We start from the raw sequence: 57,671 nt of genomic DNA on the forward strand, positions 1-57,671 counted from the left end.
AAACATACACACAGCGCTACTTAACAATATATCGGCTGTACATCATGTAAATGAAATATCATCTAAAAAATAATATCATTGCATATTATCATAAACAAAATATAAAGAGCCTGCCCATGCGTAGATACGCATAAAGCAGACTCTGTCATACCTTTTATTAGGAACCTTTAACATGCTGTCCGGCTGTTACTTGCCAAATACCAGTGTTGTATTCGATGATCCGGCATATTTCGTAACGAACTCACGTGCATAGGCTGCGCTTTCAACCTGATAGCTGTAATTATTGCTTGGTCTCCAATTGGTTTTTGGAGAAACCGGGCTGTTCAGAGCAGGTGTGCTACCTGTATCCGTAAATTCTCCTTTTCCTTTGTCGTCCAGAATGCCGCCTTTTTCAGCTCCGGCGCCAAAGTAATTGTTTTCCGAATAAATACGCGCTTTTTCTCCGATGGTAATTGCTTGGTTAAAGTTATTGGCATAATTGTTTTTGATATGGAAAAAACCATAACGCATAAGTCCAGGACCACGTACATACAAGTTTTCGAAATAGTTATTGGACATGGTCACATGAGGCACACCGTTATAGCTGCTGTTACCGTCATTCGGGTGTCCTAGAATAATGCCGTATTTGTGATTCGCAAATTTGGAGTTACTGATCGTGATATAGTCTGCGCGGTCACCGATATACAGAAGCTTATCCAGGTCACTGCCGCCAGAACTATAGCTATGACCCGAGAATGTAACATGATCGATCCAATAGTTGGAGCCGGAAGTAATATACATCTGGATATCATCGTTGGCGTTGATGTTCGCGGAGTGATTAAACGTCAGATTTTGAAAAATCACATTGCTTGATCCCGAAGTGGATCTGAAGTGAATGTTCGTTAACGTATGTCTGTCAAAAGAACCTACCAGTGTTTTGTTGGAACCAAATTCAACTTTTTGCAAGCTGGATGAAGAAATATTCTGTTCCACAACGACAATCTTGGCTGTAGAGCCTGCCATGTGTGTTCTCAGATCATTCAGATTACTGACATACACAACCTGACCGTTCCGCCCCCCTGTCGTGGCCGCCTTGGATACACCGTTCTCATTCTTCGCATTACCTGCAAAACCAGTCAAACCATTTGTGCCCGTGTTAGGAAAGCTAGCTGCACCATATGTAGCGGGGGCTGTTGAAACCGTTAACAACAATAAAGTGACTGCGAGTAAAAGCAATGAAAACTTCTTCAAAATATCACCATCCTTTGTAATTTGTCCCTTCAAACAACTCGATTATAGCTTGTAACCTGCATTGTGACAATACAATTATTGCAAAAAGACAATTATCTTATCTTTTTTGCAACAGCAGGTCAGATATCGTGAAAAAACAGAAAGATGAGACCATGTCACACGTAACCCATGAACTCATCCTATCTATTCTTAAGCATCTATTTAATTTTAATTTCGAATTGATCTTTTGCAGCATCTTCTATATTTCCGTAAACCTTACCGGGTTTTCCTTGCATCTTCAATATGATCGATTTGGGTTCATCAAGAAAATTGCTGCTGAACGAATACATCATGCCATTCCCTGTGCCTCTGCCTCCATTCCTAGATAAGGTTGTCTGCTTCCCTTTTTGGGAGATCGTTACGATCTCCAACGGCTGAATGATATCGCTAATGAACGACTCCTTCTCATAGTCAAGCTTTTGTTTGGGATCATAATCAACCCTTACCTGTGTAACCAGCGGCGAAATTTCCACGTCCGAGATCAACACTTCGTACTCCCCAAACTTGTACGTTTGATTCACAGGAATAATCTCCGTTTTAGGAATTGAAAATTTCGGGTCTAATGCAACGACAACATTCATTTTTTTAGAAAATTCGTACTTTCGTTCCTGCGAATTCTCCCCCTGCTGCTCCTGCTCTTTTTCTTTTCCCTTCCCTTTTCCATCATCGAGGCGATCAGGAACGACAGAGGAAAGCTGAAATTCAAAATTTAATTTTTCCGGAAGCGGTTTGCTGCGACTTCGGTCAAATGTGGTTCGGCCTCGAAGAATATGATTCTCATCTGAGAAACGGATACCGTTAATGCTGCCATTATCAATCACGTATCCTGTGGATGCATCCATTAATTTCGTGTTCTCTATGGAATATACACCACTCGGTGTATCCGTCTTAGCAGAGTATAAGAGAATCACTCGATTCTCATCTGCCATCAATGCATCCAGCGTAAACGTGTATTTCCCCATCGTCACCGTCTGATCTAAACGCTGAACATAATTGTGGTTGAGGGCTGAGGTAAGGGTAGCACTCTCCTGATCTCTGCGCAGCAATTCACGAAAAGGCTCCAATTCTCCCCAATGAACTTCAGACTCGGAAGAGGTCAACCGTTGCTGCCCGAAGTCTCCAAGTGATGCGAACAGAATACTCGCCACGGCAAGTGATACAGCGCATAGCACCGTGATCCATTTTCCTCGTCTTCTTTTACTTGATCTACTCGTTCTGGCTTCCGCCAAGCCTCGTTGTATGGCAGCAGTCATATTCGCCGGATCTAATTCTCTACGCTCCTTGTTAACCTCGTATGCATCTGCCAGCAATGCTTTTTCCTCCGGGCTAGTTGTCATGCCAATCCCTCCTATTCTTCATCAGCTTCCGTAATTGTTCAAGACCCTTATGCTGCCATGTCTTAATCGTACCTTCCGGTTTGCCAAGGATTGAAGCAATACCCGTAAGTGTCATATCGTTGTAGTACTTAAGCAATAATACATGCCTATACTTCGGTTTTATTTTCAGCAAAAGGGACTGCATGGCTATACGATTATCTTGGGCACTAATCATCCATGAAGCTGGGATATTTTTCTCCAACCTCTCATCCGGCTGAGGTATAGTACGCTTGCGGCGACGCTGTTCATCAATACAGACATAAATCAAAATTCGAATGATCCATGATTTAAATGCCTTCTCATTATTTAGCGAACGACGTTTAATCCAGGCCCGGCAGGTCATCTCTTGTATTGCTTCCAGCGCATCCTGCCGATTCCGCAAATAGCTATAAGCTATAGATAACAACGTATCCTGATGCTCCATAACGGAATGAATAAACGCTGATTCATCGTGCACATGTATCCAGTTCATCTGCTCCATCCCTGTTTCGCTATCCACAATGTTCCCCTCCTTCTCTCTCTCTCTTTGGTATAAGACGGAAGAACCGACCAAACCGTTTTCATTTTTTTGCACGAAAAAAAGCTCACCATCTATAGATAGGAGCTACTATTCCTGCACTCGTAATCGAATTACATCTACTCACAGATTGCCCGTAATCTCAATTCCATCAGCTGACTCCAGAACGTTCCGAATCCAAACTGTCAACGAATCCAAAAACACCCGCAGTTCCGGTTCAGCAACTTTAACCTGTTCCAGCTCAGATAAAACAACAGCCCATACCTTCTTCACAATCGGATTGTCCCAACATGGATCAAATGCCTCTAATTCTTCTCCACTCCGCGGGTCCGTTAAAGGGAAAACACGATTGATTGCTGGACGAATATGTTTAAAATCCTCATCATAGATGAACAGCATATCTTCCTGCCTTATCTCACGCACATCTTCGTTCATATATAGAGGGGATAAGGTAAACCCTATGTTCCTCTCAGTGCCTTCATACTGATACAAGAGTACCGGAATTTTGCTTTTGGCTTGTCTTTGCACAACATTCACTCCTTTCCGAATCACCACTTCAGGCACTCACAATTCAAACCATTCAAATACTCCTGGATACTGATTCGTCACACCCTCCATCTGTTGTTTCCAGGCTCGTCCTTCCTCCCCCCAGATATGGAACAGGCAGTAGATGTATCGTTCACCATCCGCTACTTCATCCAACCCGCTTGCTTCCTCCAACACTACCTCCAAAGCTCTTGGCCATGATGCATCGTCACGCAAAAGACTAAAACCATCGGTGTGTTGCTCCAGACTATACATCCTGCTATGTGTCAGTGATGCCGCCAGTCGAAGCATGATCTCATGCAACCTGGTGTACTCCTGCTCCTTCGTTCTGATCCCATACTCCCAGCCCATAATGAAGTTCCTCCATCATACATCGTTTACTCGACTTCACTTCATCGTACTGCGTATCCATATTGCTGGAGTTCATCCATCACAGCGAGCACATCACGCTTCGGATTCAATTCTCGAATCAGGTCGGCACTAATCGGTGCATTGTTATATATTTCAGTTACAGCTGTCAAAGACATATCCTGTATATCGTAGTAATCTTCTGCCCAATCGATGTATGACTTCGGTGTTTCCTCGATATAACCGAACAGAAATGCTACTCCACCCTCAGCATCCGATTGGTCTTCCTGAGCCATGGCAAGTCCAACTGAGCTGCCTGTTTTCCAATCCAGATTGTGCCCTTCCTGCCAGATACAGAAGGTTACATCCTTCCGAGCCAGCGTTTCCTCGTGTTGACTCAAAATACGCATGAACACCTCTGGCACCTCATCATACATCCCCGGGTAAATCTCACCATCCTCACGGTTATGCGGACTAAGCGGAGATTCATGATCAAACCCTTTGAGTAACGTGCCCGTATTCGTAAACAATACATGCAGATGATCCCCTGCCCCGTTATTCACGCTTCCCCATGCTGTATCTGGCTGTAATGTGTTATGGTGATAACGATGTACGCGGAGCCAGTCCTCTTCAGACAGAATGATATCTAGTGCGGCAAGTGCCTTTATCCGCTGGTGCAAAATAGAAGCATTCATGATCGGTGTCCCGCTCCATTGATGCATATCCATCTCTCCTAAAAATGATCTAGGTATGTGATTTATTCAATCTATGTAAGGCACGCTATAGTCGGATCAAATCCTGTACCTTGTTCTTCCCCTGGTCACTAGGTTGGATCGTAACCGATATCTGATTTTCCTTTTTAAATACAGTACAAGCATAATTTCCAGGGTTTAGCTGTAAGAAGATCCCTTGAGATAATTCATCCGGCTCCAGTTCACCGCCGCTGACATCATCTGCTGATCCTAAATAAACCTTACCCGAAGGAACCTGAAAATAATATATGTTTGCCTGATCCGCCTCACTCTCTGGTTCCAGAACAGCTGCTTGCACCTTCCAGTGCACCTCATACGTTCCGTCCTCACCCAGATTCAGAAACAGACAATGACCTGCGTTGACCTCCTCCAGTTCATCATCCGGGATCGACCACCAGTCAGGTGTATCCTGAAGACGATGCTCTAATGACGCCAGATCATAACAACATAATGTCGCTGTATCTGTATCCATCTGAAATGTTCCTTGCATGCTCATCCTCTCCTTCATCTTTTATTATAACAAGCCCGCCCCACACATAAAATCGAACTCCCGAACCATCTCTGTAACGTTACTCTTCATTTCTGGTTAACAATTGACGATATATCCATAACGGAATTTTTTTGAACTTGATGGAGGAATCTATGCCAATTAATAATAGGAAAGAACCTTTTCGTTATACTCTGAAAGAACCTATGCATTTCGAAATCTATATCCTGAGCATTAATGGCATGGACGGTCCCTCCAAGCCTATTCAGGCCGAATTACGTGATATCAGTCGTTCGGGCTGTCAGCTTGCTTTTCCACTGTCCCTCCCTGTAGAGCATAACGATATTCGCATCGGCATCAACTTGAAGCTGTTTGAAGATTTATTATATATTGAAGGCACACTTCGCTGGGGTATGGAACATAACATGGTATGGCGTTACGGTGTTCAACTTGAAGTCGCAGTTGAAGATCAGGATCGTCTGTCCCGGGAAATGCGTATGCTAGCAGGACAAGGTAAAATCATCGTCAAATAAATACAATGTACATACGAAATAGAGACATCTTTATATCGTTAAAAAAGATCAAAAAAGCAGTTGCTCCTCTGGAAATATTCCAGGAAAGCAACTGCTTTTGTTATATTGAATTATGCTTTTGCCGTGAACAGCAGTTCTTGTTCCTTAACAGTCGTGCGACCAGCAGACTCAATCGAAGTATATTGATGCATGTTGGTGATGATTACCGGTGTAATCGTTGTATAACCCGCTTTTTCAATCTCTTCCCGGTCGAACTCCATCAAGACATCACCCACAGACACTTTGGTTCCTGCCTGAACTTTAGGCGAGAAGAACTGGCCTTTCAGCTTCACCGTATCAATCCCGATGTGGATCAGCATTTCTGCACCTGTATCACTTACGAGACCAATAGCATGTCCGCTCTTCGATAATGAGAATACCGTTCCGTTGATTGGAGAAACAACTCGGCCTTCCGCCGGTTGAATCGCAAAACCTTTACCCATAATTTCTTCAGAAAATGCAGGGTCAGGAACATCACTAAGCGGTCTCACTTCACCTGTGATCGGGCTGAATACTTGCTCATCCGTTGCTTGTGTTTCTTCCGCTACCACTGGAACTGAAGTTGCTGTCGTTGCAGTTTCTGTAGAAGCTGAAGTTGCAGCTGCTTGTGGCGCATTATTTTCCTGGAATCCCAGGATGTACGTAATTATTGCTGCAGAAGCAATCGCAATGAGACCACCCAGTATACCATAAATCAATGTACTGATGGACGGACTGATAAATGCCGCAAGTCCTGGCAAACCTACAAGGCCTGTTAGTACAAATGCTTTTACCTTGACAATACCCATAAAGCCACCACCAATTGCCCCACCGATGAGTGCAGCAATAAACGGTTTTTTGTATCTCATATTAACACCATACATCGCCGGTTCAGTAATCCCCATAAATGCTGTCAGACCTGTGGAATAAGCCAGAGATTTCGTTTGTCCATTTTTGGAACGAAGTCCTACACCAATCGCTCCACCCGCTTGGGCCCAGTTCGCTGCTAGCATCAAAGGAATAATGAAGTCATAACCTAATGTTGTCATGGAACCTACAATGATTGGCAACAAGGCATAGTGCATACCTGTGATGATTAACAGTGACATCGTACCACCAATCAGAATGCTTGCAAGGATGGACGCATTTTCGAACAACCAAGCAATACCGCCAGACATACCGTTACCGATAATGGAACCCAGTGGTCCAATCGCAATCAATGTAAGTGGAACCATGATCAGCAAGGTCACCGTTGGTACGACGATGAGTTTTACTGATGAATGGGTAATGCGGTCAACCGCTTTTTCCACGTAAGAAGCAATCCAGATCGCAATAACAATCGGAATAACCGTTGAAGAATAGGTTGCTGCGACGACTTTAATCCCCGCGAACGATGAGTTTCCTTCTGCCAATAAAGCTGTAATGGTTGGATGCATAATCCCGGCCGCGAGCGCTGCACCAATATACATATTACTTCCCAATTTCTTAGCAGCACTGATGGCAAGGATGATTGGCAGGAAGTAGAAAGCACCGTCACCAATCGCAGATAAGATAACATAAGTCGAACTCTTATCAGACAGCCAGCCAAACGCTACAAGGATCGCCACGATCCCTTTGATCATACCTGCGCCGGTAATCGCTGGGAGGATTGGAGTAAATACACCTGAGATGAAGTCAAACAGGGCACTTATCGGATTTCTCTTTTGTTTCGGGCCTGTAGAAGCCGTAGAAGATCCGGCGTTTGCACCTTTGGACATGTTGCCTACCAGCGCGTTGTATACCTTCGGTACATCATTACCGATGATGACCTGGAACTGTCCACCATTCTCCATAACACCCATAACCCCAGGTGTGTTCTTTAATGTTTCTTTGTCGGCTTTTTTGTTGTCATTCAAGTTAAATCTGAGCCTTGTCATACAGTGGGTCACTTGATCAATGTTCTCTTCGCCACCAACAAGCTTCAGAATATCTTTGGACAATTGTTGTTTATCCATTGTGTTTTGCTCCTTTTATGTGTATTGAAGGTTTAAAAAAAACCTAAACACTGGACCATGACAAAGCAGAATAGCTTATCATGATTCAACGTTTAGGTTTTGCCTTTTTTGCAGTAACAATCCCAAATTATTCGATTGTTTGTTCATTTCGGACAATGCGTTCGATATGAATCGTGAGATACAATACTTCTTCCTTTGACAAGACCCGATTATAGATTTTACGTGTATAATCATTAATCTTGACTGCACAAGCATGTGCTTCCGGATATTGTTTGCTCACCAAGTCATGAAGCGGATTATCCTCTTCCTTGTCTTCAATCGCTGTACCTTGCAATACGCGTTGAGCAAAGAACTTTAAATGGGTCAGGAATCGGTAATAACTTAGTGAATCTTCGTCGAGCTCGATCACGAAACTGCGCCGAACGATGTTCAGAATATCCTTCACGATATTCGTAATGCTGATCGTTTCTCTCATCTCACCATTCATCTGGGCGTTAACCAGATGCATCGCGATGAATGCACATTCGTCCTCGGGAAGAAGAACACCTAACGTTTCTTCGATAATCTGCAATGCCTTGAGACCGATCGCATACTCCTTCCGGTACATGCGCTTGATCTCCCAAAATAATGCATTGCGGATCTGCAATCCTTGACGATGTCGGTCAATAGCAAAATGAATATGATCCGTCAGTGAAATGTAGATGCTTTCATGAAGCTTCTCACCTAGTACCGTCTCAGCGTAACGAATAATCTCATCTGAACACTCTACATATTCAACCGGAATATCAGACAGAAGCGTCTTCAATTTCTGAGAAACTTCTTTACTTTCGAGCGAAAATATTTTTTCGACGAGACTCTCATCGATGAATTCACCAGTATGCTTTTTGAAGGCAATTCCACGTCCCATAACGACCAGTTCGTTACCTCCCGGGTCAATTACAGTGACTACATTGTTGTTGAGTACCTTCTCAATTTTCATTTCTTCACATCACCTTGCACCGTCAAAGTAGTAAAAGGCAAAACCAAAACAGGTCACAAAGTATGCCTGCCTCTGGTTTTGCCTGATTGAACAGTAACAATCCAGTATTCTTTAGCCTTGGGCCTATCTTACCATATTAAATCGCATGTGACAACGTTTTTCTGAAAGCGGTTAATGTGCGTTAATGCGACATAAAAGGCACTCATACAACAATGACTTTGGAATTATGATTTTGCATTATTATCGATAAGACTTGCGCCATTAGTACTAATAACTTCTTTATACCAGTGGAACGATTTTTTCTTGTAACGCTCCAGCGTTCCTGAACCGTCGTTATTACGGTCTACGTAGATAAAACCGTAACGTTTCTTCATCTCTGCCGTAGATGCACTCACCAAGTCAATGCAGCCCCATGACGTGTACCCCATCACTTCGACACCGTCTTCGAGAGCTTCACCAACTTGCACCAGGTGATCATTCAAGTATTGAATGCGGTAGTCATCATGAACCGTTTTATTGCCGTCCTCGTCTGTAGCCAACTCATCTACGGCGCCCAAACCATTTTCGACAATAAACAATGGTTTTTGATAACGGTCCCAGTATTTATTGAGGGTTACGCGCAAGCCCTGAGGATCAATCTGCCAGCCCCATTCACTTGCTTTCAAGTAGGGGTTCTGAACTCCTGCAAACAGGTTTCCTTTGCCCTCTTTACGTTTTTCCGGATCACCGGTCTCACAGATACTTACATAATAGCTGAAGGAGATGAAGTCTACGGTGTGCTTGAGAATTTCCTCATCCCCGTCTTCGAACTTAATGTTGATGTTATTCGCTTTGAAATAACGATTAATGTATTTCGGATAATAACCACGTGCATGGATATCAGCAAAAATATCATTACGCTGCTCTGCGTGCATCGCTGCAACAACGTCGTCTGGATTCGGTGTAAGCGGATATGTCGGCATGCTCAGCACCATGCACCCGATTTTCGCTTCTGGCATAATTTCATGTCCCAATTTGACAGCAAGGGCACTGGCAACCAATTCATGATGGATCGCCTGATACAGATCTTGTTTGGACAACTCGGATTTCGGTGTATAGATACCACCGCTCATGAATGGTTCTTCCAGAATGGAGTTGATCTCATTAAACGTCAACCAGTATTTCACTTTGCCTTTAAAACGATTAAACAGCACGGTAACATAGCGTTCGTAAAACTCGATCATTTTACGATTAACCCATCCATCATAGGTTTTAGACAAATGCAGCGGCGTCTCGTAGTGAGAGATCGTTACGAGCGGTTCAATGCCGTACTTGTGACACTCATCGAACAGGTCATCGTAAAATTGCAGACCCTTCTCGTTCGGCTCCAGCTCGTCCCCTTTGGGGAATATGCGAGACCAGGCAATGGATGTACGGAACACCTTAAAGCCCATCTCGGCAAACAGTTTGACATCCTCTTTGTAGCGGTTATAGAAATCAATCCCGATTAATTTCAAGTTATCTTCGGTAGGCCCTTCAGTTCTTGGGGTTGTAATGCCATGTGGCATAACGTCCTGTACAGATAAACCTTTGCCATCGGCATTATATGCTCCCTCAAGCTGGTTGGCCGCTACTGCACCTCCCCATAAAAAGTCCTTCGGAAATGGCGTTGTCATTTTGCTTCATCCTCTCGACAATTGAATAATTAGAATTTATTTATTATCCGCTCTAAGATTACTTGGTCCCCACTTGCTCTAAACGCTCCATGATCCGCTCAAGCTGTGCACCCGTTACGGTTTGCTTCATATCAAACTTCCCTTTGCTCACACCCGTCATTACACCAGCGCGAGCACTATTCTGAATCGCTGCATGTGCCCAATGCTTACTGTCGACATCGCCAAACACGAGTTCCACCGAATCTGTAGCAGGCTTCCAATCCTTATTAGTCAGGATTTGGTCTACAATAACTGCCATTTGCGCACGTGTTACTTCGCTCTCTGGGGCAAACCTTTGGTTTCCGATACCTTTCATTAGACCTGCCTTGGTCACCTTCGCAATGGCTTGAGTAGCCCAGTCAGGAGCGCTGTCAACATAAGGATAATCCTCAGTTCCTTCCGAAAGCTTTAGAACATCCGATAGTATCACAGCGATCTGCGCACGAGTTACAGGTTCCGTAGGCTTTACACCATGCTCCGATGAGGGACCTGTCTGCTCTCCAGCTGTACCTTTATGAAGTCTGAACAAACTCGCGATAACCTCTTTATTGTTGAAGGCAGGCACCCATGACCAGTGTTTCAAACCTCCGTAGAATCTGCGGCTGTCCATATATGCATCATCGTATAACGTTAAATGTACCTGTTTGGCTCCCATTTCGGTCAAAGCCTGATAAGCAAGTGAACTAGTACGACTATCTGTTGTTGGGTCATTTTGAGCGTGCATAATCCACATCGGTACATCCACAATGCCTTTCAGTTCTTGCTTGAAGGCGTCAACGGAACCTGTATAATCCGCAACGGTATCTTTGGCAGCAACGATGATTGCTCCAGCAAACAGATCAGGATACTGCATCAGGAAGCGGAATGCACCTCCACCGCCACTAGATACACCAGACAGATAAATGCGGTCAGGGTCTACTTCTCCTTCGGCAACAAGCTTTTGGATCAACTCAACCTGAGCTTCAAAGTATACCTTCATTATGGGTAGCTGCTCTGCATTGTTGTAAATTTTGAAGCTGTAATTCTCAGGATATTGCACCGCTAGTACAGAAGTATCATGCCCTGATTCTGTCCAGACTACTGCACCGCGATTCGCAGTCAGATGATTGCGTCCGTCTGTTCCAACTTCACCACCGCCGTGAAGCCATACCATGAGCGGCTTCGCTTCCTTGGAAGGACTGCGCTTCAGGTTATAGGATAGCGTTACACCGTTGCTTGCAGTAAATTCTGCTTTTTCAAACTCATCGACGGTGCGGGTTTTTACCTGATTTACACTTTTTTTATCAAAAGAAAGCTCTGGATACAATTGGCTGGTTACGGCAAACTCGGATTTCAGACCTCCAGGATATTTGAAAGGTTTCACGGTCATATGAATGGTATGATCTTTCATGGACAACGTGATGCCATCGTCTTCGTAATTGTCTTGCACAATTTCTCCTGCAGCATTTAACGGATAACCGTCATAGTTCCCTGTAATATCAAAGTCCGACGCCTTCAGATTTTTGTATTTTTCCACGTCTGAAACCGTAATGTCAAAAGATTCGACCATTTCACCCGGATCACCAACAAACGTATTTGCCTGAATTTGCGTCACTTGTGCGCTTGCTGCACCTGTTGTCCCAGGCCAGATCACACTCAGACTTAGCGTTAATGCCAACATACAAGAAACATGTTTAACGCCTCTATTCCACTTCTTCAAAAGAACCCCTCCAGCTCATATGATGGTTGATTGCAAAGTAAAAAGCGGACAAGCGCCAACCAAAAGGGTTGTATGAAGCGAAAGCTCATATCACACTTTTAAGTCAGGTTTTGCCCGCTCCTGTGCGGTAACAATCCTAAGAATGTCATCACTGAATATCTCTTTATTTCAGGTGTTTATTGCGGATGTATATTCTCTTTCAGAGCGAAAGAATTAAAGTTGCTCACCGTTGCTCGCAATGACGTTTTTGTACCAATCAAATGAATCTTTTTTGGAGCGTGCAAGTGTTCCGTTACCTTCATCATCGAGATCCACGTAGATAAAGCCATAACGCTTGGACATTTCGGAGGTAGACATACTCACGAGGTCGATCGGGCCCCATGCAGTAAAACCAATCAGCTCTACTCCGTCTTTGATCGCCTCTTTCATCTGTTCGATGTGCTTTTTGAGGTAATCTACCCGGTAAGAGTCATGAATGGAGCCATCCTCTTCCACTTTGTCATACGCACCCAGACCATTCTCTACAATAAAGAGCGGCTTCTGATAACGATCCCAGAAGTTGTTCAACGTTACGCGCAGACCGATCGGGTCGATCTCCCAACCCCAGTCGGAAGCTTCCAGATAAGGGTTTTTCACGCCGCCCGTCAGATTGCCTGTAGTTTCAGCCGCATCCGCAGAAGCCGATTTGGTCACGGACATGTAATAACTGAACGAGATGAAATCAACCGTGTTATTCAGCAGAATCTCATCATCGCCTGCTTCTTTTTGAATAACAATGTTATTCTCTTCAAAATAACGTGCCATGTAGTTCGGGTATTTACCGCGAGCGTGCATGTCCGTGAAGAAGAGGTTAAGCTGATTCTCATGCTGAGCCAGTTGTACATCGACCGGATTGCAAGTCGCCGGATAGGTTTCCATACGCGCAAGCATACAGCCCACTTGGGAGCCAGGGATAATCTCATGTGCCAGCTTTGTTACCATAGCACTTGCTACAAATTGATGATGCAAGGCTTGGTAAGTGGTTTGCAGCTTATTGTCTACTTTATCAATCAGAATACCGCCGCCAGTGTACGGACTGAATACCATCACGTTAATCTCGTTAAATGTCAGCCAGTATTTCACTTTATTTTTGTAACGGTTAAATACGGTTTCCGCGTAACGCACATAGTGTCCAATCACTTCACGGCTTGCCCAGCCGTTATATTTTTGCGTTAAACCAAGTGGAGTCTCATAGTGAGACAGTGTAACGAGCGGTTCAATCCCGTATTTATGCAATTCGTCGAATACTTCATCATAGAATTTCAAACCTGCTTCATTTGGCTCTTGGTCATAACCGTTCGGGAAAATACGTGCCCAGTGAATGGACAAACGGAATACTTTGAAGCCCATTTCAGCGAACAGTGCGATATCTTCTCTGAAACGGTGGTAGAAATCAATACCAAAACGTTTCGGGAAACGTTCTTCAATTTTGCCAGAGAGAATCTCTTCGATTCGGGAAGAGGAAATTTCCATGGCATGTCCACCCGTACGCTTTTCTTTTGGCACATGAGCGATCATGTCCGCTGTGGAGAGACCTTTTCCGTCCTTATCGAATGCGCCTTCCAGTTGGTTCGCAGCTGTAGCCCCGCCCCACAGGAAGTTTTCAGGGAATCCTTTTTTTGCCGTGGTCATCATAACAACCTCTTTTCGAAATAATTTTTGGTTTTCCATAGGCAAGAACAACTCCAAAACAGAGCAGAAAACAAGAAAAACCTAAACTCAGGGTAAAATAGCACCAAAAAAGGGGCTTTCATTTCACCATCAGTTTAGGTTTTGCCTGTCTTCACAGTTACAATCCATCAAAAGATGTTATAACATATTCTGTTGTTTTGCTCTTGTGATGTAAGCGTAACATATTTATTTCGTAAAATCAAATTCACCCAAAACGTACGGTCTAGATCCTCTTTAAAATTACCTATACAACGTATTTATAATGAATAATATCTTATTTCTAACGTCATTTCTAAAGCTACTTCTAACGTGGCATTCGCAAAATTGCTGCCCGTAGGGCATTGGCTCCTTCCTCCGTTTCCAGATAACTTGCAGGACTTTGGTCCCCCAGAGCTGGAACCTTTTTATCTATCCACTTCAACGCGGAATCTCTCATTTCACACAAAAGCACCCGGCTTATATCTTCTGGAATACCTTTTAATCGTGCCTCTTCTTTCCATTCATTGGGCAATTGAGCGTACCATTCATCAAATAGTTCGACGAAGGAATCCCAGTGCTCCTGTTTAAACACAGAAAAATACATATCTTGCATACTCATGTAACATTTCTCCTTCACATTAAGATGTGTAACTCCCTGGTCCTATCTCAGAGAATTCAGACTTAAGCCGCTTGTAGTCGCTGTTATAACTAGTAGACTTAATTTTAAATGATTTTCAGGGAGAGAACAATCAAGGAGGAACACATCATGGCCGAAGAAGAAAACACATCTGGTTGGGACGCCATTGACCAAGCTGCGCAGCAACTATACGGAGAGCAGGAACCTAAACATTATGGCACAGCCATTCCATATATGCTTGGCGGACCTGACCCACTGGACGGGATAAGTGCCTATGCGGTAGATACGCCGATGCCTCATTGGCATTTTGTAACCTATGGCTTCTCGGAGCTTTACGGCAAAGAGGGCGATGATGCATCCAGAAGTGGATATGGTTTTGAACTTACATTTCGCCTTACACGCTGTGAAAATGAATCCGAGCCGCCGGCCTGGGCACTCAATCTGCTCCAAAATATGGGGCGATACGTCTTTAACAGCGGTAACCTGTTTCAGCCCGGAGATTATCTGGATGCCAACGGCCCGATCTGCCTGAACTCCGATACGCTGTTGACCGCACTCGCATTCGTAGAAGATCCAGATTTACCTGAACTGAATACGCCGAATGGTTCTGTTCAATTTATCCAAATGGTCGGCATCACCTGCCGTGAACTGGAAATGATTCAGAGCTGGAATACCCGCGGTTTCCTAGCTGCCTGTGAAAGCTATATGCCTAAATATGTAACGGATCTGATGAGGAATTCCTATGCAGATATCCCTTCGGTGATCCAAGCGACGGAGCGCGGCATTGAGGAAGACGGTTCAAGCACCGCCTTTTTGTTCATACAACAATTGAGCTGGGAGTCTGCACGCAAAAAACTGCTACAGAAAAACATTCCTGCCAAGCTTCAGTTGGGCGCTCAACAAGCAACCCTTCTAGCCAGCATCCTGCGGAGCCGAATCGCCAAAAAAGCAACATTGTCCCTGATCGGGCCAAATATCAATATTGTCTTTGAAGCTGGGGAGCATCCATCTCTGGTAGAAACGGAGCGAGAGGTGAGACTGACCGTGAATCAGCAAGCTGTGCTTGAAATTACAGAACAGCTTCGCCCGCAGGCCGGTTCCTTTCAGGTCCCTTCACTGGACAAGCTTCTTATTGAGATTGTGCCCACGCAGATTAAAGATCAGGAAGGGAATGTGATCAAAACGATCGGCTAATCAACGGAATTGCATCACAGAATCTGTTTCAATGGCTAGTCAATTGTCTTATTTATAGGAGACCCCTATAGTTTCCTATAGGTGGAAATGGAGAACACACGTGCTACAATTTTAGTGCGCACAACAAAGAGAGAGAATAACTCACACATCTCAGGAGGGTATTATGTCTATTACGAAAAAAACATCTTTATTCGCTATGCTCATCATGATGATGATCGTAGTCGCTGCCTGCGGAGACAAAGCAGATAACAATGCAAAATCAAACGATCCTGCCGCCGCTGAAACAACTACAGGCGCAGATGCTGGCACAGCCAAAACAGATGATGCCGACAAATCAGAAGCGTCCAGCGAAGATAACAAAGAAACCGACAACTCATCCAAAATAGAGCTGGGGACAACACAAAAGGGTTCTTACACTAATGACTATTTTGGCGTATCCCTGAAATTCCCCGAGGCATGGGAGTATCAGGATGCCGAGGGCATGAATCAACTGACGAGTGCTTCCTCTGAAGCCATTGCCGGTGACGATGAAAAGAAGAAAAAGCAGATGGAACTGTCTCAAGCCAAGACATTGAACCTGCTCATGGCATCCCAATATCCGCTCGATGGCGGCAAGGTCGGTCCATCTGCAATGGTCATCGCCGAGAAGGTCAGCTTGTTGCAAGGCATTCTTACAGGGGAGGACTACCTGAAAGCTACCAAGAAGTTCATGGAAGACAGCAACTTCCCTTATGAATACAAAGACTTCACCAAAGAAACCATCGGTGGCAAAGAAATGGATCTGATGCAGATCACGACGAATGCAGCTGACGGAAGCAAAATCACTCAGGAATACTACAGCACCATCATTGAAGGTTATGCGTTCAACTTCATCTTCACATATCTCGATGATCAAACCAAAGCCGAGATCGACAATATTAAGAAGTCGGTTCAATTCAAATAAAACCGAAACCCCGGTAGCGATCTGAAACAGATCACGCCGGGGTTCTTTTTTCTTTTTTACATAACTAAACAAAAGCGTTTAACTAGACAGGGCGACCCAATGTCCTTCTTTCACTTCGACCCAGCGCGAATGCTCCAGATTATATCGGTCTCCCGTGCCACTGGTTTCCTTCTCCTGATCTACCAAAGCGATACGTGGCTTATTTTTCTCCACCGCCGGATCAGGAACCGGAATGGCTGACAGCAACGCCTTCGTATACGGGTGCTGCGGATTAGCATACAGTTCTTCACTCTCGGCCAGTTCCACGATTTTGCCGTTATACATGACAGCGACCCGATCACTGATATGTTTGACCATCGACAGATCATGCGCGATGAACAAATACGTTAGACCCAAGCGCTGCTGCAGCTCTTCAAGCAACTGCACAATCTGCGCCTGAATAGAGACATCGAGTGCCGACAACGGCTCATCACAAACGATAAACTCTGGCTCTACCGCCAGCGCCCTTGCAATGCCAATTCGCTGACGTTGTCCACCCGAGAACTCATGTGGATATCGCTGTGCATGCGATGAATCAAGCCCCACCATCTCCAGCAGTTCTTCCACTCGCTTCTGTCGCTGTGCGGCATTACCTGCCAGCTGATGGATATCAAGCGCCTCGCCAATGATGTCCATAATTCTCATTTTGGGATTCAGTGAAGCATATGGATCTTGGAAAATGATCTGCATATGTCGTCGCATCGTTTTCATCTCTCCAGGCGAGAGTCGCTGCAACGGAATGCCCTTGAACAGCACGTCGCCTCCCGTTGGCTCATGCAAGCGAAGAATCGCTCTTCCTGTCGTGGATTTTCCGCTGCCTGACTCGCCTACAACGCCAAGTGTCTCCCCCTGACGGATATGAAAACTGATATCATTCACTGCTTTTAACGTATTGCCTTTTCCGAGGTTAAAATACTGTCTCAGAGATTTGACCTCCAGCAGCGGCTGATCGTCCTCCAGATCTTTGGGTACCTGAGAGACCAATTTAGGTTTCTTCTTCTCATCCAGCCGAGGTAGCGCGTTTAACAAACGGACGGTATACGGATGTTTTGGACTTTCAAAAATCTCCGCTGTAGTACCTGTCTCCACGATCTCTCCCTCTTTCATTACAACCACCCGGTCACACATGCCAGCAACCACACCCAAGTCATGTGTAATAAGAATAATCGACGTCCCCAATTGCTCCTGCATATCTTTCATCAGGTTCAAAATCTGAGCCTGAATCGTTACATCCAAAGCTGTAGTCGGCTCATCGGCGATTAATAGTTCAGGACGGCAAGCTAGGGCAATACCAATCATCACCCGCTGACGCATGCCACCGGAAAATTCATGCGGATACTGATTATAACGGATAGCGCTTTGTTTGATGCCTACTCGTTCCATCATGGCGATGGCTTGTTTTTTCGCTTCCCTTTTCGATAACTTCTGGTGTTTGATCAGACTTTCCGAGATTTGTTGACCAATTTTGATCGTTGGATTAAGCGAGCTCATCGGATCTTGGAAGATCATGCCAATGTCCCGACCACGAATATGCTCCATCTCTTTTTGTGATTTCCCGGCGAGATCCATACCTTTAAAACGAATTTCACCCGATTTCATCTGAGACGGTGGAGAGGCAAGCAGCCTCATAATGGAGCGTGCGGTTACGCTTTTACCACTACCTGATTCCCCGACGATGCCCAGCGTTTCCCCTTTCTGCAGTTCAAAACTGACCTGCTTGACCGCCTGAAACTCACTATCACCCGTGTAAAAAGAGACGGACAAATCATTTACTCTCAGCAAAGGTTCCACGATGTGCACCATTCCTTTCATATCTGCTCTATCTTCTCATATGTAACCAATTCCATACCTTGACAATTAAACCTACCCTACATAATATATACTATATTGATCGGAATAATGCAATTTAAACTTCAGTGAAAGGAGGATTACCGTTTGACTACTGGAGTAGAAAGTCATCACACCACCCGTCTGGTGAATCATCTACGTTTTATTTATGGAAAAATGCTGCTTCATCCCGTCTATCGATATGTATTGATCGTTCTCGGATTACCGATCAACCTGATCGTTTATATGGTCTGGCGTTCCAAACGCAAACAAGATGACTGGTCAGCTGCAAAAAAACAAGCTGAACAGGAGATGCTCACCACTTCCTACCGGGATACCATACGATTGGAACTGGAAGAACAACTGAGGCGCAAGCATCGTTTTTTCAAACAAGAGGTCAGCGAGGCAGCATTCAGACAGCAGGCCGAGAGCTGGCTTGAGGAAACGTTTCAGAAAGAGTTGCTGGAACGAACGTCCCAAAAGTTAGAACAAAAGGGCAAGCATCGTCTCGCGATTCAAGATACATTCGGTATGCTAATAGAGAAACCTTGGTTTCTTGCCTTATCGATCATCCCCGGCTGTTTGATGTTTTTCATCCTGTTTCTCTATGGTAATGCTTATCTAAAATACATATTTGAAAGACTGCTCATGACCCTCTTTGTCATTCTGGGTGTAGCAACACTAGTATTTACGATTCTGTACTTATCTCCGTTCAACCCGGCGGCCAACATTCTCGGCGTAACGGCAACACAAGAACAGATCGCAGCCTTTAATCATGTATACGGCCTGGATCAGCCTTATCTGACACAGCTTTGGAATAATATCAAGGGTATTGCGATGTTTGATCTGGGCAAGTCGTTTGCAGGGAATGAGATCGTGACGGATACTATTGCCCGAAAGTTCCCGATTACGCTGACACTCGCCGTGATTTCCCTGTTGTTCGCCGTTGTCATCGCTTTGCCTATTGGCATTATCTCGGCGCTTAAGCCTAATTCCTGGTTTGATTACACATTTATGTTCATCGCTCTGATTGGATTGTCTATTCCAAACTTCTGGCAGGGACTGATTTTCATCCTGAATTTTTCAATTAAAATGCAGTGGCTTCCCGCTACCTTTAATCCACAGAACTGGCTGTCCATGATTATGCCGGTCATTGTGCTAGGGACAGGACTTACGGCTGCGGTTGCACGAATGACCCGCTCATCTACACTGGAGGTCATTCATGAGGATTATGTCATGACTGCCCGGGCCAAGGGCCTAAGTGAACGTCAAGTAATGCTGAAGCACGCGGTGCGTAATGCTCTGATTCCTATCATTACTGTTGTGGGGCTTCAATTCGGAGCTATGCTTGGCGGGGCTGCTGTAACAGAGAAGGTATTTAATATCAGCGGACTGGGAAGTTACATCGTGGATAAGCAATTCATACCCGATATTCCAAGTATCATGGGCGGAGTAATCTACACAGCGATCACGATTTCCATTGTGAATGTTGCGGTTGATCTGTTTTACGCGTTTATCGATCCAAGGGTTCGCTCCAAAATGAAACAATATTAAAGCAGGTGTACTATGACAAAATCAAGCTCCCTTACGCAAGAAATGCGTTTCCGGCTCAAGTCTTCGCGTGAATACAGTCAAGCCAGCTTCGCATGGATCACTTCAGTTCTGCTGACCCTGTTCTTGCTACTGAACAGTTATGACTGGAGCGGGCAGACGTTCAAGCCTTTTATAGCTGGAGTAGCCGGCATTTATCTGTTCTTCACCCTCATTCAGAGTCTGCTTGTGATTCTAATCAGGCAGGACTTAACACATCGCGGGGTTATACGTGTTCTGACACGTAGACTCGCATGGGTACAGCTGCTGGCTGCTTTGACAGGTAATATTTTTATTGTAACGGCTGCCTTCCATCTGATTCGAAAACGAAAAAGTATTGAGTATACATTCGCTGTATACGCACTGTTAACCCAGTTATTTGTGATCGGTGTATCGGCTCTGAATGTGTTCAAGCCTTATGTTGCGGATACCTTTCTGCCTTCGATGGCAGCCCTGCTATGTATTCTCGTCATGGATTTGATCGTATTGATCATTGTGTCAAGGTTTGATGCGACCTCTCCTCTACCTCGCTGGATGATGGTGGTAGGTGGAGTGATGATCGTTAGCGTGATTACGGGCAACGTTTTCGCGTTGCTACTGGGGATCTCGATCCTTCGCCGGCTCCGCAGACAAGGGAAGCATGGAACGAATTTCTGGAATGATCTGTGGGAACGTCTTGCTCCCAATATGACCGCGATGTCCGGACTCTTTTTCATCATCTTCCTGTTCTCCATCTCCATCTGCAGTTTCTTTACCTTCGACTACAGCATGGCTGTGGAAAATAATTATTCGGCCCTGCTTCAGTCACCTTCTCTGGCCTATCCGCTAGGAACGGATGATTTCGGTCGATGTCTATTTTCACGAATCGTGTTTGGGGCACGGATTTCCTTGATTGTCGGTTTTATGTCAACCCTGATTCCGGTTGTGATTGGCGGTGTGCTGGGTGCCTTCTCAGGTTTCTACGGAAGACATACGGATAACATTATCATGCGACTGCTGGATATCCTGTATGCCATTCCAGGTATCTTGCTCGCTATCGCGATTATCGCGGCTTTCGGTGCTAACACGGTAAATCTGATCGTGGCTCTGAGCCTCGGTTCGATTCCCACTTATGCCCGCACGATGCGAGCCAGTGTGCTCTATGTGTCGACCTTTGAGTTTGTTGAAGCGGCGCGTGCCTTGGGATATACCAATCGTACGATTATTTTCAGACACATCATTCCCAACTCGCTAGCACCGATGATTATCAAATCCACATTGACGATTGGCGGAGCTGTCATTGCAACCAGCAGTTTGAGTTACCTTGGACTCGGTGTAGAACCACATATTCCGGAATGGGGCAACATTCTGAAGCTGGGCAGCACCTATCTGGAGACTCATTCGTATCTAGCAATTTATCCAGGGCTCGCGATTATTCTGCTTGTTCTTTCGTTTAACTTTCTCGGTGACGGATTGCGGGATGCCCTTGATCCCAAGCTGGAGGAGGCGTGACGATGATTATTAATTTACATGATTTTTAAAAGTTGAACTAAAAGATGTTTACATGAAGCACTCCGATGACAGAATAACCTTCCAATCGCTGTTATCCCCAGATTTTTTTGATTCCCTTTTCTCAAGGGAAAAATCCGGTGATAAAGGCGACTACTCCGTTTTTCCAGGTTTTTTTCTGTCCTCTCCGTTTTTGTGTAAATGAAATAGTTCAAAAAAAAAAATCATACATCACATCTATTAATATAATGGAGGTATTCCCATGAACAAACGTACACTTGTCGCCTTGCTGCTGATTCTCGTGCTGGTGATCTCCGGCTGCAATGTGAAAACCAAAACCGAATCGCAAGAGCAGAACCAACCTTCCGATACGACGGAGACAGCACCAAAAGCGGTGGACATCGAATTGCTCGCCATGAGCTCATCTGAGAATGATGTCAATATTATCCGCGATCAGCTAACCAAAAACGGCTTCAATGTGAAGCTGAATCTGCAACCGGATTACGGCAGCTTTAAGTCCCAGCAGGACGCAGGCAACTATGATATCGCATTGTCCAGTTGGACAACGGTAACAGGTAATCCGGACTATGCAGTTCGCTCCCTTTTCAAAACAGGCGGGGACTACAGTATCCTGGCGGATCAAGAGATCGATAAGCTGATCGATCAGGCCGCTACGCAGACACCTGATGAATACAAAGAAACGTATAAAAAGTTGGAAGACCGTTTGGTTACCGATCAGGCGTACATCGCTCCCCTGTATATTTCTCTGAAAAGTCAGGCTGTGAACAAGGACATTCTGAATGTCGATACCGTTCGTCTGTCCAAATCCCGTGCGCTGGCGTGGGAACCGATTGAGTTCAAGGACAGTTCCAAAAACAGTAAAGATCCGTTGATTTTGACACAAGCAGCATCCGTACTGACTTCCCTTGATCCGATCAAAGGAAACGACGGTTCCATCAACCAACTTAATACCAATATGTATGTCCGCCTGGTGAACCTGACGGATGACGATCAACTGACAGCGGATGGATCGCTTTCACGTAATTTCACGATTGCAGATGGCAACTCCGAGTACTATTTTGTACTTCGTGACGATATCAACTTTGCCAAAATCGAGAATAAAAAGGCTGTCGATACCGGAGAGCGTGTGGGCGCAGATGACGTTATCTTCTCCCTCGACCGTGCCAAAAATAAAGATTCCGTCCCGGATCACCGCACATACAGTCTGCATGAACATATCAAACAAGCGGAACTGGTAACAGATCTGAGCGCACTGGAGTCAGCGAAACAATCCGGGGGTAGCGGAACCGTGCTTGAGGCTCTGAACCAAGGACTTGACAGCGATATTAAGGAACTGGTCAGCGATAAAAAACAAGCGAATAACGGAGCAGGCAAATACCAGGTGGTTAAAGTAACGACCACTGAACCTTTCCCGCAAGTACTGAACTATCTGGCGCACCAATCGGCCGGGATCGTATCCAAGAAACAAGTGGAAAGCATCAATACGTATGACGTCGCATCCTTCGATGTGAACAAGGATATTCCTTATGGCGATCAGAACACCGTGACCGAGGGTGCCAACTATAACAACACACTTTATACAAGCGGCCCTTACATTCTTTCTTATAAAAATGATTACGAAGGCGTCTTCCTGAAAAACCCGGGATATCGCAAAGGTTCCGACTTCGCACCGAAGATTGATCAGGTAAACGTACGCTTCATTGCAGATGCAGACAGCGCTCTTTCTGCTCTTCGCAGCAGTGAAATCCACCTGTATTACGGGGTGCCTGAGACGAAATACGATATTATCCAAAATGACAGCAAATTGCAGCTGCAAAGCATTCCAAGCAATGCCGTATCGTATCTGCTGTTCAACACAGCTAATCGTGAAGTAGCCAAGAGCAGTGATCTGAGAAAAGCAGTGCTGTATTCCATCAATCAGGATGAGATTCTGCAATTCTACAAAAACAACAAACTGAAGGCTTACTCCACCGTAAGCCCGCTTGTCCAAACCGGGAATGAACTCAAGGCTGATCCTGCCAAAGTGAAAGAACTCCTGAGCAAGTATAACGCGTCAAAATAAACCGTCCGAACACAAAAGGCTGTCACCAGGATCATGCAGATCCATCGGTGACAGCCTTTTTCCTATTCATCATTCCGGCACTTGGCAATCTGCCAAAATGTCTGGATAATGCCTCATGCTGTCCGCTTCTGTAATGCTTCGGATCACTCTGCAAGGTACACCTGCGGCAAGCGAATGCGGTGGAATATCACGCGTAACCACGCTACCTGCCCCAATGACACATCCGTCTCCAATCGTGACGCCGCCGCACACGGTAACGTTTGCGGACAACCACACATCATTACCAATCGTAACGGGTTTGGCATAACAGAGTGATTTCAGCTCACCATGTTGATTCAGCATCTGTCTCCGTTCACTCGCAATCAAAGGGTGAACAGGCGTAACGATCGTGACATTGGGACCAAAGCTGGTGTAGTCTCCAATCGTCACTTGTGCATCATCCTGTATGGTCAGATTGTAATTCGCGAAAAAGTGATGACCGATCCGGGTATGCACCCCATAGTGAAAGAAAATCGGACCCTGCATAAATCCGCCTTTCCCCATCTCACCTATTAACTGTTGTACAATTTGCTGTCTTTCCTCCGTCTGTTCTTCGAAGGTTTGGCTATAACGCTGACTGAGATGATGAGCTTTCCTTTTGATTTCCTTCAGTTCCGGATCAGCCGGACTGAATAACATGCCCTTCATAATTCTCTCTTCTTCACGCATCGCGATTTCCCCTCATCTTATGTTTATTGCTGTAAATCCATGATCGCCTGAATCGTTCGCAATACACCATTTTCGTCATTGGATTTCGTAATGAATTGTGCGACACGTTTGGTATTCTCGCATGCATTGCTCACAGCAAAGCTGTATTTGGCAATTGCCATCAGTTCAACATCATTTTCTCCATCACCGAAGGACATCGTTTCGCGCGAAGTTACGCCCAGCATATCCTGCAATTTTTTGACCGTTTCACCTTTGTGCGTATGCAGCGCCGTAATATCCAGCCACCGGGGTTCCGAATCAACAATATAGATTTGTCCTTCCATCGTCTGTTCCACATGTTTTCGCAGCGCTGTGCAGCGTCCCTGGGGATCGAACACCGTAATTTTTATAAAAGAGCTACTGATGTTTGCAAAAGAGTCCGTTTTGATGACCTGTTCATACGAACTCTTCACCACCTTATACATCTCATCCGAAATGGAAGAATGCACATAAGCGGTATCGCTTGCACAAACGATAATGGTCATTTGGGGATCAAATGCCTGAATTTCCTGAATGGCTTGCAGTGCTAGCGTAGGCTCCATGCTAAACTCCCGAACCATCTGCCCATCCTTCTTGATACGGGCTGCACTGTCCCCAAGAATCCAAACACCTCTGCTATGTTCGCCGAATAATTTCTCCACCCGTTCGCACTGCTTTCCGGTGCACGCTACAAAAGTAATGCCTTTACGTTTCATCTCCTCATGAACTTCGTTGAATAACTCCATATCAAATGATCCTTGACTGTTTAGAAAAGTTCCGTCCAAATCGGTTACAACCAGTTTAATCATGATGTGTCCCTCCAGTTGATTGATAGGTGATGTTGGCAAACGTCTTTAAGCGTCTTAAAGAACCTCTGTAGCCCGTGAAAATTCAAAGTCACCTTTATCAAACATCTTTATCAAACATCTTTATAAACAATATTTATAAAGTGTGCAGAAAGTTCTTCTTCCCCTAATAGATTCTATCCCGTGTAACTGGTTTCATGTCAACAAGAAATTTCCGAAGCAATTCGTGGACTTATGTCAGCACAAAAAAATCCACAGTACTTGCCCTGCGGATTATAAGACTTCAGACAAGATAGAGGATTTCAAAGCTCGAAGAACCACACCTCTCAATCCCGCATCAAAGTCATCCTGGAACGAGCTCTGGTGTACAATCTCCGGCAACGTCGGCATCTCATGCTCTTTTACATATTGTCTCCACGCTGAGTCGAGCACCTCTCTCTTCACTCGGTCCTGATAGATCACAATCTGATGAGGGGCAACAACAGCATTAACCGTTTGTATAATCCGGCACACATGACCCGTATAGTCCTCGTTGCTCATTTCCTGTTTCCAGTCGGGTGAATACGGAAGATATTTGATCTCACCGAACATCCCGTTTTTGCCACGAATGATTTGTCCGTTCAACACCATGCCCATGCCAGGCGGGTAACGATTTGGAAAATAAATGCCTGCCACATCCTGCCCCTTTGTATGCATATGCTGTGTGTAGTAGCCGCTAACCGCTGCATTGACATCATTCTCGACAATAACAGGCAACTGAAACTCACGCTCGATCTCCCGAATCAGATGGGAATGAATAAGCTCATCATGGCTGCTTACCGTGATATCCCCGTCGACAGCCTGACCCGGGATACCTATTCCGATCATATGGATGGAAGGATGTGCCGCGATGAAACGTGTTATAAGTTGCAACACATGCTTTTTATCAAAAACAGGCAGCATGTTCTCCTCCTTCAACACAACCTCATTCTCGAGATTGATTACCGTGGCCGAGATTAACCCCTGACCTTTCATTTCTTTCATGGACAAAACTAGCGCAAGTCTATAATTGTAATTATATCGGTATGCTTGGGCAGGGCGACCGCCGTTCGATGGAACGATCTGATCTTGAATCAGCTCTCCGCCATCACATAACTCCTGAATTAGAGCGTTAATGGTAACTACACTAAGGTTCGTTAATGAAGCAAGCTGCGGTTTCGTTGCGGTTTCCTGTTGCTGCATGACTTCACGCACATTATTCATATTGATGTGTTTCATCATTGTAGCGTTCGCTTTTTTCATAAGCCTCTCGTTTCTACTCCGGTTCAACAGACCAAAGCAATTGTATTGATGTTATTGCATTCCATATCATAACATTATACATCGCTTTGCACATAATGCTCATTCAAACAGGTCATCTATAGATCGTACAGGTTGCACGTCCATCGACTGATTGGAAAGAGCCATATTTGCATAAACACCTGCCCAGATGATAAGAGCCATAATTAAATATGCCATCGTTCTCCTCCTTATTTCTTGTTTCACTTGTTTGTGAGTGAATGCACCCTCTTAATAAACTTACTTTATAAAGTTTGTTTTATAAGTATGCAGACTTGATTAATCATTGTCAACAAGGAAAAGCAAGCTAATCGTTGTAAAAGGTATCTCATTGCCCTTTACTAACTGATTCAGCAGAAATGGATGTATCCAGTAACATTTATACTGTGTATCTTCGTTGTGTTTCTGGCAGCAATGTTACGACCTGGATGCCCAGCCCCCAAGCAAAATAGAGCAAATGAACGGGAGTTACGCATTGGATAAAGTACACTTGCACAAAGATCCAAACGAGCAGAGCATTTCCTGTATACAAGGAAAAAGTCCACGCCCAGTGACGTTCGGAGTAAAGATTCAACTTTTCCGCTAACGACCAATGAGACCTTTTCAACAGAGCCATACCAATCACTACAGGAAAAACTCCAAGAACCAGCAACAATATCATTCCAGGAATAAAAAAATTAGCAAAAGGGGAGTTTTCCAGCAACGAAACAGGCATATTCAACATACCTCCGGATGGATCAATCGTCAGCATCAATCCTCCCACAATTGCTCCAACCCCAAGCAAGCCATGCATTGTTGCAAGTAGGTATGATTTGTTTGCAGGCTGTGTCATCATCCATCACTCCCCGTATCTTCTTTTGCACATGCTATCGTTCGATTAACATAAGCGACACTCGCTATACTCATTTTCTCACAAACAAGGAGATAAACCTGTGTTCCTTTTCACTAGCAGGATCATACCATTCCTTATGGTAAAACTTGATAAAAGAACGTATGTTCGGTATAATGTTTCTATACACTGAATGAGCGAGGCATAATACGATGGATGACAAATTTATCAAGGAATTACGTAAGATCAGCCGTGACGACAGACGCCGATCCGAGTTCATGATTCAGGGCTTGAAGGAAACATTACAGGAACGCAAAGAGGAAGGTTTGTTGAAGCGATGGATGCGGCGGCGAAAGACGAAGAAAAACATCTCTGAGCGATTTAGCTCTGATACCTCTTCAAGTCATAAATAAATAAATAAATAAATAGATAGACTTCAAAGCAAAAGAGGAGGCCACATAAGCCTCCCTTGATTCACTACATATATTTTAGAATGTTAAAGTAGTTCCTACTTACAGTATGGTCAGATGCACCTTTAAGGCAGGATGGCAAATGAACGAACCGGGAATCCTGATGCCTTCTCCGCTTTAGGTACGATGTTGAATATGACAGCTCCTTTAGCGGGAACCTGATCCAGGTTCGTTAACAATTCGACCTGGTAAGTATCCTGTGCAAGCACATAATACTCCGCTAACAGGGCTCCGTTCTTCTGGTAATCTACCGCGGCATCTGTATCAAACGTTTCATGACCAATCGCTTGAATATTGCGTTCTTCGAACAGGAATTTTAATGCAGCAACAGACCATCCGGGCGCATGGCTATTCCCAACGGCATCCTTGTTGTCAAAGTCTTCATGGTTCGGCCAGCGTTTACTCCAATCGGTTCGCAAAGCGACGAAGCTGCCTGCTTCAATCTTGCCATACTCCCGCTCGAATTCGAGGATATGCTCTACTTCCAAGGTGAAATCGGGATTACTCTCTACAGCAGCAGAGTGATCAATTACGACGAGCGGCAAGACCAGCTCTTTGAGTCCCAATTCGTCCAAGTAACGTGTATCGCGCACAAAATGAATCGGTGCATCCAGATGGGTGCCGTACTGGCCGGGAAACTTGAAGCTTTGAGCGAAGAAACCTTGATCATGATTAAACAACGTATCAAACTCCGCAGCATCAAAAGCAGAAAAATGCGGCGATGCCGGACCGAAGGTATGGGTCAGATCTACCCATTTCTTTTCTTTTAACAGCTGAATCGCTTGAATAAGTTCATTGGTCATCCGTTTCACCTCATATGCAGAATAGAATAAATTCCCCCTATTATATATCAACGTTGCACATTGGTGAAGAATCTAAGTTAATTTGTTAGTAGGTACATGCCTTGCCTATCCTAGGAAGCGAATTCTTACATATTACCAAGGAACCCAACACTGGAATAATCTTTTGATAGTTGTTTTTAATAAGCATTGTTGACCTCCAAAAATTAACATAGTTCAGCACTTATTCCGATAAAGAGACAGCGGCGGTGTCGATAAATGCCGTGCGCGGCGGGCCGCTATCTCAGCCGGTGGATACTTGGGAAAGTCTGTATCCTTATTGCATCCCATATCAGTGATATGCTAAGGCACATCATCCTGAATATAAACAGAGTTGCTAACAAGCGTATTCGCCACCTTCTCTAAAGCTTTTTCCTTCCAGCAACGCGGCACGATACAGAACTGAACAATACCCGTCCATGTTCCCACGCAGCAACCCCGACATTTTTCAGGTTGTTTCTCTGAAACCCTCGGAATAGCCGGCTCATTTCTGCTGTAAAAGTGACCTTCCATACTCTTGCCTCCAATACAAAAAGGCCGCTCACATGAGCGACCTTCTTATTTACGTTATTATAACGATTTAAGATAACATGCTATAACTTCGTATTTGCTTCACATTTTAAAGATATATTTTCCCACTATTATCGCAAACAACATCCACTTCACTGTTAGAATTAGTTCTTGCATTTTTTGAGCATACGGAGCGAAGAACTTGTTAACACATATCAACCCCCTTTTTTTCTTTGGTAAGTGATTTTTTTATAAATTCGTGCTCTAAAAAGGTAAAAAATCAAGTTGGTTGTAAAAATATGCGTATATTCAAAGAAAATATGGATTTTATCTTACGTACAAGGACTAAATGACAAAGAAATAGCCAGAATATTGGGAGTATCTCAACAAAACATCTCGAAACACCGCTTAAAAGCTCTAACTAAATTGCGCATTAACCGTTTTACGATATAAACAAGAATGTCAGCCTTTGAAGCTGACATTCTTTATTTCTCCGAAATTTTTTTAATCTCAAAAATAGTTGCCTCTGATAACAAGATAAGCCTCTCATTATTAACAACAAAAAAACTTAAACTTACAGGTATACTCATTTTTGTAGAAGGGTTGCTTACACCTATTGCTTTTACTACATCATTTTCATTTAAGTCTGGAATATCTATTTTATATGATCTATAAAAGGAATCTTTATTATTGCATGTCGCTGTAATCTCATATATTGGGTTTCTTAGTTCAGTTTGATATTGACTGTAGTTTTTAATTCCTTTTGATGAAAATAAGTCTTTTTTGATAAGGATTTCATCCCCAATAAATTTTTGACCTGTTGGATATTCAGAGGCATCATTATATGAATTTGCAAATCCTAAATGCTTCTCAACTTTCCAAGTTCCATAAAAATAATTTTCAGTTTCACTATCCAAACTTGTACGCTCTGCAGAACAGTAATCACTATTTTGCTGTGTTGTTACTTGTTTCCTGGGAGACTCGCCGGAACCTTGCGTGTCGGTTGCAGGCTTAACTGATCCACCACATCCTGAAAGCAAGATAAAGCTCAACACCATCAATACACCGATTACTTTTTTCAATCCTAAAATCTCCTTTTGTCTACATAGCAGAAATTATATCAGAGCAAACGAACCTAAAAATGACATAACATTAACATTATTTACGATTAAAGTTAATTTTATGTTATATGATCACAATCATTAAAATGCTTAAACAGTGCGGAGCGTTCATGATGCAGCCATGCCTTCCCCGATCTGCCCGTAGGCCCTTTCTCATAAATATGATTATCGTTTTTCTTTAAGACCACCTTAAGTTAGTAGCAATGAAACTTCGTCATTCTCACTGTTTCTCAAATTTAGTTTCTTTATCTCGGCATAAGTAAACCTATTTCCCCTTCATCATTTCGTCCTCTTCCATAATAAATTGTTACAAAATCCAATGTCCGATTGAATTTCCTTCCAAGAATAACAATCTTGCTACTACTCCTTCGTAGGGATCTATTAGATTATTTATTGCAAAACGGACATTGTTAGATATTGCCGCTTGTCCTTCATAATGACCGAATTTGCTGTGACATCCGCAGTCAGTTCATGTCCTGATTTCCGTTTTGAAACCGCTCCAGTATTCCTCTTCACTGAAAAGTATGTGCTCACCATGTTGCATTGATTCTTTGTACAAATAATATGGTTTGAAAAATACATATAACCAAACAAGAAAGACAAAAAAGCCGCTCTCCTGTATGGAGAACGGCGACTGAACTACAGGCTGAAGAACGTAATTCCTCTGATATTTAATCCAACGTCCATCTTCGGCTTACTCGGTCATCTCACCCATTCCAGACTAACCCGCAGTAATGACCAGCTTGCCCCGCGTATGATGTGATTCACTTTTTTCGTGAGCATCGCGCAAACCCTGTTCAGTGAGCGGATACGTTTCATCAATGATCGATTTCAGTTTTCCGGCAGCCGCAAGTTCGGCCAACTGTTCCAGTTGATCCCCTTTGGGTTCCATCATGAACACGTTACCTGTTACCCCAGCTTCTTTCGCTAGCTTCTCATCTGGCTGTTCCACAAGTGATACCAGACGTCCTCCAGACTTTAACACCTTGAAGCTGTCTAGCTGGATGTCACCGCCCATCGTATCCAGTACGACATCGTAGTCTGAGAGAATTTGCGAGAAATCCTGTTCCTTATAGTTAATGAAATGATCCACTCCCAACGAGCGAAGCAATTCTTCGTTTGCTGCACTCGCCGTGGAAGCCACTTCAGCGCCTAACGATTTGGCAATTTGAATGGCATATGTGCCTACTCCACCCGCACCGGCATGAATGAGCACCTTTTGTCCTTTGCCCAAACGGCCATGATCAACAAGTGCTTGCCAGGCTGTCATTGCGGCGAGTGGAATCGCTGCTGCCTCCTCGAAGCTCAATTGTTCAGGAATGCGAGCCACGATATCTGCATCTACAGCAACATATTCCGCATAGGTTCCGAATTGACGTGGGCGGGCGAATACGCGATCCCCTTCTCTGAAACGAGTCACGTTCGAACCTGCTTCAACCACGGTACCTGCCACGTCACCGCCCAAAATCATCGGCAGCTGATCCGCTGCTTCTTTCAAGTGACCTTGTCTTATTTTGAAGTCCACCGGATTCACAGAAGTTGCATGTGTGCGGATCAATACCTGATTCACACCGCATGCCGGCTTCTCTACTTCCTTTTCCTTTAATTGTTCGGGTCCGCCAAATGCTTCAATGACAATAGCTTTCATGTTGAATCCCTGCCTTTCTTTAAATGGAATGACATGTGAAGGGTTATGCTCATACTCTTCTCTATTTATGATTACCCCATTCATCGGTTGACTTGACTTGAAGTCACCGCATTTTCATTCGATAAATCAGACACGAGTTCAAAGCTAATGAATTTTTCGCAAAAATCTTAAAACCGCTTCTTCCAATTGACTCAAGCCGGGCTGCTCTATCGGAAAATGACCTGCTCCCTCCAAAATGACACACTCCTTCTCCACGGGCAGACGGTCAAAAAAGGGTTGGCTGAACTGTAACGGAGTCATTGGGTCTATCTCAGGATGAACCAGCAAAACCGGACACTGACTGAATCGATCCGGGCTAACCTCCGGCGTTTTATTCAGGAAAGTTCTTAATAATTCCAGAGGCACAGACGTAGCCGCTGCCTGTGGATCATTCATAATGAGACGGGTTAGGTCCTTGTTGTTCGTAATCAGATCCATTCGAGAAATCCGTTTAACCGAGATTCGTACAGCATCTAATACAGCAGGGAAAATATCCATCATGCGTTTCCCCACACGACTGACGAACCGATTCGGAGCAATCTGATCGCGCATATACGGATCACTCGTATCTACAAATGTTGTTGCAATTAACCCCTTCACATGTTTGTTCCTTACACTGACGTGATAAGCCAGCATACCACCAATACTGCTGCCCAATACAACGAAAGGTATGCCGTCTTTCTCATACTCCCTCTCCATAAGGTCATCTAACAGTGTAATCCATAACTCATAGTTTATTCGCGTGCCATGCAGTGCGTAGCTAAGACCGTACGGCGGCAGATCAGGTGATATCACCTCGTATCCATGTTGTTGCAACATTCGTGCATAAGGAGCGAGTAACCTGCCATTCCCCCCAGCGCCATGAATAAATAGTATTTTCACAGGCGAGTCTGCAACAGGTAATCGGTCAATATGAAGATGGATTCCATGGCTTTCCCACCACTCCTCCTCAGGGACGGTATTCTCATCCAACCTGACTTCTTCAGGAAAAAATGACTGATATTGCTTCCAATATAAATGTGTTGTTCTATAAGATGGCAAGCTTTCTCGCATATGTACGCTCCTTTTTCACTACATCAAAAAAGCCGTACGATGTACGACTTTAAAACTCCTCTATGATCATACTTATTTTGATTCACATTTCATCTAATCCGGGAACTGCACATGACCCGGTACAATGTATGCACCGCCAGATCCATCATTCGGCAGAGCTGGAATGGTGTCATACACCACTTTACCACGAATATCGGTGATCCGAATACTTAATTCTTCCTTACCCAGTCCCGTACCAAGGAAATGGTTATAATCTTGCTTTTCGAGATTAAGCCATGAGCCGTCCTTCTGCTTCACTTCAAACTTCAGCACCGGATATTTGTGATGACGGACTTGAATGGCTGCCCACCACTGACTGCTGCCTTCCTTAATCCGATAAGATACGTTCCCTTCAATCGGCGCTTTGACTACTTTCCAACGGATATTGATCTTCCCTGCTTGAGGATCACCAATCTGGTTGAACGCATTCGGTGAGAGATCCAGTGCTCCACTGGCTCCTTCCGGATATAAATCCGTTACATAAACCACGGTTTTTCCTTTGGGCCCTTGAACTTCTAGATAGGCCCCTGCTAAAGCAGCTTTGACACCATTATAATTAAGTTGATAGGGATTGAGTGCGGTAATCTTCATATCTGCTGGAATCGGATCTAGCAGTACGGCACCACCCGAGTAACCCGAGCCCGTGTACGTAGCATACCCTTGATATGTATCATTCCAGGCAGCAGATGCAGGTAAAGCAAACAAGACAAGGCCGAGCAGTATACCTGTGGCAGACCTTCTTAAACGCTGGAATCTACTTTTCTTGCTCATTGTGTTACTCCTCCTTATCATTTTGGCTGTGATTCTAAAATATAGCTCTTCATTGTCACAGACAACGAATAACATTATTTTACATAATTTTTAAAATATTTAAATATGTTTCCGAAAAATCACATCTAAAGTCCTGCTTTATCATTCATAAAAAAGCGCCGCACTTGGGAGAAAATTCATTCTCCAGCAACGTGCGACGCGCTTCTCTTACCCTTATCCTGTTTCCTTGCGTTTCTCCCGATTACGGAATCGTTCATATTGCGCATAGAGGCGAGGAGATTCTTTCGTCAGAATAGGCCCAAGGACAGCCAGAATCAGCACGTATAACACAGCAAAGGATTGAATGGATGCCATCAGACCTCCGGCCTTACCGATGTTCGCCATGATGATCGAGAACTCGCCCCGAGATACCAGGGTAAAGCCCACATTTAACGAGGCCTTGTTCGATACTCCAGCCATTTTCCCTGCAATCATACCTGCACCAAAGTTACTTAGAATCGTTAGAACGACGGCAATCAGCGTCATCCCTACAGCTCCGCCGAGAGAAGATGGCTCAATCGTGAGACCAAAGCTGAAGAAAAACAGGGCACCAAAAAAATCTTTGAACGGCATAATCTGCTGCTCAATTCGGCTGACATGTCTGGATTCACCAAGCACAAGGCCAATCATCAACGCACCAATCGCCTCAGCCACATGTAAGGTTTCCGAGAATCCGGCTACGAGGAAGAGCAATGTCATAATCGTAAGCAGGAATAACTCCGAGGACTTAATGTTCAATGCTTTATCGATATATTTAATACTCTTCCTGCCGATAATCAGGAACAGTACAATAAACAGCAGAGCAGAGAGAGATACCAGCAGCACACTTACAAATGAAGTTGCCCCGCTAAGCACAAGCCCAGTCAGAATGGAAATATGAATGGCAATAAACAAGTCATCAAACATAATCATGCCCATAATAATTTCTGTCTCTGGATTCGCGGTACGTTTCAAGTCCACGAGCACTTTGGCAACAATAGCCGTCGATGAACTCGTCATGATCCCGCATACGACCATCGTTTCCTGAAGTGGCAGATTCATGAACCAGCCCAGAAGCAAGCCTGATACAAAATTGAGAGCCACATAGAATATACCACCGGTAAGGATGGCTTTACCCGATTTTAATAACCGGGAGACCGAAAATTCCAATCCCAGATAAAACAATAAAAATAAAATACCCAGCCTGCCCATAAATTCAATAAAAGACGAGCTTTCGATAAATCGTAAATCCACAATGCCAAACTGTGGTGCATGCGGTCCAACGGCCATACCGACCAGAATGTAAAATGGAATAACCGAAAATCGTAGTCGTGCAGATATTAATCCCGTAAGTGTAATCAGCGCAACGGCAACCCCCACTTCGAATATGAGCATATCCATACGCTACATCCGCCCATCGGTTAACCATTGTTTGAGCTGCTTGAGCTGGTCACGTTCACCAGCAACAACGATCGTTGCTCCACTGGTAAAAACGTACTCTGGCCCCGGATTAAATTGCTTTTCCTTCTCCTTGTCAACTGCCGCCAGAATCGCGACACCAGTCACCTGCCGGATGTTCATCTCTCCAATGGTCTTCCCGATGCAAGCAGCGTGAGGTTCAATGCGAAGCCATTCAATCAGCAGCCCTTCCAGCATGACCTCACGGTCGTTCTGGAACTGCGGTTTATATGTCATACCGCCGACAATAGCTGCTACAGCTCTTGCTTCATCATCATCAAGCGTCACCAATGAGACCATATCGCCAAGCTCTTCCGCTTGATCTCCGGATTCCATATGAAACAAATCACGCCGCTCATCGTTATGAACCACAATGACTAGGTGCTCTCCGCTACGGGTGTGTAGCCAATATTTACGTCCAATGCCGGGCAGATCCGTTTCTTTAAAGTGCATGATTCGCACCTCCCCGAGACAAACCTTGCAGCGTATTTCCACTCGGCTCATCCAAATGCTCCGGTTGTTGCTCCTGCTCTATGTTCTGCTGCGAAGCCCATCCGATGCTTGCTATTCGTATTCTCATGGAACCCGAAGGCGTAGAGATGGCTCGCATTTCTCCTTTTTCCCCAAGCAGCAGTTGACGTCCCACAGGCGAAAGGAATGAAATCAGTCCCTCATCCGGATTTGCTTCCTCTGGCATAACCACGGTTAAAGTGTCACATGTATGAAAATCAACGTATTCCAGTTCAATCTGACTACCGATCAGCACAACGGAATTTAACAGCTCATCCGGACCAGCAAGTAATTGCTCTATTCGGTCTGTATAGGCTGTCAATTGTTTATCCAGCTGTATGCGCTCGGGATTACGCACGTCAAAATAAGCGTCAAGAAAAGTTCTTTTCTCTTCGCCCAAGGTCAACAGCTGACTCACCAGCATTTCTCTGCAATTGTCAAGTGGAGTCCTACGGTTCATAGTAGATCTCACCTCCTATGCACGCCTTGTTCTCCACGTTGATTCGCTTGTTGTTACTCTTCATCATCCTGTTGTCCTCCTTCTTATAATAAAAGGGCCCGAATTACGAGCCCCTCTTACCATCTTACCAAAATGAAATTATTAATCCAATCAATTCCGCTAACTTGGGTTTTAATTCTATACTTTGGGTATATTATCCAACGTTTCACGATATTCTTTACATTTAATGATAGATCTATAGAACATTTTAATTGCCTCATAAAAAACATTTTATGGATTTTTGTCTCGTATTTTTATTTCCTTTCCTGTATATTTAACTACAAACTTTTATGCAATTTATACAAATAGGTATCTAGAGACTTTAACACGATAAAGGAGTGCATTGAAAAAGTGTCCACGATTACTAAAGAAAGTTCAACGTCATCTCAAGCTACTACTGCAGCAGCATATGTTCATTCCGTCTATGAGTCAGTTATCGCGAGAAACCCGAACGAGAATGAATTTCATCAGGCTGTTAAGGAAATCCTGGATTCACTGATCCCCGTCATCGAAGCACATCCCAAATACAGAAACCACAGTCTGCTAGAGCAACTTGTTGAGCCAGAACGGGTCATCACGTTCCGTGTGCCTTGGGTCGATGATCAGGGTAAAGTTCAGGTGAATCGCGGTTTCCGTGTACAATTCAACAGCGCGATTGGCCCCTACAAAGGCGGACTTCGTTTCCACCCATCCGTATACTCGGGCATTATCAAGTTTTTGGGCTTTGAACAAATTTTCAAAAATGCACTGACTGGCCTGCCAATCGGCGGCGGTAAGGGCGGGTCTGACTTTGATCCAAAAGGAAAATCGGATCAGGAAGTGATGCGTTTCACGCAAAGCTTCATGACAGAGCTGTACAAATACATCGGTCCGGACGCAGACGTACCTGCGGGTGACATTGGTGTGGGCGCTCGGGAAATTGGTTATATGTTTGGTCAGTACAAACGCATTCGTGGCGGTCATGAAGCAGGTGTACTGACAGGCAAAGGTCTGTTGTACGGCGGAAGTCTCGCACGTAAAGAAGCAACGGGCTATGGCTGCGTATACTTTGTTAATGAAATGCTTGCCTCCAAAGGACTTAGCTTCAAGGACAGCACCGTTGTTGTCTCCGGTTCCGGCAATGTATCCATCTATGCCATCGAGAAGGCCCAAGAGCTTGGTGCTCGCGTTGTGGCTTGCAGTGACTCTGGCGGTTACATACATGATCCGCAAGGCATTAATCTGGATACGGTAAAACGCCTGAAAGAGGTTGAGCGTCTGCGGATCAGCGAATACGTCAAAGAACACCCGCATGCGACGTATACCGAAGGTTTCGAGGGCATCTGGTCTATCCCTTGTGATATCGCACTGCCGTGTGCAACGCAAAACGAAATCGACGAGCAAGCAGCGACCCTTCTGGTTCAAGGCGGTGTCAAAGCCATTGGTGAAGGCGCGAATATGCCGTCCACACTGGCTGCCATTGATGTATTCCTTGGCGCTAACGTGCTGTTTGGCCCTGCAAAAGCTGCGAACGCCGGCGGTGTAGCCGTGTCCGCTCTTGAAATGTCACAGAACAGCATGCGGTTGTCCTGGACATTTGAAGAAGTCGATGCCAAACTGCATGACATTATGAAAAATATTTATAAAAGCTGCGTAGAAGCGGCTGAAGAATACGGCTGCGAAGGCAACTTGCTTGCTGGAGCAAACATTGCTGGTTTCCTCAAAGTAGCGGATTCGATGATTGCCCAAGGCGTCGTGTAATTCTTTTTTTACCGCATTTTTAATGGTTCATACAAAAGAAGCCTTACCTTCTCATGCAATGGTCGTTTAGCGGCCATGCAGAGAAGAGGCTTCTTTTTTTATCGTGCAATATACTCAACTATTGGAGGTTTCGATCCCTTGATAAGCTCTAGACATGAACACATCTACTTCATCTTCATCATCCACCGTAAAGCCAAATCGTTCGTATAAACGCTTCGCCGGACTTCCTTTCAACACGTTTAACGTCACACGTCTACCCTTGACTGATTCCTGTTCGAGCAACATGTTAAGCACCTTTGTACCTAGTTTCCTGCCCTGATAGTCCTGATCAATGTAGAAGTGCTCCAGCAAAAACTCTCCATCTGCCGGTTTTAATGACACACATCCAATTAAAGCACCTTCCAGCTCCAACACTTGTGTATGTTCCGGCTGGAACGTATTTCGGAAACGCTCCCTCACGCGAATCTCATCATAACGCCCCAAACGCGTCAAATCATCATACAGCACCAAGGCTCGTAAATTGGCCAGTTGCTCCCGATCTTCCTGGGTAGCTTGACGTATCTTGAATTCATCCATGTTCTGCTAGCTCCATTCTTGGTCCGTCCATATGTTCTCTTATTCATCATACTCTTTTCACATTTTAACATAATGCACTTCTTTGTATGTTTATTTGAACCAGGCATATATAGAGGGTATCCATTTCATTGAAGTGACTTCCTTACAATGGTAAAGTGAACATGACATGATTTTATCGTTACATTTGAGATCAGCAGGTTCTTATTATGATAAGGAAGTGTGTATGTTGTCTAACCATTCTTTAAACCACATTGAACGTCCTCATCTGCAAGCAGACTGCGAGCAGTGTTACGGATTATGTTGTGTGGCCCTGCCTTATGGCAAATCCTCGGACTTTGCTTTTGACAAGTCCAGCGGTACACCTTGCCCCAATCTGCAGGAGGACTATCGATGTGGTATCCACACCCAGCTTCGACAGAAGGGTTTCAAAGGTTGCACCGTGTATGATTGTTTTGGTGCAGGTCAGAAGCTATCACAAGTGACGTATGCGGACAGAAGCTGGCGTAACCATCCCGAAACGGCCCGTGAAATGTATGATTGCCTGCCTGTACTGCGTCAAATTCATGAGTTGATCAGTTATATGAGAGAGGTTATGATGCGGCCCGATACGTCTTCGCTGCATGCCTCACTTGAAAAAGTCTATCCAGATGTAGCGCGTTTGAGTGATCTGGAACCGGCAGCTCTGCTGCAGTTGGACATCACGAGCCATCGAGCAACTGTGAATACACTACTAATTCAGGCTAGTGAAATCGTACGTAACAGTGCCCCAGCATCTACAAAAGCAAAAGGAAAGCCCAAAGGCAAGAAACGCAGTGGCATGGATTTTCTGGGGGCTAATCTGCAAGGAGCAGACCTGAGAGGCGCAAGCTTCCGGGGCGCACTTATGATTGCAGCGAACCTGCGTAACGCCGATGCACGAAACGCCGATTGGATTGGTGCAGACTTGCGGGATACAGAGCTAGGCGGAGCCGATCTCCGCGGTGCTATCTTCTTGACGCAGGCTCAGCTGAACGCGGCCATGGGAGATGCCCGCACCTTGCTCCCCAGTCATTTGAACAAACCCTCTCATTGGCGCTAAAGGTGCGCAATGTAAATAGCTCGTCCTTCCACCGAAGGACGAGCTATTTTTCCAAGACTACTTACCGAACTAACTAAGATTACAGCAGATCACGACGGAGATCCGCAGCGGATTTTGGAGAAAGGTGACCCAGCGGAATATCAAATACCGTCTTCGCGCCTTTGTGTCCTTCCTTACTCAAACGCTGTGCTGCACGGGCATATGCCACAAGTACACTCGCGGTAAACTCCGGATTGCTGTCCAGCTTCAGACCGAATTCGATAATTTGTTTCTGCCCGTTACCTGTAATTCCGCTGCGAATTACGAAACCGCCATGTGGCATACCTGCATGCTCGGATTTCAATTCTTCTTCACTGATGAAGGTAACTGTCGTATCGTAGTCCGAGAAATAGTTAGGCATATTCACAATCGTTTCACGAATCTCATCTTGGTTCGCACCCTCTTCTGCCACAACATAACACTGACGCAGATGTTTCTCGCGTGTCGACAGTTCCGGTGTCTCGCCTGAACGAATGCGATCAATCACTTCTTCTACAGGAACCGTATACTGAACACCAGCTTTCACGCCGGGTACACGACGAATGGCATCGGAGTGACCCTGACTAACTCCTTTGCCCCAGAACGTATACTCTTTCCCTTCCGGCAAAATAGATTGTGCCAGCAGACGATTCATCGAGAACAAGCCCGGATCCCAGCCTGTTGAGATCACACTTACATGCCCACCTTGCTCAGCCGCCGCATTCACCGCTTCATAGAACTCCGGAATCTTCGCGTGGGTATCGAAGCTATCTACCGTATTAAACAGCTTGGCGATGACAGGTGTCTGCTCCGGCAAATCGGTTGCAGACCCCCCACACAAAATCATGACATCGATTTTGCCTATGTACTGCTCAGCCGCAGAGATATGCTCAAAGCGAACTTCTGTACCTTCAGCCACCATTTGCTCTGGATTACGACGTGTAAATACGGCAATCAGCTCCAGATCATCATTCTGTGCAATTGCTTTCTCAACACCTTTACCCAAGTTACCGTAACCTACGATACCAACTTTAATCATATTTAATCCTCTCCCTGTCTGAATCTTTTTGTCTATAAGTCTATCTAAGGATATAACATACCATGTAACTTGTCAGGTTTCCAGATGCAAATCAAAAATACCTTGCAGAGGGACAGCTTTAACGCTGTACTGCCACAAGGTATGGGTAAATAAACAATTCCATGTATAAAGATTCTATTTTATCAAAGAAAGCTTTGACATTCAGGCGGCAACTTTTTACGATTCGGACCAGGTTAACGTGAGTTCAACGACACCTTCCTGACTCGACAGTGCTCCACCGATCAAAGACCAATGTTGCTTCGTGTCCGGTTCAGTCCCTTGAATAACAATATTTTTTTCATCAATCAGCTGTCCTGAGTCTGCCAGTTTCTTGTCTGTAAAATAATCTTTGTACAGCTTCGATACCGTCTTCATGTCCTGTTCCGTGGTGAAGATCATCATGGCTGACTTCTTCCCTTCATCCTCTCCGGAAGTCGCTGTAGTAATTTTTGCATCGTCTGGTAATGGGAAATCTTTAGGCAAGTACTCCGGCATGCCTTCCGCCGTACTACTTTCACCTTTACTTGCAGATGTTTCCGAAGTTGCCGGCGTGGATGAGGCTTCTGTATCTGTATTTGTCGCAGCTTCGTTTGTATTTTCTGTGACAGCTGGCTTGGAGGTTCCAGATGTTGCCTCGCTATTTACCTTCTCAGATTCACCTTTGGGCTGGTCAGCAGCACTGCTGCACGCACTTAATGCCACCATCATAGCCAGCGCAGCGCAGGCCAGCAGAACTTTTTTCTTTTTCGCCATTAAAATCACTCCTTTTAGTTGTTTTATGTTGTCATTCTTCAAAATCACATTCGTACTTCAGAAGAACGCTTATATGCACCTTGCACATCCCTCCTTCGTTTAGTCGAACTCCCTTGTCTGCTGAATAACGTGTACGCTTCTACGGTATGTCAATCCAGATGACCGACAACGATAACACCGTCAAGGATAACAGGCAGCTTATTGCAAGAATCGATAGGAATCGGGTGATGACTTTGAGCTTTTTCATACAACCCTCCTCCTTCTATATACAGGTTGTTTACGATTGAACTGCTTGAACTATTTCATATTTTTCACACGGGATAGTCCCATGCTTTTATTCTCCGCTCTGTATCAATGAATCATCAACTTATAATATATGTATGCTTCAATCGTACCCAAGAAATGGCGGGATTGAAACAATCCGGAGTCCAGTCCTTTCCCCTACCAAAGTCCAGTTCCTCTCCCCTACCTCTGAGGCACAGTATGACGTAAAAAACCGCCTGCATCCCTTTTTCGGGATACAAACGGTTGTCAGGTTCTGCTTGCTTATTCACTTACTGTTTTACAGTTCCAGCTTAACACCCACAGGGCAATGATCACTGCCCATGACGTGACAGTCGATATAGGCATCGGCAACACGCGGAGCGAGCTGATTAGACACGAGAAAATAATCAATGCGCCAGCCCACGTTCCGCTCTCTAACCTTAGGCATATACGACCACCAGCTGTACACATCGGTTTGATCTGGATGCAAATGACGGAAACTGTCCACATATCCTGATGCAAGCAGGTCGTTCATCTTGCCGCGCTCCTCATCCGTAAATCCGGAGTTGCCCATGTTCGGCTTCGGGTTTTTCAAGTCAATCTCTTGATGAGCCACGTTCAGATCCCCACAGATGATTACAGGCTTCGTCTGCTCCAATTGCAGGACATAGGAACGGAATCGGTCTTCCCACTCCAGACGGTAAGGCAGCCGGGTCAGATCACGTTTGGCATTAGGTGTATATACATTAATCAGATAAAAGGCATCATACTCCAGCGTAATCATTCGGCCTTCCGGCTCACTGTCCTCTTCCATACCGTAATACACAGACAATGGCTTGATGCGGCTGAATACAGCCGTACCGGAGTATCCTTTTTTGATCGCATAGTTCCAATACTGATAGACGTCTTCGCCCAAATCCATCTCGATCTGTCCAGCCTGTAATTTCGTCTCCTGAAGACAGAAAATATCGGCCTCGCTTTGTTGATAATAATCCATAAATCCTTTATTCACACACGCTCGAAGTCCATTCACATTCCAGGACACCAGCTTCATATTCTCATCCCCTCACATCTCTCCAATATAACATGAGCCTAATTCACGGGACAAGACATCACATGTTGGGCACGAGGACTGAGATGGGAAATGAGCATGGAAATGAAGTTGGAGGAGGAAGACAAGGGCTAGTTGTCACTCTGTAGCTTCGAGAAAACAGCGAGATCAACATATCTGCCCTTCTCAAACTCATGCTGCCTCAGCAGACCTTCCTGCTGGAAACCAAGCTTGTGCAGTAAACGAATGGACGCCTCATTCCCCGGGTCCACCTTCGCTTCAATTTTGTTCAATTGCAACTGGTTGAATCCGAATTCCAGCACAGCACGCGCAACTTCTGTCATCACACCTTTGCCCCAGCACGATGAGAGCAGATCATAACCGATCTCTGCGCGATGATGTTCCTCTTCATACCCCAGATATCCGCACGTTCCAATGACTCGATGAGACTGTTTATCTTCGATCATCCAGCGTAAACCCGTTTGTTCCTTGAAAATCTTCCTATACCAGCTCATCTCGTCAAGGGCATCCTGTTCGGATTCGAAGGGATCGAGAGGCATATATTCGACAACCGTCTCATCTGAGTACAGTGCCAGTAGATCTCCACTGTCACTATCTGTTACTGCACGGAGCACAAATCGCTCTGTTTCTATTTGCGGAAACGTGTCAAATTCAAATAATATATTCATACGTATTCTCCTTTACATGCGAAATTTCTTCCATTTATCGGACTCAAGAATTCGTGATGCGTGGAAGAATCCAAGATATGACCCAAACAGATAAGACAGGAATGCCAGGTCAATTGAAGCAGCCGCACTAACTTGTTCTCCGTAATAAGGAACATGACCTGCTAGTTCACGGAGAACCGGCTTTACTTTATCAAAAGCTTCCATCGATCCAGAAGTGAAAATGGTCGCATGAGATCTACCGATCTGGGTAGGGGCAGCCGCTATTGCTCCATCTATATATGCAGCACCATGGGTGTTTGCCCAGATTTCCTGCTTTTGGGCCTGTTCAGGGCTTCCTGTAGTAAGTTGGATGAGCACTCGTCCCGACAAGGCCGCATGTACGTCTTCTACATCCAGTACTTCATATGAAGTCTTGTAATCAGACACACAGATAATCGATATTTGACTAGCACGAATCGCTTCAGCTGCCGTAGATGTGAGTACTGCTCCTTTTTCAACAATGGAATCTGCTCTTGTCGCTGTGCGATTCCATATTGGCTGATGAGTGCGGAGTATCACGCCGAACCATGATTCGAGATTTTGGGGAATTAAGCGAGCTGGGCATCCCCCTTTATTCCGAAGTTGGTCCTCATGGTGGTTATCGTGTTTTACGAGAAAAGGTGCTCCCACCCATCAGTTTTTCCGAGCATGAAGCTATGGCTTTGTTTTTTGCCGCTCAATCTTTACAGAACTATAAATCCCTTCCTTTTAACAATGAAGTACAAAGTGCGTTACGCAAATTTTTTCATTATTTATCTAGTGACCTTGAACGTAAAATTGAATGCATGCAACAAAGACTCACCTTCTGGGTACCCCCGCATGAACTCGATGTTCCTTACTTGAAGGATCTATTGGAGGCGGCTTTAGAACAGAGAATCATACAGATTTGCTATGAAGCAAGCGCAGCGCAGGAACGATTGATTCAACCTCTTGGGCTGGATACGATGAATGGTTTATGGTATTGCAGGGCCTATTGTTTCCGTGCAGTGGATCAAAGCCAAAAAGTAGACCTGACTGGAGAGAACATACAAGGATGGATCATGAGAAATGATGAGGAAACTCCACTGGAGCTTAAGGTGTTACTGTCACCAGAAGGCGTCCGAAGATGTCAATCTGATGTGTGGTTATCGCAGTACATAAAGGTTAACGAAGATGGCTCAGGAACAATCCACGCTCAGATGGCCACGAGTTATACTCCATGGGTGGTCAGTTTCTTTCTCAGCCTGGGAACCGATGCCCATGTGACACATCCTCCTCAGGTTCGTGACCAGATTCGCACCAAGTTACAAGCCATGACTGCACAGTATGGGGATTAGTTGTCCAATCCCGCAATTGCTATTCCAGTAAATCCTCTCAAATGAAAAACAGCCTGCTATGAGCAAGCTGTTCCTCATTCATCATGCTATTACCGGGGAGATCATATTCTAGTTCACCTTAACTAAACTCCATTGTTGATTCGCTCCGCCGTTATCCTCCCACTGGATGGTGGACGCTCCTGCGTTCATCGATCCTTGATTAATATCGACAGTAAGACCGCTGTTACGATTCGCCAAAACGACATATCCGCCTACATCAATCGGCAGCCACTGCTGGTTATAACCTCCGTTAGCCTGCCACTGAATCAGCGATGCTCCGCCCTGTGTGGAACCGGAATTGACATCAAGCAACAGTCCGCTGCCAACGTTCCGAATGTTGTAATACCCGTTACCTGCAGGCTCCAGCTTCCATTGCTGATTGGCCGCTCCGTTATCACTCCATTGAATAATGGTCGCTCCTCCGGCTGATGAAGCACCATTCACATCCAATACAAGGCCGCTGTTACGGTTAACAAGCTTGTAAATAGCCCCTGCTTCATACCCTGTGCTGCCACTGTAGGATGCGCCAGAGATCACATAAGTGGTTACCGAATTCGCTTTAGCCGTCGTTGTAAACTTTTTGTTTTGAACTGATATGTTCGTAAGCTGTTGTAATTTCTCCGTTGCCGAAGTGCGGTACACTTGTACGGACGAACCTACACTTGAGAAGCGGCTCAAATCATAGGTTACCGAAGTATCGGTAGATTCCGAGTTTGTCGTAACCAATACCACTTTGCCGGAGGTTGCATCATACGCCGCAAGTGTATTCGCATCACTCATGCCGATGATTTTATAACCCGGACGAATAAATTTGCTGTAATTTCCCATGACATAGTATTTCTGATTTACGGTATAACTGGTCGTTTTCGTATTGTTCAGCACGTTTTTGAAAAATCCCCAGCCTTCCGCACTATCTACGGCCTGCCAGTACACCCAAGCCGTAGCACCCATGTTACGCATATCCTTCAGAATGATACGTGACATGGTAAGACCACTTGCATCCCCATCTCCGTATTCGGATGTCCATAGATGTTTGCCTGCAGATGCTGCCGTATTACGCAGTGCCGTTCGGTTGCTGCCATTATACGTATGTGTATTAATCTGGCTGATCGCTGACTGGACGGCATTACTGTAGCTTTTATAGGAGGTGTTGGTATCATCCAGATTGTTTTCTTCCGGTGCACTCAGCTTGGTGGTTAGTCCTTTGGCAATCAAAGATGCCTGAACCTGACTTAGAATCGAATTCTGCTCAGCAAGGCCGAAGTGCATGCCTTCCTGATCATTCCCTTGCTTCCACCAATTCGAGATGGGTTCATTCAGTGGGGTCACCGTATCAAATGTAATGCCCCAATGATCCCGGAAATGCTTCACAACCTCCGTCAAATAATCAGCAAAATCATCATAATAATCCGGCTTGAGGTTATTACCGCCATTCGCCGCACCCGAGACACTGCCACTGATCGTCATCCAGTAAGGTGCGGAGTTAGCAAAAGCTTCAATGATGTTGACCCCTTGTGCCTTGGCAGCTTGCAACATATAACGCTGATTTGCGTCGGCAGTCCAGTCGTATACGCCTGGAGTAGGTTGAAAACCAGGAACCGCTTTACGATATTCAAGGACATTGGATGAAGGATCATCCCCGCCTCCGATGTTATATCTCAGAATGTTCATGCCAATTCCTGTCGCAGGATTAAACATTTTCTCCACATATTCATCCCGATTTGAATATTCACCAACGACCTTGCCCCACCAAGCCAGCGATGTTCCCCAACCTTCCACCGTCTGATATTGTTTCGATGGATCAGCCACAGCCGTATAAGCTCCAGCAGCCGATACTTCGGACCCTGAACCCAAGCTTCCGACCAGCAGTGTTCCACTTAGCAGCACCGCACTCACTCGTTTCAACCACTTCATCTACTTCACTCCTTAGACATTTTTAGATAAGTCATTGGGTAAAAACATTCGGGTACAATCCATTACGATTAAAACCGAAATCGTCTGCTGAGTCTCGACACTTGCCAAGAGCTATGGAGTGATCTCCCGGAAAGTTGCATCGGATTTATCCAGAGCCGTGACAACAGGTTGCAATCGTAACACTTGATCGTAGTGTCTCAGATACAGATTCGGATTGTTAAATAAGGTATACGAAGTCCAGCTTGCATTCGCCAGCCCTTTGACCCGTTTGAACGTCGCATCATTGCGGAACGCAGCACTGCCGTCATTTTTAACCAGCACGACATTACCATTATTATTGCGCAGGAAATAACCAGGATAATTCATCGCTTCAAACGAGATGCCCATCGCATTCGCCAGACCAGGAACGATACGAAACTCAGCATCTTCTACCGGACTCACGCTGGCATCAATCCGAGCTTGATAGTTGAAGTGGCGAATGAAACTACCCAGTACGTTAAACGATTCCAGCTTACGAATATCCCCCGGCTGACCGGACTCTTTCAGCACCGTCATATGGCGAACCATACCGGATAAACCCGCGATTTCCTGTTTGCCACTCCAGCTCTGAAAGTGGTCCCCCGAGTCGCTGTAATAATATTTGTGATCTGCATACCCATCAAAATAAATTCGCCAGGAACCGTTATCCAGTTGGATCAATGCCGGCCCTTCTACCCCGGAACCCCAGCCGGCCCAATTACCTGTGCCTTTAAACGTGTATGGCCCTTTCAGCGAGTTGGACGTGGCATATTCAATGTATTTGGTCGTTTCGTTCTTCGTAAACGCGTGATAGGTCGATCCTGTCTTTACTACAAAGGTGTCAATATAGTTGGGAGCAAGTCCTGTAAGCACCGCAGGTGCAGACCACGGTGTGGATGCCATATTGCTTCCGGATGCGGTGATGACATGTGGCTTGAAGTTCTGATAATTGCCAGGAGAGAGGGATACGATGATGCTCACACTGCCGCTCGTGTCTTTGAACCATTCCGGTGCCCAGGCATGGGCGATCGGGGTTGTGGTAGACAGCGTAATGTTGCGGACAAACGTCCAGTTCATCTTGTCAGGGCTGGACGCGATGCCAATCGTATTGCCTGACCAGTTTGTGGTGTACACCACATAGTACAAACCATCCGTGTGCTTCATGATGCTGGGATCGCGAATCAAGTCCGCCGCAGGTGGGGTATACGCTGGACCTTTCAGCAAACCGTAATGTTTCGCGTTATATGACTCATAGATATACATGTTGGACTCGCTTGTGTTCGTAAAGGCCGTCATCGTATACACACTGGTTGTTGCTTTCACCGTATTCGGGAATGTGACCGTGAATATCATCAACAATCCTAACGTGAGTAGGAGTACAGCCTTATGTCTGCCCCATCGCTGTGCCCTGCCTTTCCTTTTACTTAACATGAACCCAACTCCTTATCTTGCATAAGATCATATTGGACTGCCTTCTGTCTGAACGAAGTGTGTGCTTAAACATACTTCCTCTTGCCAAGAAGCACCTTGCGGCATCTGCTCCCGTCCCATTTACATGAAACATCACCCCCTTTACAGATATATCCGCCTTATGTATACGCTTACAAAACGTGACATTGGTCTCTCTCTTGAACATAGAGATGAAGCGCTGCTACTTTTCTTTCTTTATGAATTCGTATAAATCCCCTCATTCTCCTATAAAACCAGTTTGAAACAAGAGTCGCTATCTATACCAAACTCTCCTCAATGATTCAGGTCTATATAAGAATGAGGGGAAATTTCCTACGGTCTAAGGCTATTGCTAACTCCTAGGGTTATCGCTATCTAATGTTATTTATACTTGCTCTATTACATACATCCTAGATGCAATGGCTTTTAATAGACTTCTAATTTTTAATTCTATTCTTGCTTCTATATTTCACTTTTATTTTTTCTTTTATCTCTACAAGCTATTTTAAGTTGCTGTTTTTAGTTGCTATTTCTGTTTCCCCACTGTGATCCACGGATATCGTGACATCTCGTCCAGTAGCAATCGTACCCGTTCCGGTGTTCTGCCTTCTTCATCAAAAATGAGCAGTTCATTCTCTTCCTTCAGCCAGGCAAAAGGAATTTTGTAATCCTCCTGTGGTCCAATCTGCCAGTATCGACCCAGATGATGGCCATTCACATGGATCGATCCCTTGCTCATGCCCGTCAAGCGAAGCATCAGGTTTACTTTGTGATGTCCGGCTGTGACAGGTTTGGCAAAACGCCAACGATACCATACCGGCTGACCGTATGAAGCGCCCGGTGAAGTCACTCCTGGTGTATCCTCTGTGAGATCATATGACTCCCATGACGCAGGAAGTAGCGCATCCGTACCAGCCATTCGCCAATCCTGAAGCTCACCCTCATGCAGATAAGTAATCAGCTCAAGCCGAGTGAGTGGTGACCGACTATATGGCATCTCAAGCGTATTTGCAACTCCAGGCTTAACGTAGCTGGATAGATCCAGCGTCTGGAACGCAAACCAGTCCTGATAAGCAGGCATCGGAATTTCAATGCCGTTAATACGCAAACCTTTGCTCAAGGCCCCCACAAGCACTGCCCGATCCATACCATCCAGCGTAAAGCTGCGACGGAGCACCGTTCCTCCTTGAATCGAGTTGACTTCGTCCAAATGAATAGTACCTGTACCTGTACCTGTACCTGTACCTGTACCTGTTCCTGTTCCTGTTCCTGTTCCTGTTCCTCCTTCTTTCCCTGTCTCTGACTCCATATGCCAATTCCGGCGAATATCCTGTACTTGCCCACCAAGGTACACCGGTCCAGCCACACCTTTACGTTCCCCAAGATACGGTGAAAAGTTCAGTCGGCCCATATGCTGTACAAGCATTTGCAAGTTATTCTGCCCCTGAATTATCTGAACGGGAACAACTGCAGCACCGACCTGACGCACAAGTGCTTGCTCGGCACCGTTTACAATAATTCTCGCAGTATCTTGTATTTTGGGCAGCACGAGATTCATCATTCCACCCACCGCACTGTCGAAATCACATTCATACAGCAGATAGCCAAAGTCCTGACCGTACTCCGAAAAATCCATCGGATACCCGCTCGCTGAACGTTGCTTTGCCGTTAATGTAACACGGGAGAAGTCAGGAGATTTAGACAACACCGGAGCCAGCGGCGCAGTGGAAACCACCCAAGCAGGCTGATCTTTAACTGCAATAGACGCCGATTCAGTATGTGCCTTCACTTTTTGATTAAAAAACTCACGTCCAGTCTGTGTCCGTTCGCCATCTCGCCAGTCGCCCAGCAACATCATTGTACGCTCAGGATCAGAGACCATTCCCTGCACTTGACCGGACGCCGTGACATCCACATCGTCAAAACCGATGGCATAACGCAAGCTTTGGCCATCAGCCGTTTCCACACGCCATGTGCGGTTCATCGTGTCACGATCCAGGATGATGAAACGGATGGCGGTACCACTCGCTTCGAAACGCATCATGCCTGGCTCCTGAAAATGAAACACGTCAAAACGATATGCATTTCTCCCCGCATCCTCTTCAATTAGCACTTGCATCGTGCTTTCTTTCAGGAGAAAACCTCCTGCTATCGCATTCCCCTTTGTACCCAGTTCCAGCTCAATCACCGAGCGTTGTCCTCTGTCAGCTGTGATGAACAACGTCAGTTCTCCATTAATCATCTCATTACCAGTTATTAAAGCTCCTGCGGTAAGGTACACTTGTTCTGCAATTTGCACGCGATCAAGCAAAGGAACAATCTGTCCAGGATGAATCGATATCGGCAACGTACGGCCTTCCTCAAGCGTAACGTTCACCGTCTCACGCTCATCCTTGTGACTCTCCACGAACCAGATTTTTTCTTCCCCCGCCTTCCTCCCGCGCACAGAAATGCCGCCCGGGTGCCGAACCTGAATCTGTTCAGCAGCAATTTCCTCAGATTCCATCAGCAGTGATCCAAACGCACGCACAAAATAAGAGAGGGTTTTCGTCACTGCATATTTCGGCGTAACGCGTCCATATTCACTTAGCGGAGCATCGTAATCATACGATGTGATCATGAAAATATCGCTGTCACCCAGCGTTCTTCCACCATATCCGCCGAAATTAGTTCCCCCATAGAACATGTAATAACTGATCCCGCTATATCCTGCTCTCAGAATTTCCATGATTCTTCGATCCAGCAGAGATGCCGTCTTCTGGATTGCCGAAGGTCCTCCCCAATTTTCAAACCAGCCGGTCCAGAATTCAGTAACGATTTTCGGTGTGTCTGGCTGTTTCGTTCGTAAGTTGGCATAATGTCCATCCGCGCCAGACCAGAAGTTCGCTCCCTCAATCGTTCCTTCCGCTCCGCCAACACAAGTAATAAGCGGGACGTCTATCCCACGTTCCAGTATCCCGTCCCTAAGCATTTTCATATGTGGGCTTGCGGCTTCATCATCCATCAGATAACCGTACTCATTTTCGACCTGGACGAGGATTACCGTACCTCCGGCAGACAACTGACGCTTGCGAATCAGCGGGATGATCTGATCAAAGTAAAGCTGCACATAATAAAGGTACGTTTCGTTATTTTCACGGAATTTTACGCCCTCCTTCATACCCAACCAGTATGGAAAGCCGCCGAAATCCCATTCCGCGCAGATAAACGGTCCTGGACGCGCAATAACCCACATGCCCAGCTCTGCACATAGATCGAGAAATGCACCGCAGTCGTTATCTCCTTCGAAGGACCATTGTCCCTCCTCCGGTTCGTGCACGTTCCATGCAAAATAGGTATCAATGCAGTTCATGCCTGCCAGCTTGGCCTTCATTAGTACATCACGCCATTCTTCCTTGGGCATACGGAAATAATGAATGGTCGCACTGTTCAGGAAGATACGTTCACCGTTTAGATAAAAGCTGCGTGCATCATACGTCAGCTCCGTTTGAACATCATCCTTGCTGCTAAGTTTGTTATTCTCTTGTTCCTGAAACAAAAGGGATGTTGGTTCTATCAACGTAATTCCCTCCTTCTCTTTTTATGAATAAAGAACGCTCTCTATTGAACTGCGAATTTACACGGATCACTCCGATGCCAGAATAACTTGCAGATCGCTGTTATTCTGTGCTATTACTCTGCAGATGGCATAACACCTTCAAGCACGACAGTAGTGATGGAGTTATCTGCGGTTGGCACTTCAATGCCGTTGGCGTATACCGGGATATCCTCCAGCTTCTCCATATTGAGTTCCGGTGATGTCTGGTACACCTGGGCCGAGCCTGTTTTGGCAACATCCCAGCCAGTCAGGTCAAATGCTTTGTTTTCCGCTGACAGCTCATTCCGAATCACCAGTACGAGCCGCTGTGCCTTGGCATCATAAGCCGCAAGTGTTCTGCCTTCATCTGTCGGAATAATAACCGCACCTGGACGAATGTACTTCGTGAACTGGGCCATGCCGTAATATTGCTTGGTCATCTCGTATTGTTCATCACCGTTAAAATTCGCATGAATGAAGCCCCAGTTGTTATTCGCTCCTTCGTCTTCAACAGCCTGCCAGTATACCCAAGCAGACGGCTGCATGATTTTGAGATCAAACATGATACGGTCTGCCAGCTCCTGCACCGCGGTCATGTCCTCATGGTTATGCGGCTCGCTGCCGCCGGTGCCATATTCGGACATCCACAGCTTTTTGCCGAGTTTACCAGCCATTGCACGCAGTTCTTCCATTTTGCTGCCGTTATACGAATGGGTATTGATCTGTTGCACCGCATCAATCGTGTCCTGGTCATACAAGCTGAAATTAAATACGGTCTCATCGATGCTGTTGTCGTCCGCGGCACTGATTACCGTACCATCCAGTCCTTTGCTTTGGAGCGAAGCGGCCGTTTTCTTAATAATCTCGGCCTGTTTATCCGTACTGAAATGACTGCCTTCCTGCTGATTGCCCTTTTTCCACCAGTTGGCAGAAGGTTCATTCAGCGGATCAAGGGAACGAAATGTAATGCCCCACGTATCCCGATAATGCTTCACCACTTCAGTCAAATAGTCGGCGAACGCATCATACTGATCTTCACGCAGATTATTACCGCCATCCTCAGAACCAGTGACCGAACCACTAATTGTCATCCAATACGGAGGTGAGTTGGAGAAGGCCTCCGTGATGTTGACTCCGCGTTTGATCGCACCCTGCAGTACGGAACGCTGACCCGCATCCGCTTCCCAGTCCCACTTGCCTGGCTCAGGCTGAAAGCCTGGAATGTCACCGCCTGGACGAAGCGCGTTCATCTCCGGGTTCTCTTCGCCGCCAATATTGTAACGAACGATGTTCAGTCCCAAACCTTTGGCAGGGTCAAATATCAGATCCATAACCTCATCCACCTTCGTTTGATCCTTCCAGCCGCCGAGATCATTCGCCCACCAAGCCAGTGAGGTACCCCAGCCTTCAAAATGATCATACGACTGCTCCAGCTTGAGATGCACCGGATCTTCCTGGAATACAAGTGTCTTGGGAGATGAATTCATATAATGATTGATAGCCATTCCTCCTACCGCCACCAAGGCAAGCAAAGCTGTACCTGCGAATACCAAACCTCGTCTGCCCCTGAAACGCTGTTCATGATGTGCCATCGTGACTCCTTCTTTCGTGATCCATTGATCTTCTAAGTTGATGTAGTTCCTTTTGTGAAATTGTTCTTGTTAGTTAAACTTTTTGAAACCGATTTCATGAAATGGGTTTCATTAGATCGAAAACTAAAACCCGTTCCACAGGATGAAAAGGGTCTCATTTACGCCCTCATTATATTTCACGCTTCAAAGAAATGTCAACGCTTTCTTTTTTTGAGAACCAGACCCACTACCGGGCGGCAGGTCCTGTACTTTGGCGGATAATCAGCCTAGGTTCCAATACATTCTGTTTCTTCGGTTTGCCTTGATTGATCAGCTCATGCAACACATCCACGGCCTGTTTGCCCAGTTGATACGTATTCTGGGATATCGTTGTCAGCTCAGGGATCACGGCACTCGCTAGCGGTGTATCATCAAAACCGATGATCGAAATATCTTTCGGGATCGACAAACCATACTCAATGGTCGATTTAATTGCACCAATCGCACTATTGTCGTTGACACAAATCACTGCCGTTGGCGGATTGTCCTGCTGCAGAAGTTTGGACATCTCCCGCTTGCCGTCGTCAATCGAGAAACCACCTAACAGCTGGCGTTCTTTCGGTATTTCAATCCCATGTTCACGTAATTTCTTCTGTACCGCTTTCACCTTAACCATCGTGGTAGATAACTCCTTCAATCCCCCGACAAAAGCAATCTCCCGATGCCCCAGCTCAAGTAGATGCTCTGCAGCCATAGCTGCTCCGGCTCCCTCATCTGTGTATACCCGGTGAAGTCCACTCTTGGCAATGTTACCGTTGACCAGCACAATGGGCATATGCCTGCTCATATCCATCAATTCCTGTGCCATATTATCCGGACAGACCTGCAAGTTAATACGTCCGCCGAGAAAGATAATTCCATCCACCCGTTTCTCCCGCAAAATGGAGAGATATTCGGACTCACGATTAGAGTCCCCCGCTGTGTTACATAAGAAGAACGTATACCCGAGTCCACGTGCTTCATTCTCTGCCCCCCAGAACACTTCTGGGAAAAAGGGGTTGGTGATATCCGGCAAGATGATAGCGATGGTTCCCGTCTCTTTCTTGATCAGACTGCGTGCCTGAGCGTTCGGTTGAAACTGATGTTTCTCGATAATCGACATGATCTTCTCTCGCGTGCTGGCACGAACCGGAGCCGTATCATTCAACACCCGGGAGACGGTCGATACAGATACATTTGCTTCTTTCGCAATATCATATATGGTGATCGATGTCATAGGGGGGAAACCTTCCTTTTTTCTCTATTTACCTGCTTATCATACCAGATAAGATATCACGAATGAAATGCATTTCATTCTATAAACTGCTTAGCGCGTGAAAATAAACAGCCTGCTGTCGGCATTCACCACTTGTGTGCCGTTGCTCAGTTGAACCAAAGGCATATCCCAATGGGTATGCCCGCTGAACACAAGCGTATCCGGCCCGGCCTCCAAGGCCTGCCTGATGAGCGGTTCACCCCTAAGCCCAAGCTCGGCGATGCCCGGGCTTTGGTGCAAAAGCAAGCAATCCGGCTGCTGCTTCAGCAGCTTGCGCACGGATTGCAGGTACGGCTCTGCCGGCAGCCGGTTCGGCTTGTCCGGCCTGCCGATGATGCCGCCAAGGCCCGCGATGCGCAGCTGGCCGAGCCTTGCGGCATGGGGCGCAAGGCCACCCGGTAGGGGGCCAGCGCTGATAATTGCAGCTGGGCCATCCATGCAATGGATGCCCTCGCTGCGGTGTAACCGATGAGCGTCTGCATCATCGGTTATATCGTGGTTGCCGTGGACGCCTGCAACCCAGCCGAAGGCTTCCCTGAAGGCAAGCCAGACGGGAACCGGATTGCCGCTTGCTCCTCTTTTCCCGCGCAGGGCATACATATCTCCACATAACAGCACACCTGTCTTATGCGGATCGAGCTCAGGCCATTCCACCTCCATCAGTAGGCGAATATAGGCAGGCAACATCTCACCCAAAAGCTTATCCGTGGCCCCCGTGTCAGAGGCGGCATCAGATTCCTTCTCCATTACAGGTACAATTCCCTGCAAATCTGAAGCGACAATCAGTGCATCGATGCCATCTGGCAAGCCAGCTAATGTGCCATGATAGATCGGCAGCTGAGCCTGAATGACCTCGCCGCCAGGAATCGCATTCCAATACGCATAATGTTCAATGGGATCATCATTTAGTCGCCGTATTTTCAAATTAGCTCTCCCCTTTCCTTATATATTATTTTACCTTCTAATCGGCAATTATGGTCCATATATTAAGTTGTAAGCGAATTCATTGGGAAACAAAGGAGTGTGACGACGCCATGATCATTCAAGTGAGTCCGCAGGCAGAAGCACGACTTATGGAGCAACTGGGCGAACGGCCCGGCTTTTTCAAATTGTTTTATGATACCGATGGTTGCGGCTGTGATGGAATTGCGGTACTTCTGATCTTAAATGAACGAGACAGTGATGACGTGCCTATTGAGGCAGGTTCGCTTCCGTTTGTGATTAATAAAGAGCAAAAAATTCACTTTGAACCCTGTTTACGTCTTCAAACCGAAAATAACTTCCCTTCCTTCCGTCTGAGCAGTGATTCGACGATTTACGGAAACAACGTAAAGGTACATGATCTCCGGGATGTAGCTAATGTAACGTCTGAATCTACGGAATGGTCTATTAAATAGTCAGTTTGCATTTATGAAGATTAGGAACAAAAACCTCCCTCTCCCACAATTTTGCGGAAAGGGAGGTTTTGTTGGTGAATTTATTTATTAACCAAATTCCAGAGCAAGTTCTTTATATTGTTATGTTGATTGATAACCAAACCCTTCTCCAACTTGTAACGTTTATTTTACAAACTCCCTAAACACGGTACGACCAAAGAAAAGAGGACTAACGATGAGGAAGCGCTATATTCTATACCCAGCTATTTTCGTACTCATAATCTCACTCATGTTGATATCAGGATGCAGTAGTGGTGAAAGCAGCATTAAAGTCCCTCCACCAGCAATTAAGCCTGGTGAAGCACAGAAACGTGAATACCTTTCCATTACTAATACCGAATACGTCAATGGGACAGATTCAACTGATGGAATGAAAATGAATGTATATACTTATGATTTACAGTCCAAAGCTCTCGATAAAATGACTGACTTGCCATATAACTCTCAATATCCCTTGACCGTAGTTTCGTTGGCGCTATTATGATATGAAAACGGACGAGATTGAGACTGTTTTTTTACAAAAAGAAGGGTTCATCAATAACTTCACGCTGGTATCGGAGTTTGTCAAAAAATGAGATTTGATCCCTTGGTATTGTTACTATTCTTATGGTACCAGAATAAAAAACCTCCCAATCTACTGTAATAGATAGGAGGTTTAATCGTTTAATGACAAGTCATTGAAGTATTAAGTTAGGTTCGCTTCATTCAATCCTTACTAGCTCGTTTTAAACCGTGCCGATTCCTCAGCGAGCTGTTTAGTCAAAGCATCGATGGTCTGCACAAGTTCGGCCAAATGCTCGGTCATTCCAGACTGCTCCTCCATCGTTGCGGTGACTTCTTCAATGGATGCAGATACTTCCTCACCCGAAGCGGACAAGTTCTGTGCAGCGCCAAGGACTTCGTCCTTATCCCGTTCAATGGACTCAATCTCGGAGGCAATCGCCAGCACCTGATTCATCATATTTTGCATATTTCGCGTCGCAAAATTAAAGGTTTCCTTCGTTTGCATCACACTGCTCTTATGCTGCTCGGCAATGGCCTCAATGGCCTGTACACTCTGGTTATTCTGCTCCACATGTTCAATCGTCTGCATGACGATACGGTTAATGTCTTCGGACTGCGCCGTTGTCTGTTCGGCGAGCTTGCGTATTTCGGAGGCCACGACGGCAAATCCACGCCCCTGCTCTCCTGCCCGTGCCGCTTCAATAGACGCATTCAGCGCAAGCAGTTTAGTCTGATTCGCAATCTCGGCAATGGTGCTTGTGATCTGTTGAATACCGGATGAGCTCGCTGCAAGTTGAACCGTAATCTTTGAGATGTTATTTACCTCTGCTTCATTCCGATCATTAACGGCGATGAGGGCATCGATCACTTCATGATTATCTCGGAATGCAT

53 protein-coding genes (1 of these 53 cut by a window edge) are annotated in these 57,671 nt (G+C 45.5%); 13 read left to right on the plus strand and 40 right to left on the minus strand.

Going from position 1 to position 57,671, the window contains the following annotated elements:
* Positions 1-186: 186 nt before the first annotated feature.
* The 7 genes from EC604_RS03280 to EC604_RS03310 all read right to left on the minus strand — a co-directional run bounded on the left by EC604_RS03280 (position 187) and on the right by EC604_RS03310 (position 5,298).
* Positions 187-1,230: a pectate lyase gene (locus EC604_RS03280; RefSeq protein ID WP_123062716.1), complete on the minus strand. Its 1,044-nt coding sequence runs from the start codon at positions 1,228-1,230 to the stop codon at positions 187-189.
* A 197-nt stretch (positions 1,231-1,427) separates the two neighbouring features.
* Positions 1,428-2,606 (minus strand): DUF4179 domain-containing protein, encoded by a 1,179-nt coding sequence (locus EC604_RS03285; protein ID WP_123062717.1) that lies wholly within the window; start codon positions 2,604-2,606, stop codon positions 1,428-1,430.
* Positions 2,596-3,144, minus strand: a complete 549-nt coding sequence (locus EC604_RS03290; protein ID WP_240036625.1) for a sigma-70 family RNA polymerase sigma factor — start codon at positions 3,142-3,144, stop codon at positions 2,596-2,598. Before EC604_RS03290 ends, EC604_RS03285 begins: the two co-directional genes overlap by 11 nt.
* A 141-nt stretch (positions 3,145-3,285) precedes the next feature.
* Complete coding sequence (locus tag EC604_RS03295) at positions 3,286-3,597, minus strand: hypothetical protein (protein ID WP_161556845.1); 312 nt, start codon at positions 3,595-3,597, stop codon at positions 3,286-3,288.
* Between the two features lie 129 nt (positions 3,598-3,726).
* Positions 3,727-4,059, minus strand: a complete 333-nt coding sequence (locus tag EC604_RS03300) for a hypothetical protein (RefSeq protein WP_123062719.1) — start codon at positions 4,057-4,059, stop codon at positions 3,727-3,729.
* Positions 4,060-4,100: 41 nt separating this feature from the next.
* A complete protein-coding gene (locus EC604_RS03305; RefSeq protein WP_123062720.1) occupies positions 4,101-4,778 on the minus strand; it encodes a hypothetical protein in 678 nt (225 codons plus the stop codon).
* A gap of 58 nt (positions 4,779-4,836) precedes the next feature.
* Positions 4,837-5,298 (minus strand): DUF6386 family protein, encoded by a 462-nt coding sequence (locus EC604_RS03310; RefSeq protein ID WP_123062721.1) that lies wholly within the window; start codon positions 5,296-5,298, stop codon positions 4,837-4,839.
* Positions 5,299-5,450: 152 nt separating this feature from the next.
* On the opposite strand from EC604_RS03310, the gene EC604_RS03315 reads away from it, so the two are divergent.
* The gene (locus tag EC604_RS03315; protein WP_123062722.1) at positions 5,451-5,828 is read left to right on the plus strand and encodes a PilZ domain-containing protein; all 378 of its coding nucleotides are present in this window, start codon (positions 5,451-5,453) and stop codon (positions 5,826-5,828) included.
* 110 nt (positions 5,829-5,938) lie between these two features.
* Here the strand turns inward: EC604_RS03315 and EC604_RS03320 are convergent, their stop codons facing one another.
* From EC604_RS03320 to EC604_RS03345, 6 genes are all read right to left on the minus strand, one after another.
* Positions 5,939-7,840 (minus strand): beta-glucoside-specific PTS transporter subunit IIABC, encoded by a 1,902-nt coding sequence (locus EC604_RS03320; protein ID WP_123062723.1) that lies wholly within the window; start codon positions 7,838-7,840, stop codon positions 5,939-5,941.
* A gap of 127 nt (positions 7,841-7,967) precedes the next feature.
* Positions 7,968-8,819 carry a BglG family transcription antiterminator LicT gene (licT, locus tag EC604_RS03325; RefSeq protein WP_090915167.1) on the minus strand — a complete coding sequence of 284 codons (852 nt, stop codon included), beginning with the start codon at positions 8,817-8,819 and terminating at the stop codon, positions 7,968-7,970.
* Positions 8,820-9,043: 224 nt separating this feature from the next.
* Positions 9,044-10,474 (minus strand): glycoside hydrolase family 1 protein, encoded by a 1,431-nt coding sequence (locus EC604_RS03330; RefSeq protein ID WP_123062724.1) that lies wholly within the window; start codon positions 10,472-10,474, stop codon positions 9,044-9,046.
* A 58-nt stretch (positions 10,475-10,532) separates the two neighbouring features.
* A complete protein-coding gene (locus EC604_RS03335) occupies positions 10,533-12,212 on the minus strand; it encodes an S-layer homology domain-containing protein (protein ID WP_123062725.1) in 1,680 nt (559 codons plus the stop codon).
* 213 nt (positions 12,213-12,425) lie between these two features.
* Positions 12,426-13,883: a glycoside hydrolase family 1 protein gene (locus EC604_RS03340; protein ID WP_123062882.1), complete on the minus strand. Its 1,458-nt coding sequence runs from the start codon at positions 13,881-13,883 to the stop codon at positions 12,426-12,428.
* Positions 13,884-14,226: 343 nt separating this feature from the next.
* The gene (locus EC604_RS03345; RefSeq protein WP_123062726.1) at positions 14,227-14,520 is read right to left on the minus strand and encodes an MbcA/ParS/Xre antitoxin family protein; all 294 of its coding nucleotides are present in this window, start codon (positions 14,518-14,520) and stop codon (positions 14,227-14,229) included.
* Between the two features lie 147 nt (positions 14,521-14,667).
* Here EC604_RS03345 and EC604_RS03350 point away from each other — a divergent pair, with 147 nt between their 5' ends.
* A complete protein-coding gene (locus EC604_RS03350; protein ID WP_123062727.1) occupies positions 14,668-15,732 on the plus strand; it encodes a suppressor of fused domain protein in 1,065 nt (354 codons plus the stop codon).
* Between the two features lie 163 nt (positions 15,733-15,895).
* Positions 15,896-16,675, plus strand: coding sequence for a hypothetical protein (locus EC604_RS03355; protein WP_123062728.1), 780 nt, complete (start codon positions 15,896-15,898; stop codon positions 16,673-16,675).
* 78 nt (positions 16,676-16,753) lie between these two features.
* Here EC604_RS03355 and EC604_RS03360 read toward each other — a convergent pair whose 3' ends face one another.
* A complete protein-coding gene (locus EC604_RS03360) occupies positions 16,754-18,505 on the minus strand; it encodes an ABC transporter ATP-binding protein (protein ID WP_123062883.1) in 1,752 nt (583 codons plus the stop codon).
* Between the two features lie 213 nt (positions 18,506-18,718).
* On the opposite strand from EC604_RS03360, the gene EC604_RS03365 reads away from it, so the two are divergent.
* The 3 genes from EC604_RS03365 to EC604_RS03375 all read left to right on the plus strand — a co-directional run bounded on the left by EC604_RS03365 (position 18,719) and on the right by EC604_RS03375 (position 23,702).
* A complete protein-coding gene (locus EC604_RS03365) occupies positions 18,719-20,095 on the plus strand; it encodes an ABC transporter permease (protein ID WP_123062884.1) in 1,377 nt (458 codons plus the stop codon).
* Positions 20,096-20,107: 12 nt separating this feature from the next.
* A complete protein-coding gene (locus EC604_RS03370) occupies positions 20,108-21,622 on the plus strand; it encodes an ABC transporter permease (RefSeq protein ID WP_123062729.1) in 1,515 nt (504 codons plus the stop codon).
* Positions 21,623-21,881: 259 nt separating this feature from the next.
* Entirely contained in the window at positions 21,882-23,702 is a 1,821-nt protein-coding gene (locus EC604_RS03375; protein WP_123062730.1) for an ABC transporter substrate-binding protein, read from the plus strand.
* 69 nt (positions 23,703-23,771) lie between these two features.
* On the opposite strand, the gene EC604_RS03380 is transcribed toward EC604_RS03375, so the two are convergent.
* From EC604_RS03380 to EC604_RS03395, 4 genes are all read right to left on the minus strand, one after another.
* Positions 23,772-24,410, minus strand: coding sequence for a sugar O-acetyltransferase (locus tag EC604_RS03380; RefSeq protein WP_123062731.1), 639 nt, complete (start codon positions 24,408-24,410; stop codon positions 23,772-23,774).
* A gap of 23 nt (positions 24,411-24,433) precedes the next feature.
* Positions 24,434-25,237, minus strand: coding sequence for an HAD-IIB family hydrolase (locus EC604_RS03385; protein WP_123062732.1), 804 nt, complete (start codon positions 25,235-25,237; stop codon positions 24,434-24,436).
* A gap of 270 nt (positions 25,238-25,507) precedes the next feature.
* Positions 25,508-26,491: an ROK family protein gene (locus tag EC604_RS03390; protein ID WP_240036626.1), complete on the minus strand. Its 984-nt coding sequence runs from the start codon at positions 26,489-26,491 to the stop codon at positions 25,508-25,510.
* Positions 26,492-26,930: 439 nt separating this feature from the next.
* On the minus strand, positions 26,931-27,383 hold the full coding sequence (locus EC604_RS03395; RefSeq protein WP_240036627.1) for a hypothetical protein: 453 nt from the start codon (positions 27,381-27,383) through the stop codon (positions 26,931-26,933).
* Between the two features lie 209 nt (positions 27,384-27,592).
* On the opposite strand from EC604_RS03395, the gene EC604_RS03400 reads away from it, so the two are divergent.
* On the plus strand, positions 27,593-27,793 hold the full coding sequence (locus EC604_RS03400) for a hypothetical protein (RefSeq protein ID WP_123062735.1): 201 nt from the start codon (positions 27,593-27,595) through the stop codon (positions 27,791-27,793).
* 122 nt (positions 27,794-27,915) lie between these two features.
* Here EC604_RS03400 and EC604_RS03405 read toward each other — a convergent pair whose 3' ends face one another.
* Together EC604_RS03405 and EC604_RS30790 are read right to left on the minus strand one after the other, a co-directional pair.
* Complete coding sequence (locus EC604_RS03405; RefSeq protein WP_123062736.1) at positions 27,916-28,653, minus strand: cyclase family protein; 738 nt, start codon at positions 28,651-28,653, stop codon at positions 27,916-27,918.
* A gap of 339 nt (positions 28,654-28,992) precedes the next feature.
* A complete protein-coding gene (locus EC604_RS30790; RefSeq protein ID WP_275670019.1) occupies positions 28,993-29,118 on the minus strand; it encodes a hypothetical protein in 126 nt (41 codons plus the stop codon).
* Positions 29,119-29,484: 366 nt separating this feature from the next.
* On the opposite strand from EC604_RS30790, the gene EC604_RS30950 reads away from it, so the two are divergent.
* Entirely contained in the window at positions 29,485-29,652 is a 168-nt protein-coding gene (locus EC604_RS30950) for a sigma factor-like helix-turn-helix DNA-binding protein (protein ID WP_161556846.1), read from the plus strand.
* A gap of 32 nt (positions 29,653-29,684) precedes the next feature.
* Here the strand turns inward: EC604_RS30950 and EC604_RS03420 are convergent, their stop codons facing one another.
* The 7 genes from EC604_RS03420 to EC604_RS03455 all read right to left on the minus strand — a co-directional run bounded on the left by EC604_RS03420 (position 29,685) and on the right by EC604_RS03455 (position 36,316).
* The gene (locus EC604_RS03420; RefSeq protein WP_123062739.1) at positions 29,685-30,281 is read right to left on the minus strand and encodes a hypothetical protein; all 597 of its coding nucleotides are present in this window, start codon (positions 30,279-30,281) and stop codon (positions 29,685-29,687) included.
* Positions 30,282-31,041: 760 nt separating this feature from the next.
* A complete protein-coding gene (locus tag EC604_RS03430; protein ID WP_123062740.1) occupies positions 31,042-31,968 on the minus strand; it encodes an NADP-dependent oxidoreductase in 927 nt (308 codons plus the stop codon).
* Between the two features lie 144 nt (positions 31,969-32,112).
* Positions 32,113-33,060 carry an alpha/beta hydrolase gene (locus tag EC604_RS03435; protein ID WP_123062741.1) on the minus strand — a complete coding sequence of 316 codons (948 nt, stop codon included), beginning with the start codon at positions 33,058-33,060 and terminating at the stop codon, positions 32,113-32,115.
* 93 nt (positions 33,061-33,153) lie between these two features.
* Positions 33,154-33,870 (minus strand): expansin EXLX1 family cellulose-binding protein, encoded by a 717-nt coding sequence (locus tag EC604_RS03440; protein WP_123062742.1) that lies wholly within the window; start codon positions 33,868-33,870, stop codon positions 33,154-33,156.
* A 213-nt stretch (positions 33,871-34,083) separates the two neighbouring features.
* On the minus strand, positions 34,084-35,289 hold the full coding sequence (locus EC604_RS03445; RefSeq protein ID WP_123062743.1) for a cation:proton antiporter: 1,206 nt from the start codon (positions 35,287-35,289) through the stop codon (positions 34,084-34,086).
* Positions 35,290-35,292: 3 nt separating this feature from the next.
* Positions 35,293-35,799, minus strand: coding sequence for a cation:proton antiporter regulatory subunit (locus EC604_RS03450; protein WP_192895045.1), 507 nt, complete (start codon positions 35,797-35,799; stop codon positions 35,293-35,295).
* Positions 35,789-36,316, minus strand: coding sequence for a GreA/GreB family elongation factor (locus EC604_RS03455; protein WP_123062744.1), 528 nt, complete (start codon positions 36,314-36,316; stop codon positions 35,789-35,791). The genes EC604_RS03450 and EC604_RS03455 overlap by 11 nt, the downstream gene beginning before the upstream one ends.
* Positions 36,317-36,706: 390 nt before the next feature.
* Here EC604_RS03455 and gdhA point away from each other — a divergent pair, with 390 nt between their 5' ends.
* The gene (gene gdhA, locus EC604_RS03460) at positions 36,707-38,095 is read left to right on the plus strand and encodes an NADP-specific glutamate dehydrogenase (protein WP_192895046.1); all 1,389 of its coding nucleotides are present in this window, start codon (positions 36,707-36,709) and stop codon (positions 38,093-38,095) included.
* Positions 38,096-38,209: 114 nt separating this feature from the next.
* Here gdhA and EC604_RS03465 read toward each other — a convergent pair whose 3' ends face one another.
* Positions 38,210-38,671, minus strand: a complete 462-nt coding sequence (locus tag EC604_RS03465) for a GNAT family N-acetyltransferase (protein WP_123062745.1) — start codon at positions 38,669-38,671, stop codon at positions 38,210-38,212.
* A gap of 223 nt (positions 38,672-38,894) precedes the next feature.
* Here EC604_RS03465 and EC604_RS03470 point away from each other — a divergent pair, with 223 nt between their 5' ends.
* Complete coding sequence (locus EC604_RS03470) at positions 38,895-39,749, plus strand: pentapeptide repeat-containing protein (RefSeq protein ID WP_123062746.1); 855 nt, start codon at positions 38,895-38,897, stop codon at positions 39,747-39,749.
* Between the two features lie 79 nt (positions 39,750-39,828).
* On the opposite strand, the gene EC604_RS03475 is transcribed toward EC604_RS03470, so the two are convergent.
* The 5 genes from EC604_RS03475 to EC604_RS03495 all read right to left on the minus strand — a co-directional run bounded on the left by EC604_RS03475 (position 39,829) and on the right by EC604_RS03495 (position 44,160).
* Positions 39,829-40,806, minus strand: a complete 978-nt coding sequence (locus EC604_RS03475; protein ID WP_123062747.1) for a diaminopimelate dehydrogenase — start codon at positions 40,804-40,806, stop codon at positions 39,829-39,831.
* A 216-nt stretch (positions 40,807-41,022) separates the two neighbouring features.
* A complete protein-coding gene (locus tag EC604_RS03480; protein WP_123062748.1) occupies positions 41,023-41,598 on the minus strand; it encodes a hypothetical protein in 576 nt (191 codons plus the stop codon).
* Between the two features lie 562 nt (positions 41,599-42,160).
* Positions 42,161-42,916: an exodeoxyribonuclease III gene (locus EC604_RS03485; RefSeq protein WP_123062749.1), complete on the minus strand. Its 756-nt coding sequence runs from the start codon at positions 42,914-42,916 to the stop codon at positions 42,161-42,163.
* 128 nt (positions 42,917-43,044) lie between these two features.
* Complete coding sequence (locus EC604_RS03490; protein ID WP_123062750.1) at positions 43,045-43,602, minus strand: GNAT family N-acetyltransferase; 558 nt, start codon at positions 43,600-43,602, stop codon at positions 43,045-43,047.
* A 12-nt stretch (positions 43,603-43,614) separates the two neighbouring features.
* Positions 43,615-44,160 (minus strand): NAD(P)-binding domain-containing protein, encoded by a 546-nt coding sequence (locus tag EC604_RS03495; protein WP_240036628.1) that lies wholly within the window; start codon positions 44,158-44,160, stop codon positions 43,615-43,617.
* Positions 44,161-44,168: 8 nt separating this feature from the next.
* On the opposite strand from EC604_RS03495, the gene EC604_RS03500 reads away from it, so the two are divergent.
* Entirely contained in the window at positions 44,169-44,957 is a 789-nt protein-coding gene (locus EC604_RS03500) for a helix-turn-helix transcriptional regulator (RefSeq protein WP_123062751.1), read from the plus strand.
* 108 nt (positions 44,958-45,065) lie between these two features.
* Here EC604_RS03500 and EC604_RS03505 read toward each other — a convergent pair whose 3' ends face one another.
* From EC604_RS03505 to EC604_RS03530, 6 genes are all read right to left on the minus strand, one after another.
* Positions 45,066-46,910, minus strand: coding sequence for a glycoside hydrolase (locus tag EC604_RS03505; RefSeq protein WP_123062752.1), 1,845 nt, complete (start codon positions 46,908-46,910; stop codon positions 45,066-45,068).
* Positions 46,911-47,021: 111 nt separating this feature from the next.
* Complete coding sequence (locus tag EC604_RS03510) at positions 47,022-48,359, minus strand: glycoside hydrolase family 43 protein (RefSeq protein ID WP_123062753.1); 1,338 nt, start codon at positions 48,357-48,359, stop codon at positions 47,022-47,024.
* Positions 48,360-48,903: 544 nt separating this feature from the next.
* Entirely contained in the window at positions 48,904-51,936 is a 3,033-nt protein-coding gene (locus EC604_RS03515; RefSeq protein WP_123062754.1) for a beta-galactosidase, read from the minus strand.
* Positions 51,937-52,049: 113 nt separating this feature from the next.
* Positions 52,050-53,546 carry a glycoside hydrolase family 30 protein gene (locus EC604_RS03520; protein WP_123062755.1) on the minus strand — a complete coding sequence of 499 codons (1,497 nt, stop codon included), beginning with the start codon at positions 53,544-53,546 and terminating at the stop codon, positions 52,050-52,052.
* Between the two features lie 226 nt (positions 53,547-53,772).
* Positions 53,773-54,801: a LacI family DNA-binding transcriptional regulator gene (locus tag EC604_RS03525; RefSeq protein ID WP_123062756.1), complete on the minus strand. Its 1,029-nt coding sequence runs from the start codon at positions 54,799-54,801 to the stop codon at positions 53,773-53,775.
* A gap of 90 nt (positions 54,802-54,891) precedes the next feature.
* The gene (locus EC604_RS03530) at positions 54,892-55,764 is read right to left on the minus strand and encodes a metallophosphoesterase family protein (protein WP_123062757.1); all 873 of its coding nucleotides are present in this window, start codon (positions 55,762-55,764) and stop codon (positions 54,892-54,894) included.
* 110 nt (positions 55,765-55,874) lie between these two features.
* Between EC604_RS03530 and EC604_RS03535 the strand changes: the two genes are divergently transcribed.
* The gene (locus tag EC604_RS03535) at positions 55,875-56,237 is read left to right on the plus strand and encodes an iron-sulfur cluster biosynthesis family protein (protein WP_123062758.1); all 363 of its coding nucleotides are present in this window, start codon (positions 55,875-55,877) and stop codon (positions 56,235-56,237) included.
* 214 nt (positions 56,238-56,451) lie between these two features.
* Positions 56,452-56,760 (plus strand): hypothetical protein, encoded by a 309-nt coding sequence (locus EC604_RS03540; RefSeq protein WP_123062759.1) that lies wholly within the window; start codon positions 56,452-56,454, stop codon positions 56,758-56,760.
* A 231-nt stretch (positions 56,761-56,991) separates the two neighbouring features.
* Here the strand turns inward: EC604_RS03540 and EC604_RS03545 are convergent, their stop codons facing one another.
* On the minus strand, positions 56,992-57,671 hold the 3' portion of the coding sequence (locus EC604_RS03545) for a methyl-accepting chemotaxis protein (RefSeq protein WP_161556847.1). It continues 1,381 nt past the right edge of the window; only the last 680 of its 2,061 coding nucleotides appear in the window; the start codon falls outside the window, past its right edge; it ends in the stop codon at positions 56,992-56,994.

Origin of the sequence: Paenibacillus amylolyticus, assembly GCF_003719335.1 — a bacterium.
Lineage (GTDB): Bacteria > Bacillota > Bacilli > Paenibacillales > Paenibacillaceae > Paenibacillus > Paenibacillus amylolyticus_D.

Coding starts and splice junctions, on each gene's coding strand:
- EC604_RS03370 (WP_123062729.1), top strand. CDS start 20,108: ATGACAAAATCAAGCTCCCTTACGCAAGAAATGCGTTTCCGGCTCAAG.
- EC604_RS03535 (WP_123062758.1), top strand. CDS start 55,875: ATGATCATTCAAGTGAGTCCGCAGGCAGAAGCACGACTTATGGAGCAA.
- EC604_RS03465 (WP_123062745.1), bottom strand. CDS start 38,671: ATGGATGAATTCAAGATACGTCAAGCTACCCAGGAAGATCGGGAGCAA.
- EC604_RS03445 (WP_123062743.1), bottom strand. CDS start 35,289: ATGGATATGCTCATATTCGAAGTGGGGGTTGCCGTTGCGCTGATTACA.
- EC604_RS03285 (WP_123062717.1), bottom strand. CDS start 2,606: ATGACAACTAGCCCGGAGGAAAAAGCATTGCTGGCAGATGCATACGAG.
- EC604_RS03480 (WP_123062748.1), bottom strand. CDS start 41,598: ATGGCGAAAAAGAAAAAAGTTCTGCTGGCCTGCGCTGCGCTGGCTATG.
- EC604_RS03355 (WP_123062728.1), top strand. CDS start 15,896: ATGTCTATTACGAAAAAAACATCTTTATTCGCTATGCTCATCATGATG.
- EC604_RS03400 (WP_123062735.1), top strand. CDS start 27,593: ATGGATGACAAATTTATCAAGGAATTACGTAAGATCAGCCGTGACGAC.
- EC604_RS03440 (WP_123062742.1), bottom strand. CDS start 33,870: ATGAGCAAGAAAAGTAGATTCCAGCGTTTAAGAAGGTCTGCCACAGGT.
- EC604_RS03340 (WP_123062882.1), bottom strand. CDS start 13,883: ATGACCACGGCAAAAAAAGGATTCCCTGAAAACTTCCTGTGGGGCGGG.
- EC604_RS03345 (WP_123062726.1), bottom strand. CDS start 14,520: ATGAGTATGCAAGATATGTATTTTTCTGTGTTTAAACAGGAGCACTGG.
- EC604_RS03295 (WP_161556845.1), bottom strand. CDS start 3,597: ATGAACGAAGATGTGCGTGAGATAAGGCAGGAAGATATGCTGTTCATC.
- EC604_RS03540 (WP_123062759.1), top strand. CDS start 56,452: ATGAGGAAGCGCTATATTCTATACCCAGCTATTTTCGTACTCATAATC.
- EC604_RS03385 (WP_123062732.1), bottom strand. CDS start 25,237: ATGATTAAACTGGTTGTAACCGATTTGGACGGAACTTTTCTAAACAGT.
- licT (WP_090915167.1), bottom strand. CDS start 8,819: ATGAAAATTGAGAAGGTACTCAACAACAATGTAGTCACTGTAATTGAC.
- EC604_RS03435 (WP_123062741.1), bottom strand. CDS start 33,060: ATGCGAGAAAGCTTGCCATCTTATAGAACAACACATTTATATTGGAAG.
- EC604_RS03405 (WP_123062736.1), bottom strand. CDS start 28,653: ATGACCAATGAACTTATTCAAGCGATTCAGCTGTTAAAAGAAAAGAAA.
- EC604_RS03470 (WP_123062746.1), top strand. CDS start 38,895: ATGTTGTCTAACCATTCTTTAAACCACATTGAACGTCCTCATCTGCAA.
- EC604_RS03475 (WP_123062747.1), bottom strand. CDS start 40,806: ATGATTAAAGTTGGTATCGTAGGTTACGGTAACTTGGGTAAAGGTGTT.
- EC604_RS03305 (WP_123062720.1), bottom strand. CDS start 4,778: ATGCATCAATGGAGCGGGACACCGATCATGAATGCTTCTATTTTGCAC.
- EC604_RS03350 (WP_123062727.1), top strand. CDS start 14,668: ATGGCCGAAGAAGAAAACACATCTGGTTGGGACGCCATTGACCAAGCT.
- EC604_RS03310 (WP_123062721.1), bottom strand. CDS start 5,298: ATGCAAGGAACATTTCAGATGGATACAGATACAGCGACATTATGTTGT.
- EC604_RS03390 (WP_240036626.1), bottom strand. CDS start 26,491: ATGAAACACATCAATATGAATAATGTGCGTGAAGTCATGCAGCAACAG.
- EC604_RS03500 (WP_123062751.1), top strand. CDS start 44,169: ATGATTCGAGATTTTGGGGAATTAAGCGAGCTGGGCATCCCCCTTTAT.
- EC604_RS03375 (WP_123062730.1), top strand. CDS start 21,882: ATGAACAAACGTACACTTGTCGCCTTGCTGCTGATTCTCGTGCTGGTG.
- EC604_RS03485 (WP_123062749.1), bottom strand. CDS start 42,916: ATGAAGCTGGTGTCCTGGAATGTGAATGGACTTCGAGCGTGTGTGAAT.
- EC604_RS03330 (WP_123062724.1), bottom strand. CDS start 10,474: ATGACAACGCCATTTCCGAAGGACTTTTTATGGGGAGGTGCAGTAGCG.
- EC604_RS03525 (WP_123062756.1), bottom strand. CDS start 54,801: ATGACATCGATCACCATATATGATATTGCGAAAGAAGCAAATGTATCT.
- EC604_RS03510 (WP_123062753.1), bottom strand. CDS start 48,359: ATGTTAAGTAAAAGGAAAGGCAGGGCACAGCGATGGGGCAGACATAAG.
- EC604_RS03380 (WP_123062731.1), bottom strand. CDS start 24,410: ATGCGTGAAGAAGAGAGAATTATGAAGGGCATGTTATTCAGTCCGGCT.
- EC604_RS03315 (WP_123062722.1), top strand. CDS start 5,451: ATGCCAATTAATAATAGGAAAGAACCTTTTCGTTATACTCTGAAAGAA.
- EC604_RS03365 (WP_123062884.1), top strand. CDS start 18,719: ATGCTGCTTCATCCCGTCTATCGATATGTATTGATCGTTCTCGGATTA.
- EC604_RS03300 (WP_123062719.1), bottom strand. CDS start 4,059: ATGGGCTGGGAGTATGGGATCAGAACGAAGGAGCAGGAGTACACCAGG.
- EC604_RS03455 (WP_123062744.1), bottom strand. CDS start 36,316: ATGAACCGTAGGACTCCACTTGACAATTGCAGAGAAATGCTGGTGAGT.
- EC604_RS03320 (WP_123062723.1), bottom strand. CDS start 7,840: ATGGATAAACAACAATTGTCCAAAGATATTCTGAAGCTTGTTGGTGGC.
- EC604_RS03505 (WP_123062752.1), bottom strand. CDS start 46,910: ATGAAGTGGTTGAAACGAGTGAGTGCGGTGCTGCTAAGTGGAACACTG.
- EC604_RS03490 (WP_123062750.1), bottom strand. CDS start 43,602: ATGAATATATTATTTGAATTTGACACGTTTCCGCAAATAGAAACAGAG.
- EC604_RS03450 (WP_192895045.1), bottom strand. CDS start 35,799: ATGCACTTTAAAGAAACGGATCTGCCCGGCATTGGACGTAAATATTGG.
- EC604_RS03395 (WP_240036627.1), bottom strand. CDS start 27,383: ATGACACAGCCTGCAAACAAATCATACCTACTTGCAACAATGCATGGC.
- EC604_RS03430 (WP_123062740.1), bottom strand. CDS start 31,968: ATGAAAGCTATTGTCATTGAAGCATTTGGCGGACCCGAACAATTAAAG.
- EC604_RS03520 (WP_123062755.1), bottom strand. CDS start 53,546: ATGGCACATCATGAACAGCGTTTCAGGGGCAGACGAGGTTTGGTATTC.